Here is a 56,735-nt window from a genome sequence, read left to right as displayed (position 1 = left end):
GATCAGTTTCTCGCTGATCGCCGCGTTCATCCCGCTGCTGTTCATGGGCGGGGTGGTCGGCCGGCTGTTCAAGGAGTTTGCCCTGACCGCCACCTCGACCATCCTGATTTCGGTGATGGTGTCGCTGACCCTGGCACCCACCTTGTGCGCATTGTTCATGCGCCGCCCGCCCGGCGAGCAGCATGGTGGCTTTGGCGAGCGCCTGGTGAAGTGGTACGAAAAAGGCCTGAACCGTGCCCTCGCCCACCAACGCCTGACCCTCGGCGTGTTCGGCGTGACCCTGGCCCTGGCTGTGGTCGGTTACATCGGCATCCCCAAGGGCTTCTTCCCGCTGCAGGACACCGGTTTCATCCTCGGCACCACCGAGGCGGCGGCGGACGTGTCGTACCCGTCGATGGTCGAGAAGCATCTGGCGCTGGCGAAGGTCATCGGTGAAGACCCGGCAGTGCAGGCCTACTCCCATTCGGTGGGGGTCACCGGCAGCAACCAGACCATCGCCAACGGCCGCTTCTGGATCGCCCTCAAGCCGCGTGGTGAGCGCGACGTGTCGGCCAGCGAGCTGATCGACCGGCTGCGACCGAAGCTGGCCCAGGTGCCGGGCATCGTCCTGTACATGCGTGCCGGCCAGGACATCAACCTCAGCTCCGGCCCCTCGCGCACCCAGTACCAGTACGTGCTCAAGAGCAACGACGGCGTGGCGCTGAACCTGTGGACCCAGCGCCTGACCGACCGCCTGCGGGAACACCCGGTGTTCCGCGACCTGTCCAACGACCTGCAACTGGGCGCCAGCGTTACCCGCATCGACATCGACCGCCAGGCCGCGGCGCGCTTCGGCCTGACCACCACCGATGTCGACCAGGCGCTGTACGACGCCTTCGGCCAGCGGCAGATCAGCGAGTTCCAGACCGAGACCAACCAGTACAAGGTAATCCTCGAGCTGGACGCGAAGCAGCGCGGCAAGGCCGAGAGCCTGAACTTCTTCTACCTGCGCTCGCCGCTGACCAACGAGATGGTGCCACTGTCGGCCCTGGCGCATGTCGCGCCGCCGAGCACCGGCCCACTGTCGATCAGCCACGACGGCCTGTTCCCGGCGGCCAACCTGTCGTTCAACCTGGCCCCCGGCGTGGCCCTGGGCGATGCGGTGAAGATCCTCGAACGCACCCAGCGTGAACTGGGCATGCCCGACTCGATCAGCGGCAACTTCCAGGGGGCGGCCCAGGCCTTCCAGAGTTCGCTGTCGAGCCAGCCATGGCTGATCCTCGCCGCACTGGTGGCGGTGTACATCATCCTCGGCGTGCTCTACGAGAGCTTCGTCCACCCACTGACCATCATTTCCACCCTGCCCTCGGCCGGCCTGGGTGCGTTGATCTTGCTCTGGGCGATGGGCCAGGACTTCAGCATCATGGGCCTGATCGGCGTGGTGCTGCTGATCGGCATCGTCAAGAAGAACGGCATTCTGCTCATCGACTTCGCCCTGGAAGCCCAGCGCCACCACGGCATGACACCCGAGCAGGCGATTCACCAGGCGTGCCTGACGCGCTTCCGGCCGATCATCATGACCACACTTGCCGCCCTGCTGGGCGCGGTGCCGCTGATGTTCGGCTTTGGTGCCGGCGCCGAGCTGCGCCAGCCGCTGGGCATTGCGGTGGTCGGCGGGCTACTGGTGAGCCAGGCGCTGACGCTGTTCACCACCCCGGTCATATACTTGGCCCTGGAGCGCCTGTTCCACCGCCGCCAGGCCGCCCGTGCGGCGGCGCCAAGTGCCAGCTAGGACAAGACCATGCGTGTGCTGATCATCGAAGACGAAGAAAAAACTGCCGACTACCTGCATCGCGGCCTGACCGAGCAGGGCTTTACCGTCGACCTTGCACGGGACGGCATCGACGGCCTGCACCTAGCCCTGGAGGGCGACTACGCAGTGATCGTGCTCGATGTGATGCTGCCCGGCCTGGACGGCTACGGCGTGCTGCGCGCACTGCGCGCGCGCAAGCAGACGCCGGTGATCATGCTCACCGCCCGCGAGCGCGTCGAAGACCGCATCCACGGCCTGCGCGAAGGCGCCGACGATTACCTGGGCAAGCCGTTCTCGTTCCTCGAACTGGTCGCCCGGCTGCAGGCCCTGACCCGCCGCAGTAGCACTCACGAGCCGTTGCAGATCCAGGTCGGCGATCTGTGGATCGACCTGATGGCGCGCAAGGCCAGCCGCGCCGGCCAGCGCCTGGAGCTGACCGCCAAGGAATTCTCGCTGCTCAGCGTGCTGGCCCGGCGCCAGGGCGAAATCCTCTCCAAGACCGCCATCGCCGAGCTGGTCTGGGACATCAACTTCGACAGTGATGCCAATGTCGTCGAAGTGGCCATCAAGCGCCTGCGTGCCAAGCTCGACGGGCCGTTCGACAACAAGTTGCTGCACACCATCCGAGGCATGGGCTATGTCCTGGAAAACCGCGCCGCTTAACTCCATCGCCCTGCGCCTGTCGGCACTGTTCATCCTGGTGGCGCTGGGGGTATTCGTGCTGATCGGCTCGGCGCTGTACCGCCAGGTCGACCGCAGCCTCGACCTGTTGCCGGCGGCGGAACTGGATGCGCGCTTCAGCGTGCTCGAATCCACCCTCAACCGCTTCGGCACACCCGAGCACTGGGCCAAGATCAACAACAAGCTCAACCTGCTCAGCGAAGAAGACAAGCGCATCCGCTTCTGGGTGGTCAGCAGCAACCCCGCCTACGAGTACGGCCAGCCCAGCGAGCTGGTCCGCGCCTTCGCCGAGGGCCCGCAAGGCATGCGCGACCTGCACCTGCCCGACCACCTCTACCCGTACAAGGTGCTGGTCAGCGAACTGCCGGCTTTGGGCGAGCGCCCGCCGCTGCGCTTTCTGATCGGCATCGACACCGAGACCTTCTGGCAGGCGCAGCACAGCCTGCTGGTGGCCATTGTCGGCCTGGCGGTACTCGGTGTACTGCTGGCTTCGGTGCTGGGTTACTGGGTGGCGCGCATCGGCCTGCGACCGCTGCTGGCGCTGTCCATCGAGGCCCAGGCCCTGGCACCGCCGCGCCTGGATGGGCGCTTGCAGACGCAGAACCTGGCGCCGGAACTGGCGCAGTTCGCCGGTGCCTTCAATGCCGCGCTGGACCGGGTCAGCCAGGCCTATTCGCAGCTCGAAGCCTTCAACGCCGACGTTGCCCACGAACTGCGCTCGCCGCTGACCAACCTGATCGGCCAGACCCAGGTCGCCCTCACCCGCGGGCGCAGCGCCGAGCATTACTTCGAAGTGCTGCAGTCGAACCTGGAAGAGCTGGAGCGCCTGCGCAGCATCATCAACGACATGCTGTTCCTCGCCAGCGCCGACCAGGGCAGCAAGGCCACCGCCCTGACCCAGGCCTCGCTGGCCGAGGAAGTGGCCACCACCCTCGATTACCTGGACTACATCCTCGAAGACGCGCAGGTCAGCGTGACCGTCAGCGGCGATGCCCAGGCGCCCATCGAAAAAGCTCAGCTGCGTCGGGCGTTGATCAATCTGCTGAACAACGCCGTGCAGCATACGGCGCCGCACCAGGTGATCGAGGTGCAGATTGAAGCGGGGCCGGAGCAGGTCTGCATTGCCGTGAGCAACCCGGGGCCGGCCATCGACGATGCGCACCTGCCGTTATTGTTCGAGCGGTTCTACCGGGTGGATGCGGCGCGCAGCAACAGTGGCGGCGGTAACCATGGTTTGGGTCTAGCAATCGTCAAGGCGATCGCGTTGATGCATGGTGGGGACGTTTTTGTGCGTAGCGTGGCGGGTTCAAACACTTTTGGCATACGTCTGCCTGGCAGGCATACCAGATGCACAATTTGATTGAGCTACATTGCCGCTGCTCTCCCCCCACACGCCCTCAACTGCCGCAGTCGGTCACTGACATAGTAACGAATTAAATGGTATTTTTTCGAAAACCAATTTTTATTACTCTGGCGATGGTCTCGCTCCTCTCCCCTCTCCAAATCCGCTCTGAAGTTATCATTCGCCGACGGCTTGATGTGAATGGCTATGACTTCAACGTCGTACAAAAATTCCATGTGCAACACTGAATGCAACTCAACGCCAGTAACTTCCATGCCAAGTGCCTCCACTATCCTTTGAGTATGCCGGCCGTTCCCACGGCTTGCCAAAAAACGCTCGGTAATTATACGCTTACGCTCTTCAGGTGATAAAAGCCCTTCCTCTGGAGTAAGGGTCACAGCTGAAATCGCATCTTTATTGATCACATCCCACCGCAACAAAGTTTTTGGCAGCTGTCCGTAGAAACCATGGAATTTTGATATTCTTCTGTATTGCTCAAGGACCACTGTTGAGGCGTGCGTGAGTGTCTCCGGCATTCTGAAGTTACTTCTAAACACCCACACATGAGGCCTGAACTCATTTCGAAACCCAACCCAGTCGTCCACATTCTTGTACTGAGAATGCACTGTGTACTTCTCAGCGTGCACAATATGGTCAATTTCAGAATCCATCACATCGTCGTTATCGGATCTCTCATTCAGGCGCGCGACCACATCAGGAGTAGACGGATACCCAGGCAGTTCCTGGTCAACAAGCTCATTGAGATCGATTGAGTTCTGGCCATCGGCATCAAGGAAACTCACGGGTGAGTTCTTTGCCATTCGAAACAAATTTATTCCATCCAGCGTACCTCCAGGATCAGCACTCAACCAACGTCCGATTTCCGGTTGGTAATAGCGCCAACCGTAGCAATACAACCCCGTCGCATCCCGTTCCTTGCCCGCATGGCGCAGCGCTCGTTGCGTCATGCTGTCGACTTCAGTCGCAGGTTCATCCGCGCCAACAGTCCCGCCATAAGGCGCATATTCCTCACGAGCGATGACCTTGCCAGCGGCGTCCGTCTCACCGCCCGAACTGTTCAGGTGATCGCTGAAGGCAAAGCGCAATTGCACCTCACTCTTGAGCTCGTTCATCACCAAACGAGCGGTACCCACCGTTGTGATGACCAGATGACGCTGGAGTTCGGACGCACCGGCCAGCAACCGCTGGCGCACTTCGAAAGCGTGGGAATACGTGGTCAAGCTGGTCTGCCTGCCGTTACCGACTTTTACCGAGTGAACTTTGCGAGTCCGGCTCCCACCCTCAGCGTAGTGATAGCGTTCACCGTCATCATCTTCATACTTGCGCCTGACCAGGCTGACAGCCTTGAGTTGGTTGTCCGTATGCCAGTGCAGAGTATTGCCATCGGCTAGCTGTTTCTGCAGACCTCCAGGCAAGAATCCCGTCCCGAATGCCAAGCCTTGGCCTTTCACAACAGCACGATTGCTGCTCCGGGCAACTTCCAGTTCGACCGTGCGCTGACCTTCTCCTGCGTTATGCCGAATCAGCCAGAGATTGTTCCCGTCATCATAGGAATACTCTTCCGTGTAGGGCGCCCAAACTTGGCCAGCGCTCGGGTCAGCACGGGCGCCTGATAAGGGATGATGCCGGGCCGCAGGTACCCGCTCTCGACCCGATGCAAAAACCAGACGGTTCAGCGTGTCATAGGCGTATCGCCGAAGCCCCGTGGTCTCCAAATTGTTATGCCATTCCGGATCCGCACCCTGATCATCGAGGCTCAGGATATTGCCGGCTGGATCGTGTTCGTAATGCAGATCACTGATCAGCAGGCTACCCAGAGGATGGCCTGCAGGGCGAGCGGTCAGGTGTCGCTTGAGGCGAGGGATTCGAGCGTCATATTCATATCGGTCGACGACGCCGTTACCAGTCATCTGCTCCAGCAATCTGGAATCCGCGGCATAACGAGACTCGCGCAAGGTGACGGCTTCCTCGACCTTGCCACCCTTCATGTAACGGACCCGCGTCTGCTCGCGTGCGCCGCTGATGCCGTAACGCTCGAAGGTAGTGACACCGGCGGCATGAGTGGTACTCAGCAGGGCGCCGGTGGCGTCGAGCTGATTCAAAACTTTCAGGGGAGCCTCAACATCTTCTTCTGTGGTACGAGACCAATCCGGCTGTTCTATTGCAACCTTCAAAAGGCATTGCTCGAACGCCAAGGATTGGCCCGTCAATGACAGGCCGAGAGATCGGTCGATGCCTGCGTTGTTGCAGGATTCCCACAAACGTCCAGCGAGATTGTGGGCCTTCCAGTACGCTTTTCCCGCAGGTGCATAGCTATAGCGTTCACGTACACGACCTGCGGCACCGGCAGCCGTTTCCGTCAACGACAGTGGCCGCCCACTGAGCGAGGCTGCTTCGTAGGTCATTGCAGTCGCCGTCTGTTGAGCATTGAGCGACCAGAACGGGCGCCCGGCACTGTCCAGTAAACGCAGGGAGAGATCGCCGTCTGCGGTATGCAATGACAAGGGTCGACCGTCAAGGGCAGTGACCGTAACCGCGTCGGCGTTTGCGGTCGCCTCGTTGAGCAAGGCTCGCGCACCGAATATCCGTGTTGCCCGGGTTGACGGATCCTTGACTGTACGTTCGATCAACAGGCGCGGCAAAACGCCCGGGGTACGCGCCGCACGGTAAAGCGTCAATGTACGGAAAGGGCTGGTGACTGTCGGCGTGCCTGCATGCAGCGCAGCTGCCTGTGCTCGCATTTGCCTGGTCGAACGCGCTGCCATGTCGTGCCTGCCTCGCGGTTCGAGAAGTGATCGGAAGCCATGCCACAAGCATCTGACCTGACACGCCACATGTCACCTGGCAAAAATGATAGTTCCGTGGAGCAAGGCTGCTTCCATCATTGACCGCACAAGCTGTCTAGCACGGGGCTTTCAGGCTAAAGTCCAATTGCTTTCCGAGCGATAATTACCTTTTGCGCAACAGTGCTTATCACTAAAGACGCTGTTTCCAGGGCATTAAACGGACTAACTTTACCCCCGTCCTCATAGCACTTGCCCCGCAAGAAGGTAGTTTTAAACATGTCCAACAGTATGGGTATTGCCAGCGTTTTCGTTCTGTCGTCCCTGTTGTTGTCGCCCCTGGCCATGGCCGAAGAATCCCCGGCTTTCGTAGCGCGTACTGCAGAACTTGCCGCTGCTCACCAAGACTCCCGCGAAGCCCTGGCACACAAGGCTGACGCCGGCAAAGACGCAGAACAGACAGCTTCGAAAGTTTCCACCGACGCCAATGCCGATAGCTGATCGCGCGTCGCACCCGCTCCTGTTTTCCCTTGGCTACGCCATGGGCACCGTTGGTGCCGATATGTTAGCCTTTTAAAGCCGCTGCCGATCAGCGGCTTTTTTTATGTGCTCTAACTCTCAGCCCCGCCGTAACGTACACCTATAAAAAGACGCACATTCAAAAATAAAAACTGCCCCACCGTCAGACCAAAGGAGCTAGTACCGGTGCCTTCCGCGTTTCGTTTTACCCCGCTGTTCATTGCGTTGACTGCAACGATCCCCTTCGCCGCCCAGGCAGATGAAGACAAGGCTGATGGCTTCATCGAAGGCTCGTCCTTCAACCTGCATTTTCGTAATGCCTACTTCAACCGCGACAACCACAACGCCGGCGTGCGCGACACCCGCGAGTGGGGCCAGGGTGCGGTCGCCCGATTCGAATCCGGCTACACCCCGGGTGTGGTCGGCTTCGGCCTCGACGCCCACGCCATGCTGGGCCTGAAGCTCGACGGCGGTGGCGGCCATGCCGGCACCAGCATCCTGCCCGAGCACATCAAGGACAACGGTGAACTGGGCGCCGCCCCGCACTCGTTCTCCACGGCCGGTGCAGCGGTCAAGCTCAAGGTGTTCGACACCGAGTTGAAAGCCGGTGACCTGTTCATCACCAACCCGGTGATCGCTGGCGGTGAAACCCGCATGCTGCCGCAGACCTTCCGCGGTGTGAGCCTGACCAACCACAGCGTCGACGGCCTGCTGCTCGAAGGCGGCCAGGTCAGCTTCACCCACCCGTACAACCAGAGCGGTCACCGTCGTATCGACACCTACTACGGTTCGCTGGATGAGCACGACAAGAGCAAGCACCTGAACTGGGCGGGCGCGTCGTGGAGCGGTACCGAGAACATCACCACCAACCTGTACGCCGCCGAGCTGAAGGACATCTGGAACCAGTACTACGCTGACTTCGACTACACCTACGTGGTCAACGACTTGGTCAGCCTCAACCCGGGCGTGCACTTCTACCACACCCAGGACACCGGCCAGGCGCTGCTGGGCAAGATCGACAACAACACCTACAGCCTGCACTTCACGGTCAACGCCGGTTACCACAGCGTCACCGCCGCCTACCAGCGGGTCAACGGCAACACGCCGTTCGACTACATCAACCTGGGCGACAGTGTGTACCTGGACAACTCACGCATGTACTCGGACTTCAACGCCCCGAACGAGCGTTCGTGGAAGCTGCAGTACGACTACAACTTCGCCGGTATCGGCATCCCGGGCTTGAGCACGTCACTGTCGTACTCGCGCGGTGAGGCGGATCTGGCCAAGGCCACCCAGGACACCAGCCACTACGACTACTACCGCGCCGATGGCAAGAACGCCATGCACTGGGAGCGGGACCTGGACGTGAAGTATGTGTTCCAGGAAGGTGACCTGAAGGATCTGGCGGTGCAGCTGCGCTATGCCACCCACCGTGGCAGCCAAGGCTATGCCTCGATCGACAGCAACAGCGACAACGATGAAGTGCGGGTGATCGTCGATTACCCACTGAACATCTTCTGACCTGAGACCGCTGGCGAGGGCTTTGCCCTCGTTTCGCGACACAAGGCCGCCCCTACAGAAATCCTGCAGGAGCGGCTTTGCCGGGGCGCCGGACCGGTCGGATTGGGCTGCAAAACAGCCCCACACGCATTTCCGTCGGACAAATGTTGTCCGACAATCCGCACTTCCCTAGAATGTCGCCCGCCGCAAATGGCCCTGCCTCAGCAGTAGCGCGCATGCCCACTCGATCACCGCGTTTCGCACTCTACAGGTCGCACCCCGAGCTGATCCTCAACCTGGGCAGTTGCCTTGCCGTGCTCGCCATCGTGGCCATCGTCAGCTACCTGCTGGCCCGCGAGCGCGAAAACGTCGAGCAATCGGCCATGCGCTCCTCCAGCAACATCGTGCAGTTGATCGAAAGCGATATCCTGCGCAATGTCGAACTCTACGATCAGTCCCTGCGCGGACTGATCTGGGCCGTGCGGCACCCGGAGGTATTGAAGGTTGCCCCCGAACTGCGCCAACAGATCCTGTTCAATCAGACCTTCGCCGCCCCGGTGCGAGGTGACATCCTCTGGCTGAATGCCAAAGGCGATGTGGTCGGTGACTCGATCAGCATCAAACCACGCCAGGCCAACTTCGCCGACACCCCGGCGTTCCAGGCTCATCGCGACAACCCGCACCTCGGCTTGTTCATCAGCCCACCCTTCAAGGCAAGGCTGGGCGACCTCGACTGGTGCATCAGTTTCAGCCGGCGCATCTCTGCAGTTGACGGCTCCTTTGCAGGGCTGGCCGCAGGCGCGTTGCGCCTGTCCTATTTCAATCAGCTGTTCCAACGCCTGGACATCGGTGATGAGAGCAGCATCAACCTGCTCAATACCGACGGCCAGTTGCTCGCCCGCCAGCCAACCCGGGACAAGGATCCGCTGATCGGCACCAACTTCGGCGACCGGCCCAACTTCAAACGCATCCTGGGAGAACGCAGCGGCAGCTTCACCGCCAGATCCAGCGTGTACGGCACCCAGCGTATCTATACCTTTGCCCGGGTTGCCGACCTTCCCTTGATCGTGCTCGTGGCGCATTCGGCCGAGGAAGTCTTCCAATCGTGGCGACGTACCGCCATCGTCGTCAGCGTCGCAACCGGGGTGCTGTGCATCGGCATTCTCTGGCTGACCCTGCTGCTGAGTCGCGAACTGCGCCGCCGCCACGAAGCCGAACAAGGGCTGGCGACCCTGGCCGCCACCGACAGCCTGACCGGCCTGGCCAACCGCCGCCGGCTGGACCAGGTACTGCGCCAGGAATGGTCGCGCGCGCAGCGCAACCGCAAGCCGTTGGCAGTACTGATGGTGGATGTGGATCACTTCAGGGCATTCAACCAGCGCCATGGCCATGCAGGGGGTGACCATGCGTTGCGTGAGGTCGCCAGCACGCTGCAACTTTGCATTCGCCGTCCGGCCGACCTGGCTGCACGGTATGGCGGCGAAGAGTTTCAGGTGCTCTTGCCGGAGACAGAGCTGGCCGGCGCATTGGTACTGGCTGAGCGCATCCGCGCGCAGGTCGAATCACTGGCGCCATTTGCTGACGATCATCACGCGGTGACGGTGAGCATTGGCGTCGGGGTCTATACCCCCGGCACCCAGCAAGATCTCACACAAGTGCTGGGTGCCGCGGACGAAGCGCTCTACCGGGCCAAGGCCAATGGCCGCAACCGGGTCGAGGGGCCGTTGGACTAGGAACGGGCGCGGGCGGCGTTGCGCAGCGCTTTCACCTGGTCGTGGTTACGCTGTACGCCCTGCAGTTGCTTCTCTACCAACGCATAGCTCGGATCACTGGCCATGCGGCCAAGCTTGACCAGTTTCTCGCGTGCTTCCTTGTAGGCCTTGAGAGCATGGTCTTCACCGCGCTCCACTTCATTGAGCACCGCTTCCTCATCCTTGCCGGTGACCATCGACTTGAGGTTGACCCAACCACGGTGCAGGTCGCCGCTGATGCTGGTGGAGGTTTCCGGGTCACCGCCCAGGCGGCGCACTTCGCTCTGCAGCTCAGCCGCCGCACTGGCGCATTCACCGGCACGCTGGACGAAGAAGGCTTTCAGTTCGGGGTTTTTCACATCATCGGCCGAGGATTTGAAGCCTTTTTCGCCATCCTTGCTGTATTCGACCAGGTCGTTAAGTACGTCGATCACGTCTTTGTTGGGGTTGCTCATGGTACGAACTCCTTCGCAGGTGATAGTCATCAGTACCGGAGCAGCCTTCGTGCCAAGCCATGATCTAAAAATAAATCCTTTTAAATCATAAAGTTACGCTATATGAAGCGAAGCCTGAAAACGGCGTTATGCATGATTGCCGCTTGGGCGCTCGTGCAGATTGCAGTATGGTCGCCGCTCATTCACTGCCAGGCTTCGTCGATGAAACCGGAAATGCTCGAACTGCTGGTTACCCGCACCATGCCCTTTGGCAAATACCAGGGGCGGATCATTGCCGACCTGCCGGGGGATTACCTGGCCTGGTTCGCACGCAAAGGGTTTCCGGCGGGGGAACTGGGTGGGTTACTGGCCTTGATGCACGAGGTCGACCACAACGGCCTTGGCGATCTGCTGGTGCCGTTGCGGCAGAAGCATCGGCGCTAAGCTGTACCGGCCCTTTTACGGGACAAGCCCGCTCCTACAAGCAATCATGCTATCCCTGTAGGAGCGGGCTTGTCCCGCGAAAGGGCCGGCAATGCCAACAGAAGGCTTCAACCTTTCACAGGCACAACGGCCAACTCCACCCGCTCGCTCTTCTTGATCACCGCATACACCACTGCCGTCACCAGGCTTCCCGCGACAATCGCCAGCAGATACAACAGCGCATGGTTGATCGCATTGGGGATCAGCAACACGAACAGCCCGCCATGGGGCGCCATCAGCTTGCAGCCAAAGTACATCGACAGCGCACCGGTCAAGGCGCCACCGGCAATGCTCGCCGGGATCACTCGCAGGGGGTCCTTGGCCGCGAACGGGATCGCCCCTTCGGAAATGAAGCACAACCCCAGCGCCAGCGCCGCCTTGCCCGCCTCGCGCTCGCTCTGGGCGAACTTGCGCCGGGCGAGGAAGGTGGCGATGCCCAGGCCGATCGGCGGCACCATGCCGGCAGCCATGGTCGCCGCCATCGGCGCATAGCTGGAGGACGCCAACAGCCCCACCGAGAAGGCATAGGCGGCCTTGTTGATAGGCCCGCCGAGGTCGACACACATCATTCCGCCCAGCAGCAGCCCGAGCAGGATGGCGTTGGTGGTGCCCATGCTGTCGAGGAAGTGCGTCAGCCCTTCGAGCATGGCCGCCACCGGCTGACCGACCACGTAGATCATCACCAGGCCGGTGAACAGGCTGGCCAGCAGCGGGATGATCAGGATCGGCTTGAGCGCATCCAGGCTGCTCGGCAGGCGCGCCCAACGGGCGATCGCCTTGGCGCTGTAGCCAGCGAGAAAGCCGGCGACGATGCCACCGATGAAGCCGGCACCCAAGGTGCTGGCCAGCAGGCCGCCGATCATGCCCGGCGCCAGGCCCGGGCGGTCGGCGATTGACCAGGCGATGTAACCGGCGAGCAGCGGCACCATCAGCTTGAACGCCGCCTCGCCGCCGATCTGCATCAGCGCGGCGGGCAGGGTGCCCGGCTCCTTGTAGGCTTCGATGCCGAAGACGAACGACAGGGCGATCAGCAAGCCGCCGGCCACCACCATCGGCAGCATGAACGAAACACCGGTCAGCAAATGCTTGTAGACGCCGGTTTTCTCAGCCTTGGCAGATGCTGCCGATGCAGCATCCGTGGCACTTTCGACCCTGCCCTCGGCCAGGGCCTTTTCCAGGGTCGCACGCGCCTGCTTGAGGGCGATACCGGTGCCGCAGCGGTAGATACGCTTGCCGGCAAAGCGAGCCGTTGGCACCTCGATGTCAGCGGCCAGCAGCACCACATCGGCATCGGCAATGGCCTGGGCCGATAGCGGGTTGCGCGCGCCGACCGAGCCCTGGGTCTCGACGGTGAGCTGGTAATCCAGCTGTTGCGCCGCCTGTTGCAAGGCTTCGGCCGCCATGAAGGTATGCGCCACGCCCGTTGGGCAGGCGGTGACCGCGACAATCCGTACAGCCGCTGAAGGCACCGCGCTGACCGGTTGGGCAACCAGCACTTCGGCCTTGCCCGCGGCCTCGTCGAGGAAGCCCTCACGGTCGGCCAGGGCCTGTGCCGGGGTGCTCTGGTACAGGCGCTTGCCGGCGAAGCGCGCAAGGTCCACTGCCCCGGTGGCGACCACCAGCACCCAATCGGCCTCGGCGATCTGCGCAGGCGTCAGCTGGCGCTCTGGATGTTCGGCATCCTGTACCTCGACACTGGTGCTCCAGCCCCGGCGCTGGGCGGCAGCCGCCAGCAGGCGGGCGCTGAGCACGCTGGACACCTGCCCGTTGGGGCAAGCGGTGACAATGGCGATGTTCATCGGCAACCCTCTTGTTGTTCTGTCAGTTGCACGGCGGCCTCCAGCTGCGCGAGTTGCTCGCGGTCGCAGATGCCGAAGCCGACCTGGGTCACGGCCTGCGCGGCGATGGCCGTGGCACGGCGCAAGGTCTGCTGTGGGCATTCCGCTGCCAGCAGGCCGTGGACCATGCCGGCGACCAGCGAATCACCCGCGCCTACGGTACTCGCCACCCGCACCTGGGGCGGGCGCGCCTGCAGCGCCAGGCCAGCGGTAAACCAGCTGACACCCTGCTCGCCCGCCGACACCACCACATGCTCGACACCACTGGCCAGCAGTTGCCCGGCAGCGGCGCGCTGCTCGGCGGCGGTATGCACGGCCAGGCCCAGCACTTCGCCCAGTTCTTCGGTATTAGGTTTGACCAGCCAGGGGGCGCTCTGCAGGCCGGCACGCAGCGCGTCACCGCTACTGTCGAGGGCCACCTTGAGCCCGTGTGCCTGCAACTGCTCGAGCAGTTGGCGGAACCATTCGGGGCTGATGCCACGCGGCAGGCTGCCCGCGACCACCACCGCGTCGTGCCCGGACGCCACTTGCTGCAGGCGGTGCAGCAGCTCGGCGCAGGCGGCGTCGTCGACCTCTGGCCCCAAGCCGTTGATGTCGGTGACCCGACCATCGGCCTCGACCAGCTTGAGGTTGCTGCGGGTTTCACCGGCCACCCGCACGAAGCAGTCGGCAAAACCGCGCCGGGCGATCAGCGCCTCAAACGGTTGCAGGTTGTCGCGGCCCAGGAAGCCCCCGACAGTGACGCTGTGGCCCAGGTCGGCCAGCACCTGGGCCACGTTCAGGCCTTTGCCCGCCGCGTGGCTTTGCTGGTCGTGGGCACGGTTGACGTGCCCTGGGCGCAAGGCGTCGAGGCTGACGGTGATGTCCAGCGCCGGGTTCAGGGTCAGGGTGAGGATCTTGGCCATTCAGTAACGCTCCACCAACGCGCGAACCGCCGCAGCGCTGTCCTGTTGCAAGGCCTCGCGCGCCAGGGCGCGGGCCGTTTGGTGATCAGCCTGGCGCACCAGGGCTTTGACTTCGGCAATGCTGCGAGCGGCCACGCTCAGCTCGTCCACATCCAGGCCTAGCAGCACGGCCACCGCCTGCGGGTCGGCGGCCAGTTCGCCGCACACGCCTACCCACTTGCCCTCGGCGTGGGCCGCGCGCACGGTCATGTCGATCAGGCTCAGCACCGCCGGGTGCAGGCCGTCGGCCTGGGCAGACAGGCTCGGGTGACCACGGTCGATGGCCAGGGTGTACTGGGTCAGGTCGTTGGTACCGATGCTGAAGAAGTCCACTTCGCGGGCCAGCTGCGGCGCCAGCAAGGCGGCGGACGGCACCTCGACCATGATCCCGACCTGCAGGTCGGCGACCGGGGTTTCCAGGCGCAGGCGCTCGACCATGGCCCGCGCCTCACGCCATTCGTGAATTTGCCCGACCATGGGGAACATGATGCGCAGGGGCCGCTGATCGGCGGCACGCAGCAGGGCACGCAGCTGCTCTTCCATGATCTGCGGGCGCTGCAGGGTCAGGCGCACACCGCGCACGCCAAGGAACGGGTTTTCTTCGGCGGCGATCGGCCAGTAGGACAACGGCTTGTCGCCCCCCACATCGAGGGTGCGCACTACCAGTGGCCGGCCGCCCAGGCCGTCGAGTACGCGGCGGTACTCCGCTTCCTGGGTAGCGACATCGGGCGCCTGGGCGTGGGCCATGAAGATCAGTTCGGTGCGCAGCAGGCCAACGCCTTCGGCCCCCTGTTCCACCACCTTGTCGATACCGCTGCTCTCGCCGATGTTGGCGAACACTTCGATGGCGTGGCCATCGCGGGTTACTGCCGGTTCATGGCGCTGGGCCCAGGCGGCTTGCAGGCGTTGTTCGCGCAGGTCGCGCTCGGCCAGGGCGCGTTGCAGCTCTTCGGCGGGCGGCGCGACGCTGACCACGCCGCGCTGGCCGTCGAGCAGCAGCGGCGTGCCGGAAGCGAGCAGCAGGATCGCCGGGCCCGCACCGACCACCGCCGGGATGCCCAGGGCACGGGCGACGATCGCGCTGTGCGCGGTGGCACCGCCATGAGCGGTGACGATGCCGGCGACTCGGGCCGGGTCCAGACGAGCGACATCGGAAGGGCCGACCTCGCCCATGACCAGCACATAGGGTTGTTCCGGCTCGGCCTGGGCCTGCACGCCGCACAATTGGGCCAGTACCCGGCGACCAATGTCGCGCAGGTCGGCAGCGCGCTCGGCCAGCAGGGCATCGTGCAGGGCTTCCTGCTGGCGCGCTGCGGCTTCGATCACCGCCATCCAGGCCGCCGCCGCACTTTCGCCTTGGGCCAGGCGGGCGTCGACATCGTCGCTCAGGGCCGGGTCGGCGAGCATTTCCTGATGGGTGACGAAAATCTCGCCAATCGACTTGTCGCTGCGCTGCACCAGCGCCTGCAGTTCGCCATTCACGGCATTAAGCGCGTCGCGCAGCTTCAGGCGCTCCTGGGCGGGCGAGTCGCCGCGCAGTGGATAATCGATATCGCGCTCGACGCAGACATGCGCCGGGCCGCTGGCAATACCGGGGGAGGCACTGACGCCCTGGACGCGGCTGCCCGCAGTTGGGGCCTGGAGTGTTGAGGCTGCGCTGGCAACGACCGAGGCGGTGGTTTGCACCAGCGGCTCAACCTCTTCGCCCAGGCCTTGCTCAATGGCGGCCAGCAGCACGGGCAAGGCATCGCCGGCAATCGACGGTTCAGCGCTTAGCTCAAGCTCCTGACCACGGCGGGCGCCGAGGCTGAGCAACTTGCTCAAGCTCTTGATCGACACCGCCGGCTGCGCGCTGTCGAGCACACGCAGGCGAATTTCGCCCTCGAAACCCTTGGCCAGTTGCGCCAGCACCTTCGCCGGCCGGGCATGCAGCCCATGCGGGTTGGCCAGCACGATACGCGCAGTGGGCCAGTCAAGCGGTGCCTCACCGCCCAGCACTTCGAGCACCGCACGACTGCTGGTGGCCTGGTAGAGCGTTTGCCCACGGCCTTCGATCAGCACTTCACACAGGCGCTCGAGCAGCGCCTGGTGGGCTGCACCGAGGCTGGCCAGGCAGAACAGGCCATTGAGCGGCTGGTCGCGATATCGCAGGGGCTGCTGCGGGGTGATAAAGGCAAGGCCGGGTTGGCGCACCTGACGCTCGCTGTGCAGCCACCACAGGCCCTCGCCCAGTGGCAGGGGGTCGGCCTGTTGCAACACGCCCGCGAAGCCGCTATCGACGCAACCGGCGCGCTGCAGCAGACGCGCACCCCGCCAGGCCAGCTCATCAAAATCTTCAGCTGGCAGGTTCAGGCCGACCAGTTGCGCGTCCAGCGCCAGTTCCTGCGGCGCGCCTTGCAGCAGCTTGAGCAATGCCTCGGCTGAGCTGGCCCGGCGCAATGCCTCGGCCAGGTCGGTTTCGCCGAGGGCGCGGGTCAGCAGTTGCAGCAGGCGCAGGTGTTCGTCGGAACGGGCGGCGATGCCGATGGCCAGGTAGACGATCTGGCCATCGCCCCAGTCCACGCCTTCGGGGAACTGCAGCAGGCGCACGCCGGTGGCGAATACCAGCTCGCGGGTCTGCGGGGTGCCGTGAGGGATGGCGATGCCCTGGCCAAGGAACGTCGAGCCTTGCGCTTCGCGCGCCTGCAGGCCTTCGAGATAACCTTCGGCAACCAGGCCGTCGGCCACCAGCTGATCCGCCAGCAGGCGCAACGCCCCGGCCTTGTCGGCGGCCGTCTGGCCCATGGCTATCTGCTCTTTGGCGAGCTCGAGCATGACCTTCTCCTTTTGCAGCCCCAGCTTGGTTTTGATGCCGGGTACTGAGGTATTGTTGTGATATTCACAGAATCAGCCAGTTCGACAGCCTTGCACGGCAGGCAGCCGAGGCAGAAAAATTTATAGCTGAAACGTTTAATCTGACCAAGCGGCCACGTTACTCGATAATCTTCCGAGGAAAAAGCCCCATCCTGTCGGACAATTGCGACAATGGTCGCCTGCGCGTGGCGGCCAACACGGGTCAAACTACCCGGTCCTGGTTCCGTAGCCAGTCCCGGTAATAACAAGGAAAATTCGGTGAAACTCAGCGATATCGCCCGTCTGGCCGGTGTGTCAGTAACCACTGCCAGTTATGTCATCAATGGCAAGGCCGAACAGCAGCGCATCAGCAACAGCACTGTCGAGCGGGTGCGCGCGGTAGTCGAGGCCCATGGCTTCACCCCCAACCCGCAAGCAGCCGGCCTGCGCAGCCGGCACACCCGCACCTTGGGCTTCATTCTCCCGGATCTGGAGAACCCCAGCTATGCCCGCATCGCCAAACAGCTCGAGCAAGGCGCCCGCGCCCGTGGCTACCAACTGCTGATCGCCAGCAGCGACGACCAGCCCGACAGTGAGCGCCAGTTGCAGCAGCTGTTCCGCGCCCGCCGTTGCGATGCCCTGTTCGTCGCCAGCTGCCTGCCGCCGGAGGACGACAGTTACCGTGAGCTGCAGGACAAGGGCCTGCCGGTGATCGCCATCGACCGGCGCCTGGACCCAGCACACTTCTGCTCGGTGATCAGTGACGACCGCGATGCCAGCCGCCAGCTGGCCCACAGCCTGCTGGCCACCGCGCCCAACAGCATCGCGCTGATCGGTGCCCGCCCGGAGCTGTCGGTCAGCCAGGCCCGCGCCGGTGGTTTCGACGAAGCCATGCAAGGTTTCGGCGGCGTGGTCCGCCGCTATCAGGGCGAAGGCTTCAGCCGTGAATGCGGCCAACGCCTGATGCAGCAGCTGATCGACGAACAAGGCGGCTTGCCAGATGCCCTGGTGACCACCTCTTACGTGCTACTGCAGGGGGTATTCGATACCTTGCAGGCGCGCCCGGCCGATTCGCGTCAGCTGCACCTGGGTACCTTCGGTGACAACCAGCTGCTCGACTTCCTGCCACTGCCGGTCAACGCCATGGCCCAGCAGCACGGCCTGATCGCCGCCACCGCGCTGGAACTGGCCCTCGCCGCCATCGAGGAAAAGCGCTACGAGCCCGGCGTGCACGCCATTGGCCGGACCTTCAAGCAACGCATCAGCGCGGCCTGACCATGCGCCTGATCGACACCCACACCCACCTGGACTTCCCCGACTTCGACGCCGACCGCCCGCGCCTGCTGGCCAACGCGGCGGCGCGTGGGGTGGAGCGCTTGGTGGTGCTGGGGGTGTACCAGGCGAATTTCCAGCGGGTGTGGGACCTCGCCTGCGCCGAAGGCAACGTGCATGCGGCGCTGGGGCTGCACCCGATCTACCTGGAGCAGCACCGGCCGGAACATCTGACGCAACTGCGCGACTGGCTGGAGCGCCTGCAGGGTGACCCTCGGCTGTGCGCGGTGGGCGAGTTCGGCCTGGACTACTACCTCGAAACGCTGGACAAGCAACGCCAGCAGGCATTGTTCGAAGCACAGCTGCAAATGGCCTGCGACTTCGCGCTGCCTGCCCTGTTGCACGTGCGTCGCAGCCACGCTCAGGTGATTGCCACGCTCAAGCGCTACAAGCCGGCGCGGGCGGGGGTGATCCATGCCTTTGCCGGCAGCTACGAAGAGGCGCGCGAGTACATCAAGCTGGGCTTCCGGCTCGGCCTGGGCGGTGCAGCGACCTGGCCGCAGGCGTTGCGCCTGCGCAAGACCCTGCCGCGCCTGCCACTGGAAAGCATCGTGCTGGAGACCGACTCGCCAGACATGGCCCCGGTGATGTTTGCCGGGGAGCGCAACAGCCCGGAGCATTTGCCGGAGATTGCCGCAGCGCTGGCGGAACTGATGGGCCTCGAGGCTGAGAGACTGGCTGAGGCCAGCAGCCGTAATGCCTGTGAGCTTTTTGGCTGGTAGTACCCGCGAAGAGGCCGATACAGGCTACACAAGGCCGGCATTAGACTCTGAACGCCCCGATCAAGCGCTTCAACTCCACCACCTGCGTCGACAACACCCGGCTGGCATCCTCGGTCTGGCAAGCGCCTTGGGTCGTATCCTGCGCCGCCCGGTTGATCGCGACGATATTGCGGTCGATGTCATGGGCCACCGCCGTCTGCTGCTCGACCGCTGCGGCGATCTGCTGGTTCTGCTCGACGATGCCAGCCACCGCGCCAAGGATATTGCCCAGCGCCTGCTGCACCTGGCGCGCTTCATCGACAGTGCCCGCGGCCATCTGATGGCTGCTGCCCATTGCCCGCACCGCCTGCTCCACGCCGTCGCGCAGGCGCTGGATCATCTGCGCGATCTGCGCGGTGGAGTCCTGGGTACGCCGGGCCAGGGTACGCACTTCATCGGCCACCACGGCAAACCCTCGGCCCTGCTCACCGGCCCGCGCCGCTTCGATGGCCGCATTCAACGCCAGCAGATTGGTCTGCTCGGCAATGCTGCGAATCACCTCCAGCACCTGGCCAATGGCCTGGCTGTCATCGGCCAGCCGATTGATCGCCACGACGGTCTGGTCGATTTCCTCGGCGAGGCGACCGATGCTGTGTTGCTGGCTGGCCACCAGGGTACGGCCGTTGGCGCTTTCCAGGTTGACCTGCTGTGCACCGTTGGCCGCCAGCGCGGCACTGCGCGCCACCTCCTGCGCGGTGGCACTCATCTGGTTCATCGCCGTGGCCACCTGCTCGATCTGCTCACGCTGGCCACTGACCGCCTGATTGCTCCGCGCTGACACGGCCAGCACCTGCCCGGCCTGCTCCTCGACCGCGACCACGGTGCGCCCGACCTGGTCGATCAGGCTGCGGATACGGCGCACGGTTTCGCTGAAGCCCTGGCCCAGCTCACCCAATTCATCACGGCTATGGGCCTGGAAGCTGACCGTCATGTCGCCTGCGGCCACTTTGTCCATGGCACCGCCCAGCCGGCGCAAGGTGGCCCGGGTCGAGACATAGAAGCCGCCATACAAGTACAGGATCAGCACGAAGACACCGGCCAGCAGCGTGCCCAGGGCGAGCATGCGCAGGCGCTGCTCGGCCAGGCGTTCCTGCAACTGCCCCTGCAGGTGCGCGAGCACGGCCTCGTTAAAGCGATAGGTCTGCGCCATCAGTTCGCTGACCTGCTGATAGAACGTCGGCCAAGGGGTATCGAGCGTTTCCGCCACCACCACCTGCTCCTCGAACAAAGACGCAGCCTGCCTGACCGTCGCCTGGCTGGTTGCTGCCGCGCCCTCCAGACTGGTCTTGGCGGTCCGGTCCGTGGCCAGGGCATCATCCAGCCGCAAGGCATAGTCGGCGCCAAGGCGATCAAGGCGTTGCAGCAGGTCTTCGAAACGGGCACTGCCGGCAGAGTCGATAAACCCCCGCCCCAGAGCAACGGCGCCCATGGCCCGGCCTTCACCCAGAGCCTGGGTGACTTGCGCCGTGGCAACCCCGAGCAGTTCGCTAAACTGGCGCACCGAAGCCTGGCGGTCCTGGCTCAGTCCGGACTGGCTGACCACCTGCTTCCCCAGTATCTGGGCCTGGGCCAGCAGTTTGTCGAACAGCGCGGCCTTGTTCTGCAGAGAGGATTCCGCCCGGGCACTGGCAAATGCAGTGGCCAATTCCTCGAGTTTGCCTTGGGGTACCGCCTCATCCCCTTGCAGCGTGCGCAACTGCGCCTGGACCTTGTCCTGCAAGGCAGCGATACGCGTCTCCAGGTCCCCCGCCTGGCCAGACTGGCCAAGCACGGCATTAACCTGCAACAGGTTACCAAGCGCCTCCAGGTCGGCGCGCAGGGTCAGGCTGTCCGCCAGCGGGGCAATGCCCTGCAACTCGGCGCGGGTGGCATGGAACTGCTGGTAGGCATCGCGCACCAGATAAAAACTGGTGGCCAGCATGGGCAGGAAGAACAGGACGCTGACGAGGCTGAACTTCTGGCCGAAGCTCAGCCGATTCATCAATGCGATGGCCGGGTAGAGCAGACGCTTCACGGGGCACCTCCATGGATTCTTGTTGTTATGCAGAGATAGCACTAGGCCACTTGTATAACGCAGATCGAATCGGAGGTTTGTAACTTAAGGTTAACCGCTGCCCGCGAAGGTGCTCACACCAGCACTGTCCACAGGGCAAACCCTGCATACCACAACACCGCACAACGCAGCAGCAGCTCCCACAGGCTGTCCAGACGCCCCAGCCCGCGCTGGGGGTCTTCTTCCTCGGGGATATCATCGGCAATGCGCCCGACCCTGGCCACCAGGTGCCCGGCGCTGATATGCCAGTTGAGCAGCTCGTGCAGCATCACCCGCATCACCGCGACAAAATTGCCGACCAGCGCGAAGCTCAGGGCGAGCATCCGCACTGGCAGCCAGTCCATGACATGCCGCAGCTGTTCGGCACGGGCCTTGAGCGCAGGCTGGCGGCTATGCTCACCCGTCAGTGCCAGCAGACGGTAGGCCAGCGCCGCGCCAGGGCCGAGCACGAAGTACCAGAAGATCACCGCGAAGAAGCTCTGGTAGGCCTGCCACAACAGGTAACCTTGCACACGCACCAGCAGGCTGTGGGGCTCGTCGGCCGCCAGGCCCAGGTCGCGCTCGGCCACATGCAGCGCGGCCTGGTCGTCGCCACGCCGCCAGGCATCGCGGAATGGCCCGAGGGAAGCCTTGGCATCACCGCGCCCCAAGCTGTAGATCAGCACCAGCAAGTGCACCGGCAGAGCCAGCAAACCGTAGGCCACCGGGTCCAGCACGTGCAGCAACAAAACCAGTACCGCCACCGGCGCCAGCACCAGGATCGCCAGTGTCCACCAGGGATGCACTTTGCCGCTGCGCTCCAGTCGCACCAGCTCGCCCAGGAAGAAGCCGTCTCGTTGTACCTGATGGCGCAGCGCAGAGAACTTCTCTACCCACAGCGCCAGTAACAGCACCAGAAAACTCATGCGTTGTCCTCGTTGTCCCTCACGGCCTTGCGGTAACGCGCCCAGTCGAAGGCCGGGCCGGGATCGGTTTTGCGCAGCGGAGCAATGTCGCTGTGGCCCTGAATGCGGTCAAGGTCGATCACCGGCCAGGCGGCCTGGATCTGCCGGGTCAGTTGCTCCAGCACGGCGTACTGGACATCGGTATAGGGCAGATCGTCGGTGCCTTCCAGCTCGATCCCGATGGAAAAGTCGTTGCAACCCTCACGCCCGTCGAAACAAGACACGCCGGCATGCCAGGCACGGTCGAGCAACGACACGAACTGGGTCACCGCCCCGTCACGCTCGATGAACAGATGCGCCGAGACGGTCAGGTGGCTGATGCTGGCGAAGTAAGGATGTTCGTTCGGGTCCAGGCGGTTCTGGAAGAACTGCTGGACCTTGCCGTTGCCGAAGCAGGACGGCGGCAGGCTGATGTTGTGGATCACCAGCAGGGAAATCGCTTCACCCTCCGGGCGGGCGTTGAAGTTCGGCGAGGGGCAGTGGGTGATTCCGTTTCCGTGGAACCAGCCAGTGGCACGGTCCAATTGCATGAGGCAGATCCTGAAAAACACCGGTACAGAGCTGCAGTATGCCTTGCACGCGGGCGGCAGTGCATGTGAATGATTGTAATGTCGTCGGCTCAGTGCACCTGTTGCTGGCGCAGGCCTCCGAGCACGGCTTCCAGTGCCCGCTCGAACAGCAGGCCATCATCCAGCAAGCGCGCCTCGCCTCGGCGCAGGGCCTGCGCCAGACCGGCCGAGTTCCATTCGCGCACCTTCATCCCGGTACGGTTGGCGAAGACCAGGCGATCGCTGCTGTCGATGCGCGCGACCAGCTTGCAGCGCAGCGGCTCGTCGTCATCGAGCACTTCTACCCAGGTGCCGATCCGCAAGCGCTGCACCTGGCGCAGCTCCGCCGCGTGCCCACCGAATTGACGCAGTGGCGCGCAGGCGGACTCTTCGGCGATGGCCAGCACGATGTCTTCGGCCACCAGGACTTCGACCAGTTCATGGCTGTCATCTGGCTGTTCGGCCCCCGCACACGCACGCAAGTGCAGTTGTTCCAGTTGCAGGAAGAATTCGCGGGTGGCCGCCGAGTCCAGCGCCACACTGGCCAGGCCGTTACGCAGTGACTTGAGCAGGCCTGGCACTTGTTGCAGTAACACCTGCGGCGGTTGATGCGGGGCGACACTGGCTAGCAAGGTATCCATGGTCGCCAGCGCCTGCTCCCAGGCTGGGGACGCTTCGCCCTGCTTCAGCCAGGCCAGCAACAGCACCTGGCTCCAGGCCTGCACCAGCATGTGCACGACCGCCTGCGGTAAGGTGCGCCCACGCAAGCGCTGGTTGAGCGCCTGCTGCACCTGCTGGCGGGCCTGCAAGGCACGGGCACGCCCTTCCTCGGCATCGCGCGTACGCTGTTCCAGCAGTTCGTTGCGCCGGCGCTCGTCCTGGCTGAAGGCGAGAAATTCCTCCAGCAGTTCGGCGAACAGCGAGGCATCTTCGGTGAAATCGTTGAGCAGCCGCTGGACGATGCGCTCCACGCGCAGATGCAGGCTGTCGCGCAGGCCTTCGCTGCCGGTTTCCCAGCCGATCGCGGCAGCGGCAATCTCATTGAGCAGGCGCCGTGCCGGGTGGCTGGTACGGCTGAACAGGCCTTTGTCCAGCAGCGCTACCTTAAGCAGCGGAATGTGCAGGCGAACGATCAGGGCACGCAGGCTCAGCGGCAGGTTGTCATCGGCGGCGATGTAGGCGAACAGCAGGCCGACCAGGTTGATCATGTCCTCGTCGGCACAGGCGATGCGCCGGCGCGTACCGCTGCGTACGCTGACCCGCAGCAGCAGTTGTTCAAGTTGCTGCCCCAGGTCGAAGTCGTCATCGTCAATCGTGGCCGGCACATAATGCTGCAGGTGCGTAAGCAGGCGCAGCAAGTCGGCGGTGCTGATCGGCTCTGCACTGGCAGCGGCTTGCAGGCGCGGGGCGATGTGCCCTCGGCAAGGCGCCAGCAGGCCTTCCAGCGAACGCATGAAGGCCTGCCCGGCACTGTCTGCCCCCATGGCATCAGGCTCGCGGTTGGCCGGCACGCGCCGCGCACTCAGGCGGCGGTCTTCGGCGCGCCGACGCGGTGCTGGCTGCAGCTCCGGCATCACGCCCGCAGCGGCCAGCAACTGGTTGGCTTCAGCATAAAGCACGTCGATGTCACGCAGCACATAGCGCTCGAACAGCTTGAGCAGGATCAGCTTGACCCGCAGGCCCACACCCAGGTTGCGCCCGGCATCGAGGAAATAGCCACACAGCGCAGCAGGCCCGAACGGGTTCTGTAGTTCGTCGAAGCTGCGCGCAAGCAGGCACTGCAAACGCATGCCCAGTTGCTCGAGGGCGAGGCCATCACGCGACAGCACCCGGGCAACCATGCCGTCGACGGCGACGGCACGCTCCCTGTACGCCTGATTTTTCGACGCCTGCTGGCCCAGCGGGTCGAACTGGCCGATCCGGGCGAAGGTGTCGTAGAAGATATCGAGAAAGCCGCGTTCGATGTGCTTGCGCTTCAGGCGCAGGTCCCGCATGGCTTCGAAGTACAGGTTCTGGTCGAAGCGGTCGGCTGCCCGATCGGCCATTTCGAAAAGCGTGTCGTCGGCATTGTCGAACAGCGCCTGCAGGCCCTGGCGCAGTTGCAGGGCAGCCTTGTCACGCACTTGCAGAAGCAACACCGGGAGGCAAGGCAAGGGCGTGCGTGCGCCTCGATCGATGGCAGCCGCCAGGGGCACCACCTTGCCTTCTTTATGCATCCCGGACTCCTTGCTGGGTAATGTATTCGACAGCGCGAAAAATCGTCAAAGCTATGACGCCAATTGTTAGGCGCCATTATCGGTAAAAATGCCGACAGCTGCCAGCACTCTTCACTGGCCGGCAAGTGACTCTGTTTTCGGGAAAATGCTCATTTGATCTGACCAGTGGTCACCTGCAAGGCAAGCTGTACACGGCGTAGCCCCCCTGCCCTATAATCGCCGGCATCTAGCTTGTGGAGCCGACCATGCCGAACCTACGCCTTGCCGACCTGACCGCCGAGATCGAAGCCAATGTGCGCCGTGCACTGCTGGAGGACATCGGCAGCGGCGACATCACCGCGCAGCTGATCCCGGCCGAGCGCCTGGCCAAGGCCACCATCATCACCCGCGAAGACTGCGTGATTGCCGGCACCGCCTGGGTAGATGCCGTGTTCCGTCAGCTTGACCCGCGCGTGGCCGTGCACTGGCAGGTGGCCGATGGCGAGCGCGCCACCGCCAATCAGCCGCTGTTCCACCTCGAAGGCCCGGCGCGTTCGCTGCTCAGCGGTGAGCGCAGCGCACTGAACTTCCTGCAGATGCTGTCGGGTGTGGCCACCCGTGCGCGCTTCCTGGCCGACCTGGTCGAAGGCACCCAGGTGCAGCTGCTCGACACCCGCAAGACCCTGCCGGGCCTGCGCCTGGCGCAGAAGTACGCAGTCACCTGCGGCGGTTGCCACAACCACCGCATCGGCCTGTATGACGCCTTCCTGATCAAGGAAAACCACATTGCCGCCAGCGGTGGCGTGGCCGAGGCCGTGGCGGCTGCGCACCGCATTGCCCCGGGCAAGCCGGTGGAAATCGAAGTGGAAAGCCTGGATGAACTGCGTCAGGCGCTAAATGCGGGCGCCGACATCATCATGCTCGACGAGCTGACCCTGGATGAAATGCGCGAAGCGGTGCGCATCAACGCTGGCAAGGCCAAGCTGGAAGCCAGTGGCGGGGTCAACGAAACCACCCTGCGCGTGATTGCCGAGACCGGCGTCGACTATATCTCGATTGGCGCCATGACCAAGGATGTGAAGGCCGTGGACCTGTCGATGCGACTGAGCCTGTGAGCGAATCGCAGGCATGAAAAAACCGGCCAGATGGCCGGTTTTTTATTTCCTGAATCAGAACGAGGCGTTGGCCAGGCCGTCCAGGTAACGCTCGACGTCCAGTGCTGCCATGCAGCCGGCACCGGCCGAGGTGATGGCCTGACGGTAAACGTGGTCAGCCACATCGCCCGCAGCGAACACACCTTCGACGTTGGTGGCGGTGGCGTTGCCTTCACGGCCGCCGGCAACCACCAGGTAGCCGTCCTTGAGGGTCAGCTGGCCTTCGAACAGCGAGGTGTTCGGGGTGTGGCCGATGGCGATGAACACGCCGTCGACCTTGATTTCGTCGCTGCTGCCATCGTTGTTCTTCAGGCGCGCACCGGTCACGCCCATGTTGTCACCCAGCACTTCGTCCAGGGTGGCGTTGAGCTTGAGCTCGATCTTGCCTTCGGCAACTCGGGCGTTGAGCTTGTCGACCAGGATCTTCTCGGCGCGGAAGGTTTCACGGCGGTGCACCAGGGTCACCTTGCTGGCGATGTTGGCCAGGTACAGCGCTTCTTCCACGGCAGTGTTGCCGCCGCCGACCACGGCGACCGGCTTGTTGCGGTAGAAGAAGCCGTCGCAGGTGGCGCAGGCCGACACGCCCTTGCCCATGAACGCTTCTTCCGACGGCAGGCCCAGGTAACGGGCGCTGGCGCCGGTGGCGATGATCAGCGCGTCGCAGGTGTACTTGCCGCTGTCACCCTGCAGGGTGAACGGCTTGTTGGCCAGGTCGACGGCATTGATGTGGTCGAAGACGATTTCGGTCTCGAAACGCTCGGCGTGCTCCTGCATGCGCTGCATCAGGGCCGGGCCGGTCAAGCCGTGGGGGTCGCCCGGCCAGTTGTCGACTTCGGTGGTGGTGGTCAGCTGGCCACCCGCCTGCATGCCGGTGATCAGCAGTGGCTTGAGGTTGGCGCGGGCGGCGTAGACCGCGGCGCTGTAACCGGCAGGGCCGGAACCAAGGATGATGACGCGCGAATGACGTACTTCAGACATGTCGAACTCCTGTCGAGCGGGCCCAACGGGGCCGCCAGCTGGAAATTAAAAAGGACCTGCGCAGCACTTGGGGAAGTGCTACAACGCACAGGCCCTGAAAGCGGAAAGTTGAGCGCACTGTAGCGAGGTGGCAGAGATTAAGGAAATATCCTTCGACAATCCACCTCATAGGCATCCTCTATCTGCGAATTTCACCTGGGCAAACGGCCCTGGCGCATTTGTTACAGCCGGTTTCTTCATGTCCGCCTGCCTTTCGTCGGCGCGGCAAACTCGGTAAGGTCAGCGCGTTTTCCCTTCTCTGCGGAGTGTCCCGATGCAAGCCCCTGTCCTCTCCGGCCCCCAGTACCTGCGCGAAGGCCTGAAACTGGTGCTGAGCCCCAACCTGCGGATGTTCGTGCTGTTGCCGCTGGCGATCAACCTGCTGCTGTTCGGCGGCCTGATCTACTTCGCCGGCCACGAGTTCAGCCTGTGGCTCGACGCGCTGATGCCGACCCTGCCCAGCTGGCTGAGCTTCCTTTCCTACATTCTCTGGCCACTGTTCGTCGCCTTGCTGGTGCTGATGGTGTTCTTCACCTTCACCCTGGTGGCCAACGTCATTGCCGCGCCGTTCAACGGCTTTCTCGCGGAAAAGGTAGAAGTGGTGGTACGCGGCCAGGACCCGTTCCCGGCGTTCAGCTGGGGCGAACTGGTGGCCATGGTGCCACGCACCTTCAGCCGCGAGATGCGCAAGCTCGGCTACTTCCTGCCACGGGCCATCGGCCTGTTCATCCTGTCGCTGATCCCGGTGGTCAACGTGATCGCCGCACCGCTGTGGTTGGTGTTCGGCGTGTGGATGATGGCCATCCAGTACATCGACTACCCGGCGGACAACAACAAGATGAGCTGGCAAGACATGCTCGCCTGGCTGCGGCAGAAGCGCTGGCAGTCGATGGGGTTTGGCGGGATTACCTACCTGGCCTTGCTCATTCCGGGCGTGAACGTGTTGATGATGCCGGCGGCAGTGGCGGGGGCCACGCTGTTCTGGGTGCGTGAGCGCACGTAGTAGATATGTGGCACCTGCCTCGGCTCTGTTCGATCTTCAATGCGCTCAAGGCCGCACCGTCGTGGCCTTCTAACCACTGGAGATCAAAGATGGAATTCACAGACGTCAAATCGAAAGACTTCATTGAGCTTGCGGGAATCCCAGAACATCTTCAGGGCAAGGTCATCGCCGAGCAGCGAGTAAAGTGGCGGCTGCACGAGGCTCTGCAAGCCAATGACATCCATGAGCCAATCGAGCGCTTGCACTACACCACCTGGGACTCCAACAGCGGCGCGGTCAACTACAGCCAACCCCTGGTGGAGTTGCTGGTCGATGCAGTACTGCAAAGTGAAGCCCCCACTATCGGGCCAGCCGGAGGCATCTTCACCGCTCTTGGTGTGAATGGGGAGGAGTTTCATGTAGCTGTCGATCTGGCAGCTGTTCACGACGCCGTCTCGACCGTCTACCGGCACATCAAGCAAACCGAACAGGCCGATTGACCTACACCCTGAGCAAAGGGGCCAGCCTGAGCCCTTTGCCCTCTTGAGCCGTTATCAGTGGCTCAACTGGCTGGAAAACTGCCCCACCGCATCCACCACCTTCTTCGCCCCTTCCTGGATCTCGACAATCACCCCACCGGTATCCGCAGCCAGCGCCAGCCCTTGTTCGGCCTGGCGCTTGCTGGTGTCGATGATGTCCACCGCCGCCTGGGCCAGCTGCTCGTTCTGCTGCACCACCTTGGCAATCTCCTCGGTGGCGCTGCTGGTACGCGAGGCCAGCTGCCGCACTTCGTCGGCGACCACGGCGAAGCCCCGCCCCTGCTCGCCGGCGCGGGCGGCTTCGATGGCGGCGTTGAGCGCCAGCAGATTGGTCTGCCCGGCGATGTCGCTGATGGTCTTGATGATTGCGCCAATCACCTTGGACTGCCTGTCCAGCGCCTGGATACCCTCGGCAGCCTCCTGCATGGAGCCTTCCAGCCCACGCATCACGTCCACGGTCTGGGTCACCACATCGGTGGCCTTGCGAGCGCTGCTGTCGGTCTCCAGGGAGGTGTTGTAGGCAATGTCGGCAGCCTGCGCCACCGCCTGCTCCTGATTGACCTGGTCGGTGATCACGGTGGCGAACTTGACCACCTTGTACAGCACGTCATGGGCATCGAAGATCGGGTTGTAGGACGCCTCCAGCCAGATCGTGCGCCCATGGGCGTCGATTCGCTTGAAACGATCGGCCACGTACTCGCCACGGCGCAGTTTGTCCCAGAATGCCTGGTAACCCGCCGAGTTGGCTTCCTCCGGTTCGCAGAACATGCGGTGATGCTTGCCACGCACCTGTTCCAGGCTGTAGCCCACCGTCTGCAGGAAGCGGTCGTTGGCAGTCAGCACCTCGCCGTTGAGGCTGAATTCGATCACGGCGGTGGAGCGCATCAGTGCCTTGATCAGGCTCTCGTGCTCACGCGAGGCTTCAATGGTACGGGTCAGGTCGCTGGAGTGCATGGAAAAATGCCTGATCCGGCCATCCGCGCCCTTCACCGGCTGGAGGATCGAACGCAGCCACGCCTCCTGGCCATTTCCGCGCAACAGGCGGAAGGCACCGTTGAGGTGCTCGCCACGGCTGATGGCGTTCTTCATGCGCTGGTAGAAGTCGAGCGTCTTCACATGCGCTGGCACGATTTCTTCGATGTTGCGGCCAATGAGTTGCTCGGCGCGGTAGAGCATTTCACTCTCGAAATTGCCGTTGACCTGCTTGATGCGCCCCTGGGGGTCGAGCTGCAGCACCAGCATCTCGCTGTCGAGGCTGCTCTTGACCTGCTCGACGGCCATCAGCTCTTCGCGCAGTTGCTGGATTTCTTTCTTGAGCTTGCTGTTGAACATCACCGCACTCCCGGAGCGCATCAAACCGATTCGAATGCATCTTCATCGGCTGCGCCGCGTGCCGCTTGAGCACCCTGCAAAGAAATATTCACACAGGCGAAACTGCCGGAAATCAGGCGTCACTTGCGCGTCACAAGGTTGTCATGTGAGCGCAACGCGGCAGGTGGACACTTTTTGTCATGAATACATCTGCCCTACGTATCTGCCTTGTCAGCGAAACCTTCCCACCCGAAATAAACGGTGTGGCCAATACCCTTGGCCGCCTCAGCGAAGGTTTGCGACAGCGTGGCCACCAGGTGGAAATCGTTCGCCCACGGCAAGCCAACGAGGCACCGGCGGACGATGACCAGGGCCTGTTGCTCTGCCGTGGCTGGGCACTACCCGGCTACCCCGGCCTGCAGTGGGGCGAGGTGTCGATGCACAAGCTGTTGCGCCGCTGGCGCCGGCAGCGCCCGGACGTGCTGTATATCGCCACCGAAGGGCCATTGGGCTTGAGTGCCCTGCGCGCTGCCCGGCGCCTGGGGGTGGCCGTGGTCAGCGGCTTTCACACCAATTTCCCGCAATACTCCGGCCAGTACGGCCTCGGCTTGCTCGCACGCCTGCTTACCCATTACCTGCGCTGGTTCCATCGGCGCACCGCCGCCACCTTGGTGCCCAGCGTCAGCCAGCGCCTGGAACTGGAACGCCGCGGGTTCGAGCGCCTAGCCTTGATGGCCCGGGGCGTCGATGCCAGCCTGTTCAACCCGGCCCGACGCAGCCAGGCGTTACGCGAAAGCTGGGGGCTCGGCGCAGACGACATCGCCGTGCTCCACGTCGGGCGCCTGGCCGCGGAAAAGAACCTGACGCTGCTGCAGCCGTGCCTGCACGCCTTGCAGAAAACTTATCCACAGCGGCGCCTGCGCCTGGTGGTGGTGGGTGATGGCCCGCAGCGGGCAGCCCTCGAACAGCAGATGCCGGATGCGGTGTTCTGCGGCGCCCAGCGCGGCGAAGCACTGGCCGAACACTACGCCAGCGGCGACCTGTTCCTGTTCCCGAGCCTGACCGAAACCTTTGGCAACGTGGTGCTCGAAGCCATGGCCTCGGGGCTGGCCGTGGTCGCCTACGATGAAGCTGCCGCGGCCCAGCACATCCGCCATGGCCACAGCGGCGCGCTGGCGATGCCTGGCGACCAGTGCGCATTCATCGATGCCGCCTGCTGGCTGCTGGAAGAAAGCGAAACCCTGCGCCGGGTTCGCCTGAACGCCCGCCAGCATGCCAGCCGCCAAGGCTGGCCGGCGATCGTCGAGCAATTCGAGTCGCACTTGTTCAACGCTTGCCACACGGCACCTGCCGGCAGCCAACCGACAGGCGCCGCGCTGGCGATCAAGCCAGAGTCGTCAACGCCTCACGGCTGAACGGCAGCACATCCGCTTCACGCCCTTCGCGCACCTTCTGCGCCCACTCGGCGTCCACCAGCAGGGCACGGCCAACCGCCACCAGGTCGAACTCTTCGTCGCCCAGACGGCGCAGCAAGCCTTCCAGGCTGGCCGGCTTGGCAACCTTGTCAGTGGCGACCATGAACTGCAGGAACTCGCCATCGAGCCCCACGCTGCCGACAGTGATGGTCGGCTTGCCGGTGAGTGTGCGAGTCCAGCCGGCCAGGTTCAGCTCGCAACCTTCGAACTCAGGCTCCCAGAAGCGCCGGGTCGAGCAGTGGAAGATATCCACACCCGCCGCCGACAGCGGTTCGAGGAAAGCTGCCAGTGCTTCCGGCGTTTCCACCAGACGTGCGCTGTAGTCCTGCTGCTTCCACTGCGAGAAGCGGAAGATGATCGGGAAGTCCGGCCCCACGGCAGCGCGCACGGCCTCGATCAGCTCGATGGCAAAGCGCGAGCGGCCGGCCAGGTCACCGCCATATTCGTCGCTGCGACGGTTGCTGGCCTCCCAGAAGAACTGGTCGATCAGGTAGCCGTGGGCGCCATGGATCTCCACGCCGTCCATGCCGATGGCCTTGGCATCGCGGGCCGCTTGGGCAAAGGCGGCGATCACGTCGCGGATGTCGTCATGGGTCATGCCATGCACCAGCACCTGGCCGTCCTTGACCTTCTCGCTCGGCCCGTAACCCGGCACGCTGGCGTCCGGCTCGGTGCCCAGGCGGCGCACCATGCCGACGTGCCACAGCTGCGGCACGATACGGCCGCCTTCGGCATGCACTGCGTCGACCACCTGCTTCCAGCCAGCCAAGGCATCTTCACCATGGAAGCGCGGCACATTGGGGTAGCCGTTGGCTGCCTTGTGCCCGACCGTGGTGCCCTCGGTGATGATCAGCCCCACGCCTGCCGCAGCACGGCGGCGGTAGTACTCGACCACGCCGGCGTGTGGCACGCCACCCGGGCAAAAGGTACGGGTCATGGGCGCCATGACGACGCGGGTCGGCAGCTCGAGCGCGCCGAGGGTGAAAGGCTGGAACAGGGGGTTGCTGGGCATGGGGCGCTTCCGTCTGGGGTAGGAAATGCGCCTGAGGTTAGGGGGTGCGAGAGGCTGGGCCCAGCATTATTGATTTGAGTGATTCTGGTACATCGCCGGGGCCGCTTCGCGCCCCGGCAAAAGATCAATTCAGGGCTTTCTCGATGGCCTGGACCACCACTGGATCGTCAGGAGTGGTACGCGGGGCAAAGCGCGCCAGCACCCGACCGTCCTTGCCCACCAGGAACTTTTCGAAGTTCCAGGTTATGTCACCAGGGAATTCCGCCCCCTCACCCGCCAGCAGACGGTACAGCTGGTGACGCTCATGGCCATTGACCTCCAGCTTGGCCCCTAGCGGGAAGCTGACGCCATAGTTGAGGCGGCAGAACTCCTGAATTTCCTTCTCGCTGCCCGGCTCCTGGCCGGCAAACTGGTTGCAGGGCAGGCCCAGAACATTGAAGCCCTTGCCCTTGAATTGCTGATGGAGCTTTTCCAGCGAAGCGTATTGCGGCGTCAGGCCACACTTGGAGGCGACATTGACCACCAGCACCACCTGGCCCTTGAACGGTGCCAGGGGCAGGTCCTCGCCGTTCAGCGCCTTCAATGTCAGGTCGTGAAATGCACTCATGATGAATCCCCTCTCAGGTTCCCGGTTGCCGCAGGGGGCAAATTTCGCCCACTAAAAAGGCGCTCTTCCAAGCCGCGCACCTCCCGCTGGGGAGGCATGCCGGCTTGTCCGAGCGCCTGGCGACTTTCTGAGCTTAGCGCAGAAAATCAGTGGTGATGGCCGCCTTCACCGTGGATGTGACGGTGAGCGATTTCTTCTTCGCTGGCGTCACGCACGTCGACAACCTTGACCTTGAAGTTCAGGCGCTGGCCAGCCAGTGGGTGGTTGCCGTCAACGGTGATGTCGTCGCCGTCGATGTCGCGGATGGTGACGATCTGCATCTGGCCGTCTGGCGCCGATGCGTGGAACTGCATGCCGACTTCCAGTTGGTCGACGCCTTCGAACAGGCTGCGATTCAGGGTGCTGACCAGCTCGGCCAGGTATTCGCCGTAGGCGTCTTCCGGCTCGATGGCAACTTCCAGCTCGTCACCGGCTTGCTTGCCTTCCAGGGCTTTTTCCAGGCCTGGGATGATGTTGGCGGCACCGTGCAGGTAAACCAGCGGCGCACCGCCGGCGGAGCTGTCGATGGTCTCCCCGGCGTCGTTGGTCAGGGTATAGTCGATGGAGACAGCCTTGTTGGCGGCGATCAGCATGGGGCAAGACCTTTTGCAAAAGTATGTAGAGCGGACAAGTGTAACCAAGGCATCGCCTGAATGCGACCGCAGCGCGGACGAGGGGCGACCCATCAGTCGGATCACCGGCTTCCAGCAGGACGAAGAAGGCCACTGGGTGGTCGAGCTGTCCTGCGGCCACACCCAGCACCTGCGCCACCAGCCACCGTGGCAGGCACGCCCGTGGGTGCTCGACGCCGAACAGCGCGCCGAGCGCATCGGCCAGCCATTCGCTTGCGGCTGGTGCGCACAAGGGGCCGATAGCGCTACCCTTGGCCGTTGATTCCTTGCACCGCTTATTTCGAGAAGCACGCATGCAGACATTTTTCATTGCGCCGACCGACTTTGGTGTCGGCCTGACCTCCATCAGCCTGGGCCTGCTCCGCACCCTGGAACGCGCCGGGCTCAAGGTCGGTTTTTTCAAGCCGATCGCCCAGCCTCATCCCGGCGACACCGGCCCGGAGCGTTCCACCGAACTGGTCGCCCGCACCCACGGCATCAAGCCACCGGTGCCACTGAGCCTGGCCCAAGTCGAGCGCATGCTTGGCGATGGCCAGCTGGACGAGTTGCTCGAAGAAATCATCCGCCTGTACCAGCAAGCCTGTGTCGGTAATGACGTGGTGGTGGTCGAGGGTATGGTGCCGACCCGCCACGCCAGTTACGCCGCACGGGTCAACCTGCACCTGGCCAAAAGCCTGGATGCCGAAGTGATCCTGGTTTCCGCCCCGGAAAACGAAGTGCTCAGCGAGCTGTCCGGGCGGGTCGAACTGCAGGCCCAGCTGTTCGGTGGCCCACGCGACCCGAAAGTGCTGGGGGTGATCCTCAACAAGGTGCGCACCGACGAGAGCATGGCCGACTTCGCCACCCGCCTGCGCGAGCACTCGCCACTGCTGCGCGGCAACGACTTCCGCCTGCTCGGCTGCATTCCCTACCAGCCCGAGCTGAACGCCCCGCGCACCCGCGACGTGGCCGAACTGCTCGGCGCCCAGGTGCTCAACGCCGGCGACTACGAGCAGCGGCGGATGAACAAGATCATCATCTGCGCCCGCACCGTGGCCAATACGGTACCGCTGCTGACGCCGGGGACCCTGGTGGTGACCCCGGGCGATCGCGATGACATCATCCTGGCCGTGAGCCTGGCCGCAATCAACGGTGTGCCCCTGGCCGGCCTGCTGCTGACCAGCGACAGCAAGCCTGATGCTCGCATCCTCGGCCTGTGCCGCGGTGCCCTGCAGGCCGGCCTGCCGATTCTGTCGGTCAGTACCGGCTCCTACGACACCGCCAACCTGCTTAACTCGCTGAACCGCGAAATCCCGGTGGATGACCGTGACCGCGCCGAATTCATCACCGACTTCGTCGCCAGCCACCTGGACGCTACCTGGTTGCACCAGCGCTGCGGCACGCCACGGGAAATGCGCCTGTCGCCGGCGGTGTTCCGTTACCAGCTGATCCAGCGGGCACAACAGGCCAACAAGCGCATCGTCCTGCCGGAAGGTGCCGAGCCGCTGCTGGTGCAGGCCGCAGCGATCTGCCAGGCGCGTGGCATCGCCCGTTGCGTGCTGTTGGCCAAGCCCGAGGCAGTCGAAGCCGTGGCCCGTGCACAGGGCATCACCCTGCCGCCGGACCTGGAGATCCTCGACCCGGAACTGATTCGCGGGCGCTATGTCGAGCCGATGGTCAACCTGCGCAAGAGCAAGAACCTCAACGCGCCCATGGCCGAGCAGCAGCTGGAAGACCCGGTGGTGATCGGCACCATGATGCTGGCTCTGGACGAGGTCGATGGCCTGGTCTCGGGCCTGGTGCATTCCACCGCCAACACCATCCGCCCGGCGCTGCAACTGATCAAGACCGCGCCCGGCGCCAGCCTGGTGTCGTCGGTGTTCTTCATGCTGTTCCCCGAGCAGGTGCTGGTGTACGGCGACTGCGTGATGAACCCGCACCCCAGCGCCAGCGAGCTGGCCGAGATCGCCCGGCAGAGCGCCGAGTCGGCGCAGGCCTTCGGCATCGCACCACGGGTGGCGATGATCAGTTACTCGAGCGATTCGGCCAGTGACGAGGAAGTGGAGAAAGTACGCGAAGCCACGCGCCTGGCACAGGCGGCGGAGCAAGGGCTGCTGATCGACGGGCCGCTGCAGTACGACGCCGCTGCCAACCCGCAGGTCGCTCGCCAGCTGGCCCCTGAGAGCGAGGTGGCCGGGCGGGCGACGGTGTTCGTGTTCCCTGACCTGAACACTGGCAACACCACCCACAAGGCGGTGCAACGCAGCACCGACGGGGTCAGCCTGGGGCCGATGCTGCAGGGGTTGCGCAAGCCGGTGAACGACTTGCCGCGAGGGGCACAGGTGGACGATATCGTCCATACCATCGCCTTGACGGCGATTCAGGCCAGCAGCATCCGCTGAAATGAAAAAGGGCAGGCCGTTACCGGCCTGCCCTTTTTCATTGCGCCGTACTGAACGGCTTACGGGTACTGCTGAACCTGACCCTGCTGCTGGTCATACTGCTGACCTGGAATAGGCTTCAGGTTGACCTCTACGCGGCGGTTCTGTGCGCGACCATTGGCGTCGGCGTTGCTGGCGATCGGCTGGTCCGGGCCCATGCCGCGCACCGTTACACGCGAAGCATCCACGCCCTGCGAGGTCAGGTAGGTGCTGACAGCCTGCGCACGGCGCTGGGACAGGTCCATGTTGTGCTGGCGGCTGCCGGTGCTGTCGGTGAAGCCCACCACTTCGATGGTGTTCTGGTTGAACGACTTGAACGAGTTGGCCAGGTTGTTCAGCGGGTTGTAGAAGCTAGGCGAAATGTTGGCCGAGTCGGTGGCGAAGGTGATGTTGCCCGGCATGATCAGCTTGATCTGGTCGCCCTGGCGCTGAACTTCGACGCCCGTGTTGGCCATTTTCGCGCGCAGCTCGGCTTCCTGCTTGTCGGCGTAGTAGCCGTAACCAGCAGCGGCGGCGCCGACTGCGGCAGCGCCGATCAGTGCGCCCTTGCCACGGTTGTTGTGGTTGATGGCGGCACCGGCAACAGCACCGGCCAGCGCGCCCAGGCCGCCGTACTTGGCGGTCTTGCTCATGCCCGAGGAATCGCCCTGAGCCTGGCCTTGACTGTCATAAGGATTCTGCCCGGCGCAGCCAGTCATCAGGGCTGCAACGGTTGCGACGATAATCAGACGACGCATGGTGAACATGGACAAGCTCCTACAAAAATTCGTGTGTTCGGCAGATCGCAAAGGGATCTATGCCAGGCATAGATCGCCAGGATACGGAAAAATTCCATGAAAGGCTTTTCATCCAGGCTCAAACCCGTACGAAGGGGTTCTCGCGCATCTCGTCGCCGAGGCGCGTATCCGGCCCGTGGCCGGTGACCACGATAGCGTCTTCGTCCAGGCGATACAGCCGCTCCTTGATCGAGCGAACGATGGCGCGCTGGTCACCGCCCCACAGGTCGGTTCGGCCGATGCCGCGACGGAACAGGGTGTCGCCGGCGATCAGCAGCTTGGCATCGGCGAACCAGAAACTCATCGAGCCTGGCGTGTGCCCAGGCGTGTGCAGGGCCACGCCACAACCGCAGGCGAGTTCCTCGTCATCGCCCAGCCAACGGTCTGGCGACGGTACTGGGGTATAGGGCACGCCGAACATCTGGCATTGCATTTCCAGGTTGTCCCACAGCGGCTGGTCCTGCTTGTGCAGGTGCAAGGTAGCGCCGGTGAGTTCCTTGAGCTTGCCCGAAGCGAGGAAATGGTCGAAATGCGCGTGGGTGTGGATGATGCTCACCAGCGTCAGGCCATGGGCCTGCAGGCGGGCGAGGATCTTGTCCGGGTCACCGCCTGGGTCGACGACAATGGCCTTCTTGCTGACGGGGTCGCCAATCAGTGTGCAGTTGCACTGCAAAGGGCCAACGGGGAAAGTTTCGCGGATCAGCGTGGTTGGGGCAGAGTTCATGAGGGGCTCCTGGCGGCTGCCGGGATGGTAGCGTGGGTCTGGGGTGCCTGTCTTGGGGGGGCTCACAGGCGCTACAGATGTTGTGGCAGGCACTTTGCAGCCCTGATGCTATGGCAAATACAACCTGAACAACCCACCCCCAAGCGCGCCACCGTTGGCAATCTCGATTCGCCCACGCACGCCGTTTCGCTCATGCAATGCCGCAATCCGCGCCGCGAAATACAGCCCGAGCCCGGTGCTGCCGCTCTGCGAGTCGATACCCTGCACGTAATCCTGCTGGCGCTCGAGCATCCGCGCCGGGTAACCCGGGCCGTCGTCGTTGACGCTGATGACCAGGTGCTCGTCTTTCTCGCCGATGCTGACCAGCAGCGCATGGCCGGCATAGCGGGTGGCGTTGGTGATCACATTGGCGATCACCGAGGCCACCAGTTCGCGGTCGAAAAAGCCCAGCGGGTTGTCGGTCTCGACACGCCAGGTGGCGAGGATGTCGTTGTGCTGCAGCACTTCCTGGTGGGCCGCCAGCTGCGCTTCGATGAAGTCATCCAGCTCGTGGTAGTCCGGGCATACCGGCAACTGGTTCACCCCCAGTTTGTACAGCCCCAGCAACTGCACCAGCATGCCATTGAGATGACGGAACTCATGCTCGATCACACCCTGCTCAGTACCGCTACGCCACTCTTCAGGCAGCCGTGCCAGCCACTGGTCATGGGACTGGATCAGCGCCGACAGCGAGTTCTTCAGGTCATGCACGGTGGAGGCGATCACCGTGGAAAAATCCAGCCCCTGGTTATCCTGGCTCATGCGCCGAAGACCTTGATGTGCAGTTTGCGGTAGCGGTCGTAGCGGCTGTCGCTGGCCGGGATGCCGGCTACGCGGGCCAGGCAGTCGCGGCATTCCTGCTGGATCGCCGGCGGTGTCACCTCGCCACCGATGCGCAGCAAGGCCTGCGCCGTGTTGAGCGCGATACTGATGTTTTTCGGTTGCAGCGACAGGGCCTTGCGGAACATCTGCAAGGCCTCGTTGAGTTGCCCGGCCTGATAGCTGCGCACACCCTGGCGGTTGAGGTCGACCGCTTCGGTGACCGCGCCCAGTACGGCTGGGTCGTTAGTCAGCTTGGCCACGCTCTGCATGACCTTGGGGTCGTCGCCGTAGGTTTCCACGCAGCCCTTGAGGATGCTGCCGCCAGCTGCTTCCTGGCCGAGCGATTGCAGTTGCCTGGCCACGGTCAAGGCCGCTTCGACCGAGAAAAACTGGTCCATCTTCTCCAGCCGCTGCATGGCCTGCTCGGTGAGCTTGGCGGCGGTTTCGGGGTCGCCCGCCTGCTGCAGGCTGGCGGCCTTCATCAGCCGGGCACGCACTTGCAGGCCCTGGTCTTCGAGGTTGTCTTTGGCCACTTCGCTGAGCACGGTGTTGATCTCGACCCGGGCACGGGCATCCAGGCCGAAGCCGGCGTTCTTGCTCATCAACGCCTGGACCAGCCCAAGGTTGCTTTCGGCATCCTTGTAGCGCGAACTCTGGCCCTGATTCACCGCATGGCGGAAGGCCTTGGAGGCGCTTTCGAAGTCTTCGTTATCCAGCGCCAACTTGCCCAGGGCGGCCTGTCGGCGCACTGCCAGGGGCGACAAGCGTACCGCTTCTTCGAGCATGCCCTGCGCACGCTTGGTTTCGCCTTGAGCGACCAGCACTTCGGCCATGCCATCGTACAGCCCGGGCATGATCGGGAATGCCTTGAGTGCCTGCTCGTAGACCCCCTGGGCCTGGGCGTACTGCCCGCGCTTGTGCATCAGGCTGCCGAGTGCCGAATACACCCAGGGTTGCGGGCGACTGGCGAGGATGCTCTTGAGAAACTTTTCCAGCTCATCGAAGCGGTTGAGGTCACGCAGTGCGTCGGCGCGATAGCGCAGGCACAACGGCGCGAAACGCGGGTCCTTCTTGCACAGCTCGGCACACGCCGCCAGCACTTCGGCCGGGCGACCACGGTCGAGTGCCTGCAGAATCGGCTTGAGCAGGGTCTTGCGCTGGGTCAGTTTGTCCAGGCGCTGGGCCAGTCCCACGCGGTTGAACGGCTTGGTCAGGTAGGCATCCGGCTCATGCTCAAGGGCACTGAGCACAATGGCCTGGCTGCTCTCGGCCGTGACCATGATGAACACGCACTCATGGCTGATCAGCTTGTCGAGGATCAGGTCCTCAAGGACCTGCTGGCCGTTCTTCTTGCCGTCACCGAGGTGGAAGTCCTGGAGGACATAGTCGTAGCGCTTCTGCCCGCACATGCGCAGGGCCTGCTCGCCACTGTCTGCGGTGTCCACATCGCGCACGCCGAGTTCGCGCAGCATGGAACGGGTCGACGTGCGAAAATCGGTGAAGTCGTCGACGATCAGAAAGCTCTTTTGCCCGTACTGCAGCATCAACACGACCTGTATTGGAAAGATGGGTGGATGGCGCGAGGCGATGCATACCGCCGAAACTTGTATCGGCAGCCGGTCAGGAAAGATGAGGGTGGAGAATGCAGCGCACTCACTCGCTAACGGAACCATGGCTTTGCGCCATCATTTTACCGTGCCATGCCCCTTGCGGCCAGCTTCAGGCCAGCAAGCCCAACGACTTGGCGCGTGCCACTGCCTGGGTGCGACGCTCCACCCCCAGCTTGCTGTTGATATGACTGGCATGGGTCTTGACGGTATGCAGGGAGATGAACAGCCGCTCGCTGATCTGCTGGTTGGAGCAGCCCTGGGCGATCAACTCGAGCACCGCCAGCTCGCGACCACTCAATGCTTCAGTGGCACTGCATGTAAGTGCCACAGGCTCTGGCAGACGCGCCAGCAGTTCGGCCTGGGCCTGGCAGGCTGGTTGCGCCAGTAGTTGCTCACGCAACCACGAAGGGTGCAATTCGATCAGTCGCTGGAAAGGCTGCACCACCCCGCCCCGGGCTGCGCTCAACGCCATGGGTAACAGCTGCGCTGCCTGTGTTTCACGACCCTCGCTCAACAGCAGGTCGACCCACTGCGACAGTGCGTGCAGAGTGAGCATCATGCCGCCACTTGCCTGCCCGCGTTCGGCCAACGCGCACAGACGCGCCACGGCGTCTTCGCTGCGCTGCTGCACACGCTCAAGCAGGGCCTGCTGCAGCTCGATATGCAACGGCAGCAAAGGGTGAAACTCTGGGGCCGCCGCAGGGTGCTCGCCGCCGTAGGTCTGCCCCAGGCGTAGCAACCAGGACTCGGCCAGGTCGATACGTCCCTGCGCGAGCCACAGCTCGCACTTCACCAGGGTGATCATTGCCAGGTAGAAGATCGGTGGCACATCCCAGATGTGCATCAGCCGCTCCGCCTCGGCCAGTTCGGCGAACGCCTCGGCATACTGGCCTTCACGGCCATCGAGCGAAGCAATCACGCAATGGCCGATCAGCACGCTGATGTCGCGACAGGCGCGCGCCTCGCCCAGCCCTGCACGCAAACGTGCGCGCCCTTGCGCGGGTTGCAGGCGCGCCACCAGCAGGTAGCCCTCGTACAGGGTCAGCCGAGCCCGCACCGCGTACAGCCGCTGGGCCGACAACCCGTGCAGGCGTTGCAACCCCTGGCGCACTTCATCCAGCGCCCGCAACACCTCGCCGCGGGCATGCAGCACCCGCGCACGATCGTAATGCGCCAGCGCCTCGAACAACGGGTTGCCGACACGTTGCGCCAACTCCAGCGCTTCGCGGTTCCAGCCACGGGCACGCCAGAAGTCGCCGTCGGCAATGGCCAGGTTGGACAGCGTCGACAGGCACACCAAGCGTTGACCATAGCGCTTGCTCGGCAGGCTCTGCAGCGCTTCGCCGCAATAGGCCAGGGTCCGTTCGCGGTCGCCCCGGCCACGGGCAATGACCCCGCTCAGGGCCAGCCACTGCGCCAGCATCGACTTCTGGGCAGTGGCTGAAGGGGCGGGCAAGAAACGACTGAGGTAACCGGCCAGCTCCTCTGCGGCATCCAGCTGGCAGGCCAGGCCCAACGCCCAGCTGTACAGCACGATCAACCGCGGCGTGCTGATCAGCAGGCTGTCGGGCAGGTCCATCTTCCAGCGCAACAGCATGCCGACGTTCTGCTCAGCCAGCAGTTGTTCTTCGGAAAGGCTTTGCACCAGGTAGGCTGCAACATCCAGATGGCCGGCACGCAACGCCTGTTCCACCGCCTCGTCGAGCAACCCCTGGGCCTGGAACCAGCGGCAGGCACGCAGGTGCAGGCGCGCCAGCGGTTCGCTGGACTGGCGGCTGCGCAGCAAGTCGGAAAACAGGTGATGGTAGCGATACCAGTGGCCATGCTCGTCCAGCGGCACCAGAAACACCTGATGCGCCTGCAGGTAACGCAGGATCGCGTCACTGTCGTGACGGTCACGCAACGCATCGCACAGCGCCGCGCAGAAGCGCTCCTGGCAAGCCGTGTCGACCAGGAACGCCTGCACGTCCGCCGGCAACATCACGATGACTTCTTCCAGCAGGTAATCACGGATCAGCCCTTCACCACCGTGCAGGGCCTGGGGCAAGGCATGCTCGTCACCGGATTCGCTGGCAGCCAACTGCCAGAAGCGCAGCCCGGCCACCCAGCCATCGCTGCGTAGAATCAGGTTATCCAGCGCCTGACCGCGCAGCCCCGTGGGCTGGCGGCCGATCACCGCCAGTGATTCGTCCGCTGTCAGGCGCAGATCCTGCTCGCCAAGCTCGACCAACTGGCGCGACAGGCGCAGCCGCGCCAGGTGCCAATCCGGGCGCTGGCGGCTGGTCACCAGCAGTACCAGGCCAGCGGGCAAGTGATTGAGGAAGAACTGCAGGCAGCGATCGAGTACCGGACCCTGGGCCAAGTGGTAGTCGTCCAGCACCAGCAGCAAAGGCGTATCGGCCTGGAGGTAGAGCGCCAACTCGTCGAGCAAGCTGTCGATCCACTCTTCGAACGCAAAGGGTTGATGGCGCTGGCGCATCTTCAGCAAGCCCATGGCTTGCCCCCCCAAAGCCGGGCAGTACTGCTGCAGCCCTTCGAGCAGGCGTTCGAGGAAGCGGCCGGGGTCGGCATCCCGTTGGCTCAGGCCGAGCCAGAGGCTGCGCCAATGGCTCGGAAGCGACTCGCAGAATTCGATGGCCAGGGAGCTTTTGCCAAAGCCTGCGGGGGCGTTGACCAACAGCAGGCGCCCACCAAGGCCACTCTGCAGTCGCTGACACAGATGAGCACGCGGCACGTGGCCTTCCGGCTGTGGCGGCCGGAAGAAGCGCCCGTCCAGCAAGCCCAGGGCCTGGCTGGCGAATCCATGCGTACGGGACAGATCTGTCATGGCCGGCTCGTTCTGTTGGGAAGACTACGGCGGTACGGATGCTTGCGAGACTAGCGGGTAATGCAACGCATTTGAAGATGATGGGCACCACTTGCCTGGAAAAGACTGCGACAAAAAGCAACATGGCTGATGGACAGCGGCTGATGCGGGGCTTTGGCGAGGTATTCATCGGCCTTATCGGCAGGCCAGACAGAAACGCCCCGGCAAGCCGGGGCGTTCTGGGAGGGTCACACGGAGTTGCAGGTTTTCAGCTTAGCGGATACCCGATTGGCGCAGGGCGGCTGGCTGGAAATCGGCCTTGCTGGCACTGAAGCCGAAGTCGTAGGCACGCTTCTCTTCGTTCTTCATGCCCAGGGCCAGGTAGCGGCCCGATTGCAGGTCGTAGATGGCTTCAAGGGTATACCACGGCACCTGCACGTTGTAGTACGGCTGGGCATGGGCCTCGGACACGCGCCACAGCTGGCCGCGGCCGTCATACTGGTCGATCACCGCAGCTTGCCAGGTGTCTTCGTCGATGTAGAAGTCACGCTTGGCGTAGATATGCCGCTGGCCCGGCTTCAGCGTCGCGACCACGTGCCAGACTCGGCGCAGCTCGTAGCGGGTCAGGTCCTGGTTGATGTGCCCGGCCTTGAGGATGTCGGCGTACTTGAGCTTGGGGTCATCCAGCTTGAAGGCGTTAGAGGCGATGTACATCTCCTTCTTGCCTTCGAGCTTCCAGTCGTAGCGGTCTGGCGCACCGTTGTACATATCCAGGTTGTCCGAAGTGCGCAGGCCATCGGCTGCGGTACCCGGGCCGTCGTACGACACCTGCGGGGCCTGGCGCACACGGCGCTGGCCGGCGTTGTAGATCCATGCCTTGCGCGGTTCCTTGACCTGGTCGAGGGTCTCGTGCACCAGCAGCACGGTACCGGCCAGGCGAGCCGGAGCAGTCACCTCCTGCTTGAAGTAGAACAGGATGTTGCCCGGGTTGTTCGGGTCGTAGTCCTTCATCCGGTCGCGGAACACGAACTGGTCCTGGAAGTACACAAGGCTGTACGACCCGTTCTGCTGCGGCGTGGCCTGGGTAACCAGGCGGGTGACGCTGCCGCCGCGGTAGCGGGTGATGTGGTTCCAGATCACTTCCAGGCCGCTTTTCGGGATCGGGAAAGGCACGGCAGTCTGGAAGTTGTTCAGGCCGTTGCCGCCTTCGACCAAGGTGGTCGCGGTGGCGTTCTTCTTGATCGCGGCGAACACATCGTCAGGCACCGTGGAGCCACGGTGGGTCTTGTAGACCGGGATCTTGAAGGTGTCCGGGTAGCGCTTGAGCATGGCCAGCTGGCCCGGCGAGAGCTTGTCCTTGTACTGATCGGCGTTCTGCGCGGTGATGGTCAACAGCGGCTTGTCACTGCCATAGGGGTCGGCAAGGAAGCCCTTGGCATCGACGCTGCCTGCGGTCTTCGACAGTGGCTCCCAGGGGCCGATCGAACCATCGGCGTTGCCGGCCTTTTCCGCGCCCATCGGGGTCAGGGTGCTGCCAAGTTTTGCCGCTTCATCGGCGGAAACCGCAGCCATGACGCTGGTCGCCAGCAGGGACAGGCCCAGTACACCGGCTTGCAGCAGACTTCTGGTCTTGTTCATCTGTGTCTTCCTGGATCAGTGTTCTTAGAAGTTCACGCCGAAGCTGAGAGCGACGAAGTCGCGATCATCCACGGTGCTGTACTTGCCGTCGAAGAAGTTGGTGTACGACAGGCTGGCGGTATAGGTGTTCTGATACTCGGCATCCAGACCCAGGCTGACGGCCTTGCGCCCTTCCTCGAAGTTGCCGCCAGGGCCCGGCGAGTAACCGGAGACGTCATGCGACCAGGCCACGTTGGGCTTGAGGTTGACCCCGGCGAACACGTCGTTGTAGTCCCAGATGACCCGGGCGCGGTAACCCCAGGAGGTGCTGGTGGTGTAGCCGTCGTTCTCGCACTTGCGGTTGAGGTTGGCGGTCGAAGCACCGGCGCCGGCACCAGCGATGGTGCTGGCGTTAAGCGCCTGGCAGGTGTCGGCGCCGCCGGTTGCGGGCAGCGGGCCAGGGCCGAATACCGGGTCACGACCGTAACGGGTATCGTGCGCGTTCTCCAGGCCACCCACATGGGTGACGCCCAGTTCACCGACCACGGTCATGCGGCTGGCGCCCATCACCTGGTCGAAGAAGTGCGTCAGGGTCGTCTGGAACTGGGTGATTTCCTTGCGACGATAGCCGTGCAGGTCTTCGCCTGGCGTACCGGTGAGCAAGGAAGCATTGCTCAGCGCGCCACCAATCGGGCGTACACCAGAGAACAGAATGTCGGTGGTGTTCAGTTGTACCGGTGCGTTCGGCCGGTAGCTGACTTCACCGCTCCAGGCGGTACCCGTGGGCAGTGTGGTGGAGAAGCTCAAGCCATACAGGCGAATGTCCTCGGGGTACTCGACGAAGTACTTCGAATTGCCTGCCACGATCAGCGGCGCCAGCGAACGCAGTTGCGCCGGCAACCGGCTGAGGTTGGCGAATACCGACGGCGAAGCGCCGGTAGCGCTGAAAATCGGCGCGCGGCTGTGGTAATTCATGAAGTAGGCGCCGAACTCGGTGTCGAGCGGCTCGAACATGTAGCGCATGGCGACGCCAAACTGGCCACTGTCACGCGCATCGCGGTCGGCACCGCGAGCTACCAGTACACCTTCCTGGTTGATGTTTACGCCTTGAGTGGCCAGGAATTGCTGGGCGGCAGCCGGCACCGTGCGGCTGCTGTTGAGCACGCGCAGGTTGTCGGTGCAGCCGTCGGCGATGATATCGGGCTGGGAGAAGAAAGTGCCGCAGTTGTCGACGACGGTCTGGTCCCACTCGATCTGGTAGAAGGCCTCGGCCGACAGGTTGTCGGTCAGGCTCTGCGAGATGTAGAACATGTTGACCGGAATCAGGCCTTCCTTGATCTCCGCCCCCGGACGACGGAACGCGGACACATCGATCGGGTTGATCGAGTTGATGCCGCCGCCGATGAAAGTGCTCTCACCCCAGCTCACCACCTGCTTGCCCAGACGTACCGACCCCGGTTGATCACCGATCGAGTAGTTGTGGTAGACGAAGGCGTCGAGCAGTTGCGAACCCGCCGACTTGGCACCTTCCTTGCGGCCCGAGTCGCTGATGTCCTTGAATTCGCGGCTTTCGTCCTTCAGCTCGAAGTCGTACCAGTACTTGCCACGCAGGAACACCCCGGTGTCGCCGTACTTCAGCTCAAGGTCGTGGATACCCTTGAAGATCTTCGAAAAGGTCTCGCCCTTCTTGAAGTTCAGGTGGCCGTCGTCGGAGGTCTGCGACAGGCCCTTGCCACCGTTGTTGACCCCGATCAGGTTCTGGTTGGGGTTGGCAGTGGACCAGCTGGCGCCGACGGAGAGCGACGAGTCGAACTGGCCTTCGATTTCACCAATGTTGAAACTGACAGCGAAAGCAGGACTTGCGAGCGTGGAAGCAAGGCTGACGGCCAAGGGCAGCTTGGCCCGGCGCCAGAACAGGTTTGCAGATTTCATCGACGCTACTCCATGTACTTTATTGTTATGGCAGTGAGTCCTTTCAGAAACGGCCCGAGCGACCGGTGTGCAGGTTTGCCCTGCAGCGGCACGTCTTGTGCGTACCGCTCTCCCCATTCCTGAAGATCCCCTGGCCCCGACTATAGCCAGCAGGCTCAGGTGCTTGATCCCTCTAAAGTGTGATTTGCGCACCCGCTGCCAAATCGCCCCGGTGTTTCCCGGGTAGCGCATCGGCCGTGCTGAAGCATGGCCGATTTTTTTCGTTTGGCAAGGCCTCAAGCGGTCTAGAATGCGGGTCACACACCGTCGTGCGCGCCCCGCAGCGGGGTTACAACGTAGACAGGAAGGCGCTGTTACTGGCCTGCCACTGGACGATGTCCTGGCGGATACGCTTCTTGTCGATCTTGCCGACACTGGTCTTGGGAATTTCAGTAACAACGGCAATCTGGCTGGGAATGGCCCACTTGTTGATGTGTCCTTCCTCGACAAAAGGCTTGAGATGCTCCTTCAGCGCCTTGGCATCGATCGCCTTGTCTTCACGCACCACCAGCAAGGCGAACGGGCGCTCGCCCCATTGCGGGTCTGCCACCCCGACCACCGCCACTTCGCGCACCGCCGGATGACGGCTGATCAGGTCCTCGAGGTCGAGCGAGGAGATCCACTCGCCGCCGGTCTTGATCACATCCTTGATGCGGTCGCGGATATCGATGTAACCCATTCCGTCGAGGGTGGCGACGTCGCCGGTGTGCAGCCAGCCGCCGTGCCACAGCTCCTCGCTCTTTTCCGGCTCCTTGAAGTAACCCATGGTCAGCCACGGCGCACGCAGCACCAGTTCGCCCTGGGTCTCGCCATCGGCCGGGAGGAAGTTGCCATCGCCATCGATGATCGCCGCTTCCACCAATGGCACCGGGACGCCAGCCTTGATGCGGTAGGTAACACGCTCATCCTCGCTGCCGGCCTGCAGCTCGTCATTCAGGTGCGCGGCGGAAATCAGCGGGCAGGTTTCGGACATGCCGTAGGCGGCGGTCAACTGGATGCCGCGGGCCAGCGCGGCCTTGTACAGCGAGCTGTTCAAGGCACTGCCGCCAATGATGATCTTCCAGCCGCCGAAATCCTGGCCCTGGGCATTCGGGCAGTTGAGCAGCATCTGCAGGATGGTCGGCACACAGTGCGAGAAGGTGACCTTCTCTTCGCGCCACAGCTTGACCAGCATGTCCGGCTCGTAGCGGCCCGGGTAGACCTGCTTCATGCCGAGCATGGTGGCCGCGTAGGGGATGCCCCAGGCATGCACGTGGAACATCGGCGTGATGGGCATGTACACGTCGTTGCTGCCGAGCAGGCGCACGCTGTCGATGCTGCCGGTCACTGCGGCTTCGGCCAGGGTATGCAGCACCAGCTGGCGGTGGGTGAAGTAGACGCCCTTGGGGTTGCCCGTGGTGCCGGTGGTGTAGAAGGTGGTGGCCACTGAGTTCTCGTCGAAATCCGGGAAGTCGTAGCGTGGGCTGGCGGCGGCGAGCAGTTGCTCGTATTCGCCGATCAGGTTCGGCAGGTCGGCGGTCTTGTCCGGGCCATCGGTGATCAGCAGGGTCTTGTCGACCGTGGTCAATTGCCCGGCGATGGCCTGATAGAGGCCGACGAAATCACTGTTGACCAGCACGAAGCGATCTTCGGCGTGGTTCATGGTGTAGAGGATCTGCTCGGGCGACAGGCGCACGTTGATGGTGTGCACCACCGCGCCGATCATCGGGATGGCGAACATGCATTCCAGGTAACGGTGGCTGTCCCAGTCCATCACCGCCACGGTGTCACCGGCCTTGACCCCGGCTGCGGTCAGCACGTTGGCGAGGCGGGCGATACGCTCGGCGAGCTGTGGATAAGTCAGGCGCAGCTGATCGCGATAGACGATCTCGCGGGTCTTTTCGTAGCGGCTGCCGGACATCAGCAGGCGCTTGATCAACAGAGGGAAGTTATAGGCGCCCTCGGCGGGCTTGATGATGCGGGTCTGCAACATGGTGATCCCTTTTCTGAAAAGCATGCCGAACAAGTCTGGATCTACTGTAGTAGCTCAATGTGACGGTCAAATCAGCCGAAGGAATGATTTGGCGGCGCAAGGTATGAGTGGCATTGTGCGGGGAGATGGATCAACCCCTGCCCTGCCTCCGGAGCTTCCCTGATGCCCAGCTTGCGCCGTGCCGTGTTTCTCGACCACCAATCCCTGGACCTTGGCGACCTTGACCTGTCGCCGTTGCAGCAGCAGTTCGACGAATTCGAGCTGTTTGCCGCCACCCGCCCGGAACAGGTCGCCGAACGCCTGCAGGGCGCTGTCGCAGTGGTCAGCAACAAGGTCATGCTCGATGCCGCCACGCTGGCCGCCAACCCGCAGCTGAAACTGATCCTGGTGGCCGCCACCGGCACCAACAATGTCGACCTGGCCGCTGCCCGCGCCCAAGGCATCACCGTCTGCAACTGCCAGGGCTATGGCACGCCGTCGGTGGCCCAGCACACCCTCGCGCTGCTGCTGGCCCTGGCCACGCGCCTGTGCGATTACAACCAGGCGGTGGCAGACGGTGAGTGGGCCAAGGCCAGCCAGTTCTGCCTGCTGGATTTCCCGATCGTCGAACTGGAAGGCAAGACCCTCGGCCTGCTCGGCCATGGCGAACTGGGTGGTGCAGTGGCACGGCTGGCCGAAGCCTTCGGCATGCGCGTGCTGAGCGGGCAGATCCCTGGCCGCCCGGCCCGTGATGATCGCCTGGCGCTGGATGAACTGCTGCCGCAGGTCGACGCGCTGACCCTGCACTGCCCGCTCAACGAGCATACCCGGCACATGATCGGTGCCCACGAACTGGCACTACTGAAAAAAGGCGCACTGGTGGTCAACACCGCCCGCGGCGGCCTGATCGACGAACAGGCCTTGGCCGACGCCTTGCGCAGCGGTCACCTCGGCGGCGCGGCCACCGATGTGTTGAGCGTCGAGCCGCCGGTCAATGGCAACCCGCTGCTGGAAAAAGGCATCCCGCGGCTGCTGATCACCCCACATAGCGCCTGGGGCGCGGTGGAATCGCGCCAACGCATCGTCGGCCAGCTCAGCGAAAACGCCAAGGCCTTCTTCGAAGGCCAGCCACGCCGCGTGGTCAGCTGAGCGCCCGCTCAGTCGCGCGCCCGGCTCTGCTACACTGCGCCACTTTTTTCAGGAGGCGTCGTCCATGGACCCGCGCAGTGAAGTGTTGCTCCGCCAGGCAGAGCTGTTCCAGGGCCCGCTGCTGCTCGCCGGCGCCCCCGCCGACGGCCTGCTCGGGCAACTGCCCCAGGCCCATGGCTGGACTTGGCATGCCGGTGACCAGGCCATGCTCGACAGCCGCTTCACCGGGCGCAGCCACTACGGCGTCGATGTACCGCCGGTCGATTTCGAGACGGCCGTGCTGTTCCTGCCCAAGTCCCGCGAGCTGGCGGCCTACCTGCTCAATGCCCTGGCATCCGGCCTGGCGGGCCGCGAGCTGTACCTGGTGGGTGAAAAGCGTGGCGGCATCGAAGGCGCGGCCAAACAGCTGCAAGCTTTCGGCAAGCCGCGCAAGCTCGACAGCGCGCGGCACTGCCAGCTGTGGCAGGTGACCGTGGACAATGCCCCGCAAGCCAAACCGCTGGATAGCCTGGCCGAGCGCTTCACGCTCGAACTCGAAGATGGCCCACTGCAGGTGGTGAGCCTGCCGGGGGTGTTCAGCCACGGCCGCCTCGACCGCGGCACCGCCCTGTTGCTCAAGCACCTGGACAACCTGCCGGTCGGCCATGTGCTTGACTTCGGCTGCGGCGCTGGCGTGCTAGGTGCCACGGTCAAGCGTCGTTATCCACAGAGCCGGGTCACCCTGTTGGATGTCGATGCCTTCGCCGTGGCAGCCAGCCGCCTGACCCTTGCAGCCAACAGCCTGGAAGGCGAAGTCATCAGCGGCGATGGTATTGATGCCGCGCCCGCCGACCTGAGCCTGATCCTGAGCAACCCACCGTTCCACACCGGGGTGCACACCAATTACCAGGCATCGGAAAACCTGCTGAAAAAATCCGGCCAACATCTGCGAAAAGGTGGCGAAATGCGCCTTGTGGCGAATAGCTTCCTGCGCTATCAACCACTGATCGAAGGTGCCCTGGGCAATTGCCAGACCTGCGCCGAGGCCGATGGCTTCCGCATCTATCGCGCAACACGCGGATAAAAACAGGGCTTGCCGAAACGGTTTCGGCTAGGCAGAATCCGCACCGTCCTAGGGGAGTAGTCTCCCGCGAGCGCCCTGCTCGCCCGGTACGCGTCAACATACTTGGCCCACAGGCCATGGCGCGTGCGACCCAGCGACCTGCGCAGACAGGTCCTCGGTTTGACAAGACCTATGACACGCACACCTTACCCGGGGCGGGAAGGCTGTACGTGTCATAGCCGAGTCGACCCGCCCCCGTAGGAATCCTGATGCTGGAATCTCTGTTGGTCCCCACCGCAATCGTTGCCTTGGCCGAAATCGGCGACAAGACGCAATTGCTCGCGCTCATCCTCGCCGCACGCTTCCGCAAGCCTTGGCCAATCATCGCCGGCATCATTGCCGCCACCTTGGCCAACCATGCCGCGGCCGGTGCCGTGGGTGCCTGGGTCGGCAGCTTCTTCACCGAGTCGGTGTTGCACTGGATTCTTGCCGCCAGCTTCACCGCCACCGCGCTGTGGACCCTGGTACCGGACAAGATGGACGATGACGAGAACCCGGCCCGCCGCTTCGGCCCGTTCCTGACCACGCTGATCGCCTTCTTCCTGGCCGAAATCGGTGACAAGACCCAGGTCGCAACGGTGATGTTGGCTGCCCAGTATCCACACCTGATCCTGGTCATCGTCGGGACTACCCTGGGCATGCTGATTGCCAACGTGCCGGTGGTGCTGGCGGGTAACTTCGCCGCGGAGAAACTGCCACTGACGCTGATTCGTCGCCTGGCAGCGACCGCGTTCTTCGTGCTGGCGATCGTGGCCGTGTACTCGGCGATGAAGACCAGTGGCTGGGTGGGATGACCTGAAAAGCTGGGGCCGCTTTGCGGCCCCCTATCGGTTTTACTGCTTGGCCGCTTCGTACAGTGGCATCACCTTCGGAATCGCCGCCTGCAACGAGGCGATCCGGCTGCTGGACGCCGGGTGAGTGCTCATGAACTCTGGCGGTGCGCCTTCCGAAGCCTTGCTCATCTTGTTCCACAAGGTGATCGCGGCATTCGGGTCATAACCGGCTCGCGCCGAAAGCTCCAGGCCAATCAAGTCGGCTTCGTTCTCGTTGGCGCGGCTGTTGGGCAGGGTCATGGAGTAGTTCACCACGGCGTCGGCCAGCGCCATGCTGTCCTGGCCAAGGCCAAGCAATGCTCCTGCGCCCTGGCGTGCCATCTGCACGCCGTAGGCCTTGGACATGGCTTCACGGCTGTGCTCGCGCAAGGCGTGGGCGATTTCGTGGCCAACCACTGCGGCGATTTCCGCATCGGTGAGCTTGAGCTGGTCGATCAACCCGGTGTACACGATGATCTTGCCACCCGGCCCGCAGTTGGCATTGAGCTCGTCGCTCTTGATGACGTTGACTTCCCAGTTCCATTGCGCTGCATCAGGGCGGAACTTGGGCGCCTGGGCGATCAGCCGGCTGGCGATGGCCTGCACCCGCTTGGCATCGGCACTGGACTTGTCCAGCACGCCCTTGCTCGACGCCTCGCCGAGGGTCTGCTGGTACGACTGGGCGTACATCTGGTTGACCTCGTCGGTCGAGAGCATGCTGAACATGTACTGCTGGCGCTCGACGCCGACAGCACCGCCACTGGTGGTATTCACCGCCTGGCAGCCGGCCAGCAGGATGCCAGCACTCAACAGGCTGACAACAAAAGACTTACGCATCAAAACACTCCCTTTTTACATGCGCCGTATCCTAGGCTGAGTCGCCCGTAACCCGCCATAGCCGCAGGGAAGATTTTATCTAGACGGGGGTCAGGCACTCTGGCGCGTCCAGTTTCGGGTCATTGACGAAGTTCGCCAAGGCCCGCTCGCGTAGCGTCGCTGGCGGGCTGGCGAGCAACTCGTGCAAGCGCGGCAATGGTGTGCTCGGGTCCAGCCAGGCGGCCTTGCCGGCTTCGTCGAGAATCAGCGGCCGGCGCTGGTTCATCGCGGCCTGGGTCACCACTGCACAGCTCAACCACACCTGGTCCTGCACCGGGTAGGCCTCCCACACGGCGGCAAAATACAGCGAGGCGCCCTCCCCCGGCGTCAGCCAGTAAGGCCGTTTACGCACCGTGCCGCGCCACTCATAGAAACCGTTGGCCGGCATCAGGCAACGGCGCTGGCGAAACGCTTCGCGGAACATCGGCTGCTCGGCCAAGGTCTCGGCCCGGGCATGGGCGGGAGTGCGCGAAAGGTCGGTGAGCCAGGCGGGGGTCAGCCCCCAACGCGCCTTGGCCAGCTGCTGCTGGCCGTCGAGCTGGCGCTGGATCAGCACCGAAGCACCGGGCGAGATATTCCATTGGGCTGGCTGGCCGGCAGGAAAGCCCGGCAGACTGGCCAGCACCTGGGGCCAGCGAAACAGGGCGTAACGTCCACACATGGGCGATTTCAGAACCTAGCAGATCAAGGTACCGGGATGACTCTCCGGCTCGTCGCCGACAAGCGGCTCGGCACCATTGTACGCATCGATCAGTTGCCGTGCGTATTCGGCCTGTTGGTCGGGCACCGCCAGCCCGAGCAGCCCCTGCAACGGCAACTCACCAGCAGCGCCGATCAGGTCGCGGCCGACCAGGTGCACTTCGATGCCCTCGCTGACAAGCATGCCCAGCAGCATTTCGGCCTCCAGCAGGTTTTCCGGTTCGTAGATCCGCCGCATCAGTCGTTCTCACCGTAGACATCCAGCATCCATTCGTCGCCATGAACCTGCAGCACGAAGCGAATAGGCTTGCAGCACACCTGGCAGTCCTCGATGTATTCCTGGTCGCCGCCGGACAGGTCCACTGTCGTTTCAACTTCTTCACCACAATAAGGGCAATCGTAGAACGCTTGTTCGAGCATCGCGGCCTCCGAGGTGACTTGTGCGTATAATTGCCGGTCTGTTTACAGGGCTTGCGTGTGCACGAGCCGTTTTTCGGGCCCCACCCCTTACCTTATTACCCTAGCCGTTTCCAACAAGAGAGCATGATGGGCGAATTCGATGCCATCCGACCGTACGACGATGCTGAGGTCCCTGCCGTTCTGGCACGCCTGCTCAGCGACCCGGCATTCCTCGATATCCTCACCCACTTCAAGTTCCCGCGCGCGGCCGGCGCCCTCGGCTGGCTGCTCAAGCCGCTGATCGCCCGGCGCCTGCGCAAGGAATTTGCCGGTGTCACCTGTGTGTCGACCCTGCAGGACAAAGTCGAGTACTACGTCGACCAGACCATCGAGCGCGCCACCGACGGCGTCACCTACTCCGGCGTCGAACAGCTCAAGTCGGGCACTGCCTATCTGTTCCTGGCCAACCACCGCGACATCGTCATGGACCCGGCCTTCGTCAATTACGCGGTGTACCACGCCGGCCTGCCGACTCCGCGCATCGCCATCGGCGACAACCTGCTGCAGAAGCCGTTCGTCAGCGACATGATGCGCCTGAACAAGAGCTTCATCGTGCACCGCTCGATCAGCGGCCGCCGCGAAAAGCTCGCGGCCTACCAGTTGCTCTCGGCCTACATCAACCACTCGATCCGCAATGACGGCACGTCGATCTGGATCGCCCAGGCCGAAGGCCGCGCCAAGGACGGTGATGACCGTACCGACTCGGCAATCCTCAAGATGTTCCACATGAGCCGCAAGGACGAGCCGTTCGGCGCGGTGATCCAGAGCCTGAACCTGATCCCGGTGTCGATCAGCTACGAATACGACCCCTGCGACCAGGCCAAGGCCCGCGAGCTGTATATCCGCGCCACCACCGGCACCTACAAGAAGGCACCGGGCGAGGACGACAACAGCATCGCCAAGGGCATCACAGGCTACAAAGGCCGGGTGCACATCAACTTCGCCCCGCCAGTGACCGAGTACTACGAGGACACCAAGCAGCTGGCACAGGAAACCGACCGGCAGATCCTCGGCGGCTACCGCCTGTTCCCGGTGCATTACCTGGCCTATGCGATGTGGAGCGAGAAGGACGAGGCACTGCAGGTGCCTAGCGCCGAGAAGGTGTTCCCGGCCGAAGAGCTGGCCAAGGCCAGGGAAGAATGGCAGCGCCGCCTGGATGCCTGCCCCGAGGAACAGCGGCCGTATCTGGTGTTGCAGTATGCGACGCCGGTGCGCAACCAGTATCAGGTCAAGCAGCAGGCGCCTGTCGCCTGATCAATCCGCTTGGGGCCGCAATGCGGCCCCAAGCGTTTCAGATCCAGGTGCTGAACCATGACAGCAGCAACGCCATGGCCAGGCAGGAAAACCCGAGGATGTAGTAGTAGCGCGGCACTCGCTGGTCGAAGGCATCCACCGCCCCCTCTTCCACTGCCAGGCTCTCCCGACCGGTCGCCTCACGCCGCCGCGCATTCTGCAGCAGCAACCCGCCAGGGCAGGTCAGCAACAGCGCCAGCAGATTGATCAGCTTGGTAGGGTGGGCGGAAAGAAAGCCCCAGAGCACTTGCAACGACATCACGCAACCTCGGTCATAGCCACAGCGAAGCTCGGCATTCTACCGGAGTCCGACCCGTCCGCCCGGCCTGGGCGACAAAGTGTCACTTGATTTCATCTGTAACATGCTCGTCATCAGGGCAGGCCACTCTATCGGCCTTTTCCCGTACCGGAGCTTGTTGATGCTGCACGCCGAAAACCAGGACCGCCTCTATCTCGTAGCTCAGAGCGATGAGCAGCAGGCGTTGATCGATGGTTTTGCCATCAATGTCCAGGACCGCCAGTGGCTGGTTTACTGCGCGCTGGGTGGACATGTGCACGAGGATCTGCCCGAGGTGGATGCAAGCACCGGCGTCAGCTTGCTGGATTTCCAAATCGAAGCCGCCTAGGTGGGTGCAGACAACAAAAAACCCGCTGCCTGGCGCTCAGGTAGCGGGTTTTTCGTTTGCAGCGTGAGGCTTACTCGCCCAGCACCTGACCGATAGTCGGGTCCTTGAACAGGCGGGTCAACGCATCGCTCAGTACATCGCCCACCAGCTGGGTGTTGGTGTCCTGATTCGGCGCCATGCCGAAGCGTTGGTCCAGCGAAGCACCGTAGCGGCCACTGTAACGGCGGCTGGCATTCTGCACATCGGCACGGAAGGTGGCGCCGATGGTGGCCTCGGTCACGTACAGGTTGTCTTTCGGCGACTGGTATTTCAGTTCAGCCAGGGTCACGGTCAGCTGCGGTGCGTTGTAGGCGTTAGGCGTCGGGGTGAAGCCGAGCAGGCGCACGGCGGCTTCGGCCTGGGCCTGCAGCTTGGGCACGACATCATTGCCACTGACGCTGATGGTGCTGGTTTCAGGGTACATGCCTCCACGGGTGCCCAGGGACTGCGAAGCACGCCCATCGACCACCTTGACCACTACCGGCTGGCCGTGGCCGACCGGTGCGAGCTGAGCCTTGAGCGTGGGTTGCGGGCTGAGTTGTTGCGGGCTGTGGGCACAACCGACCAGGCTGAGGCTGGCCACGGCAATCAAACCGAACAACAGACGTTGCAACATGCGCGTTTCTCCAGAAAATACGGCAAAGGCCCACAGTATACCCAGCCAGGCACAGACCAGTCATCGGCCCCGCCCGCTTGTCACAATCGTTTCATGGCCGTGCCCTTATCCTTGCGCCAAGCCCAAACGCACAGGACGCACCGCCATGGCTTCGCTCTGGACACTGCTCTGCCAACGCCCGCGCCACAATGCCTACGCTCGCCTCGACGGCGAAGGCAAATGCCTGGCCTTCAAGCAATGCAGCCAGGTACCCAGCGGTAGCGGATGGGTGCAGATCGGCGAAATCCAGCTGGCTTGGCTGGGCCGTGAACTGCCCGCCGAAGCCCGGGTTTGCGCCCGCGCAAGCCGCCGCTGGCACCAGCGCATCCTCGCGGCCTGACAAACGCTGCAATAAAAACCACGAATTACGACCTTTCTGCCCGCGACATCGTTATAATCTCCCCCCGATTATAAGGACGTCTCCTGATCGGGCCCCGCACTTGCCGATTGACCCCGGCACCTTCACCCGCTTCGCCCACAGAGAGCCTTCCACTCAGGTCTTGCATCGGCTGTCGTGCCTGCTTTTCCGGCCCTTCGCACTGCATGAACCTGTGGGTTGCCATCGCGCAGTCCCCTTTTGAGGTTCACGTCTCCAAAAGAGCGTGAAAAAACGGTTTTCACTACTTCACAAGAGTGTGGCGAGCAAATGAACAGTCTGGCATGTGCAAAAGCGGCAGATGTGTCCCGAACAGCCCTGAACAGGCGGCTGATGCGCTCATTTCGGATGAGTGCCTGAGGTCGTTCCATAGCGCACGCACGACACCTTGA

The 56,735-nt window shown here is 63.5% G+C and carries 48 protein-coding genes, 3 pseudogenes and 1 riboswitch (1 of these 52 cut by a window edge); of the genes and pseudogenes, 21 read left to right on the top strand and 30 right to left on the bottom strand.

Annotation, left to right across the window (positions count from 1 at the left end):
* The 3 genes in view from ACOKS3_RS04460 to ACOKS3_RS04450 are tightly spaced (at most 9 nt apart) and all read left to right on the top strand, a layout consistent with a single transcriptional unit that may run on beyond the window.
* Positions 1-1,771, top strand: the 3' portion of a protein-coding gene (locus ACOKS3_RS04460; RefSeq protein WP_103445655.1) for a multidrug efflux RND transporter permease subunit. The gene continues 1,322 nt to the left of window position 1, outside the view; 1,771 of the gene's 3,093 nt are visible here — the last part of the coding sequence; its start codon lies beyond the left edge, outside the window; the stop codon is at positions 1,769-1,771.
* Positions 1,772-1,780: 9 nt separating this feature from the next.
* A complete protein-coding gene (locus ACOKS3_RS04455) occupies positions 1,781-2,455 on the top strand; it encodes a heavy metal response regulator transcription factor (RefSeq protein WP_099814267.1) in 675 nt (224 codons plus the stop codon).
* On the top strand, positions 2,430-3,833 hold the full coding sequence (locus ACOKS3_RS04450) for a heavy metal sensor histidine kinase (RefSeq protein WP_103445656.1): 1,404 nt from the start codon (positions 2,430-2,432) through the stop codon (positions 3,831-3,833). The genes ACOKS3_RS04455 and ACOKS3_RS04450 overlap by 26 nt, the downstream gene beginning before the upstream one ends.
* A gap of 5 nt (positions 3,834-3,838) precedes the next feature.
* On the opposite strand, the gene ACOKS3_RS04445 is transcribed toward ACOKS3_RS04450, so the two are convergent.
* A complete protein-coding gene (locus ACOKS3_RS04445; RefSeq protein WP_103445657.1) occupies positions 3,839-6,601 on the bottom strand; it encodes an RHS repeat-associated core domain-containing protein in 2,763 nt (920 codons plus the stop codon).
* A gap of 297 nt (positions 6,602-6,898) precedes the next feature.
* Here ACOKS3_RS04445 and ACOKS3_RS04440 point away from each other — a divergent pair, with 297 nt between their 5' ends.
* The 3 genes from ACOKS3_RS04440 (at position 6,899) to ACOKS3_RS04430 (ending at position 10,371) form a co-directional block, all read left to right on the top strand.
* Entirely contained in the window at positions 6,899-7,120 is a 222-nt protein-coding gene (locus tag ACOKS3_RS04440) for a hypothetical protein (protein ID WP_422763346.1), read from the top strand.
* Between the two features lie 204 nt (positions 7,121-7,324).
* Positions 7,325-8,659: an OprD family porin gene (locus tag ACOKS3_RS04435; protein WP_422763345.1), complete on the top strand. Its 1,335-nt coding sequence runs from the start codon at positions 7,325-7,327 to the stop codon at positions 8,657-8,659.
* Positions 8,660-8,874: 215 nt separating this feature from the next.
* Positions 8,875-10,371: a GGDEF domain-containing protein gene (locus ACOKS3_RS04430; RefSeq protein ID WP_103445659.1), complete on the top strand. Its 1,497-nt coding sequence runs from the start codon at positions 8,875-8,877 to the stop codon at positions 10,369-10,371.
* Here the strand turns inward: ACOKS3_RS04430 and ACOKS3_RS04425 are convergent.
* The gene (locus ACOKS3_RS04425; protein ID WP_103445660.1) at positions 10,368-10,844 is read right to left on the bottom strand and encodes a ferritin-like domain-containing protein; all 477 of its coding nucleotides are present in this window, start codon (positions 10,842-10,844) and stop codon (positions 10,368-10,370) included. The genes ACOKS3_RS04430 and ACOKS3_RS04425 overlap by 4 nt on opposite strands.
* Positions 10,845-11,045: 201 nt before the next feature.
* Here ACOKS3_RS04425 and ACOKS3_RS04420 point away from each other — a divergent pair, with 201 nt between their 5' ends.
* A complete protein-coding gene (locus ACOKS3_RS04420; RefSeq protein ID WP_079229690.1) occupies positions 11,046-11,267 on the top strand; it encodes a DUF3820 family protein in 222 nt (73 codons plus the stop codon).
* Between the two features lie 107 nt (positions 11,268-11,374).
* On the opposite strand, the gene ACOKS3_RS04415 is transcribed toward ACOKS3_RS04420, so the two are convergent.
* The 3 genes from ACOKS3_RS04415 to ptsP are packed head-to-tail and all read right to left on the bottom strand — an operon-like array spanning position 11,375 to position 16,902.
* Positions 11,375-13,105 carry a PTS fructose-like transporter subunit IIB gene (locus ACOKS3_RS04415; RefSeq protein WP_422763344.1) on the bottom strand — a complete coding sequence of 577 codons (1,731 nt, stop codon included), beginning with the start codon at positions 13,103-13,105 and terminating at the stop codon, positions 11,375-11,377.
* Entirely contained in the window at positions 13,102-14,049 is a 948-nt protein-coding gene (pfkB, locus tag ACOKS3_RS04410; protein WP_422763343.1) for a 1-phosphofructokinase, read from the bottom strand. The genes ACOKS3_RS04415 and pfkB overlap by 4 nt, the downstream gene beginning before the upstream one ends.
* Complete coding sequence (ptsP, locus tag ACOKS3_RS04405; RefSeq protein WP_103445663.1) at positions 14,050-16,902, bottom strand: phosphoenolpyruvate--protein phosphotransferase; 2,853 nt, start codon at positions 16,900-16,902, stop codon at positions 14,050-14,052.
* A 297-nt stretch (positions 16,903-17,199) separates the two neighbouring features.
* On the opposite strand from ptsP, the gene cra reads away from it, so the two are divergent.
* Positions 17,200-18,195, top strand: a complete 996-nt coding sequence (gene cra / locus ACOKS3_RS04400) for a catabolite repressor/activator (protein ID WP_103445664.1) — start codon at positions 17,200-17,202, stop codon at positions 18,193-18,195.
* 2 nt (positions 18,196-18,197) lie between these two features.
* Positions 18,198-18,974: a TatD family hydrolase gene (locus ACOKS3_RS04395; protein WP_103445665.1), complete on the top strand. Its 777-nt coding sequence runs from the start codon at positions 18,198-18,200 to the stop codon at positions 18,972-18,974.
* 40 nt (positions 18,975-19,014) lie between these two features.
* Here ACOKS3_RS04395 and ACOKS3_RS04390 read toward each other — a convergent pair whose 3' ends face one another.
* The 5 genes and pseudogenes from ACOKS3_RS04390 to ACOKS3_RS04370 form a co-directional block, all read right to left on the bottom strand.
* Positions 19,015-19,719: a methyl-accepting chemotaxis protein gene (locus ACOKS3_RS04390; protein WP_422763372.1), complete on the bottom strand. Its 705-nt coding sequence runs from the start codon at positions 19,717-19,719 to the stop codon at positions 19,015-19,017.
* 153 nt (positions 19,720-19,872) lie between these two features.
* Positions 19,873-20,076, bottom strand: a pseudogene (locus ACOKS3_RS04385) (HAMP domain-containing protein); the annotation flags it as partial.
* Between the two features lie 1,064 nt (positions 20,077-21,140).
* On the bottom strand, positions 21,141-21,971 hold the full coding sequence (gene ampE, locus ACOKS3_RS04380; RefSeq protein WP_103445667.1) for a regulatory signaling modulator protein AmpE: 831 nt from the start codon (positions 21,969-21,971) through the stop codon (positions 21,141-21,143).
* Positions 21,968-22,540: a 1,6-anhydro-N-acetylmuramyl-L-alanine amidase AmpD gene (gene ampD / locus ACOKS3_RS04375; RefSeq protein ID WP_422763342.1), complete on the bottom strand. Its 573-nt coding sequence runs from the start codon at positions 22,538-22,540 to the stop codon at positions 21,968-21,970. Before ampD ends, ampE begins: the two co-directional genes overlap by 4 nt.
* Before the next feature lie 89 nt (positions 22,541-22,629).
* Positions 22,630-24,774 (bottom strand): DUF1631 domain-containing protein, encoded by a 2,145-nt coding sequence (locus ACOKS3_RS04370; RefSeq protein WP_422763341.1) that lies wholly within the window; start codon positions 24,772-24,774, stop codon positions 22,630-22,632.
* Positions 24,775-25,019: 245 nt separating this feature from the next.
* Here ACOKS3_RS04370 and nadC point away from each other — a divergent pair, with 245 nt between their 5' ends.
* Positions 25,020-25,868 (top strand): carboxylating nicotinate-nucleotide diphosphorylase, encoded by an 849-nt coding sequence (gene nadC / locus ACOKS3_RS04365; RefSeq protein WP_103445670.1) that lies wholly within the window; start codon positions 25,020-25,022, stop codon positions 25,866-25,868.
* A gap of 54 nt (positions 25,869-25,922) precedes the next feature.
* Here nadC and trxB read toward each other — a convergent pair whose 3' ends face one another.
* A complete protein-coding gene (trxB, locus tag ACOKS3_RS04360; protein ID WP_085673809.1) occupies positions 25,923-26,885 on the bottom strand; it encodes a thioredoxin-disulfide reductase in 963 nt (320 codons plus the stop codon).
* 313 nt (positions 26,886-27,198) lie between these two features.
* On the opposite strand from trxB, the gene cysZ reads away from it, so the two are divergent.
* Complete coding sequence (cysZ, locus tag ACOKS3_RS04355; protein WP_103445671.1) at positions 27,199-27,927, top strand: sulfate transporter CysZ; 729 nt, start codon at positions 27,199-27,201, stop codon at positions 27,925-27,927.
* An 89-nt stretch (positions 27,928-28,016) separates the two neighbouring features.
* Positions 28,017-28,406, top strand: coding sequence for a hypothetical protein (locus tag ACOKS3_RS04350; RefSeq protein ID WP_103445672.1), 390 nt, complete (start codon positions 28,017-28,019; stop codon positions 28,404-28,406).
* Between the two features lie 54 nt (positions 28,407-28,460).
* Here the strand turns inward: ACOKS3_RS04350 and ACOKS3_RS04345 are convergent.
* Together ACOKS3_RS04345 and ACOKS3_RS04340 are read right to left on the bottom strand one after the other, a co-directional pair.
* A pseudogene (locus ACOKS3_RS04345) lies at positions 28,461-28,889 on the bottom strand (methyl-accepting chemotaxis protein); the annotation flags it as partial.
* Between the two features lie 159 nt (positions 28,890-29,048).
* Positions 29,049-29,687, bottom strand: a pseudogene (locus tag ACOKS3_RS04340) (PAS domain-containing protein); the annotation flags it as partial.
* A gap of 269 nt (positions 29,688-29,956) precedes the next feature.
* Between ACOKS3_RS04340 and ACOKS3_RS04335 the strand changes: the two are divergent.
* Positions 29,957-31,171, top strand: coding sequence for a glycosyltransferase family 4 protein (locus tag ACOKS3_RS04335; protein ID WP_103445674.1), 1,215 nt, complete (start codon positions 29,957-29,959; stop codon positions 31,169-31,171).
* Here ACOKS3_RS04335 and ACOKS3_RS04330 read toward each other — a convergent pair.
* The 3 genes from ACOKS3_RS04330 to ACOKS3_RS04320 all read right to left on the bottom strand — a co-directional run bounded on the left by ACOKS3_RS04330 (position 31,140) and on the right by ACOKS3_RS04320 (position 33,482).
* Positions 31,140-32,243 carry an NADH:flavin oxidoreductase gene (locus ACOKS3_RS04330; RefSeq protein ID WP_103445675.1) on the bottom strand — a complete coding sequence of 368 codons (1,104 nt, stop codon included), beginning with the start codon at positions 32,241-32,243 and terminating at the stop codon, positions 31,140-31,142. The two genes, ACOKS3_RS04335 and ACOKS3_RS04330, sit on opposite strands and share 32 nt — an antisense overlap.
* Before the next feature lie 124 nt (positions 32,244-32,367).
* Positions 32,368-32,850 (bottom strand): glutathione peroxidase, encoded by a 483-nt coding sequence (locus tag ACOKS3_RS04325; RefSeq protein WP_422763340.1) that lies wholly within the window; start codon positions 32,848-32,850, stop codon positions 32,368-32,370.
* 146 nt (positions 32,851-32,996) lie between these two features.
* Positions 32,997-33,482 carry an FKBP-type peptidyl-prolyl cis-trans isomerase gene (locus ACOKS3_RS04320; RefSeq protein ID WP_027918346.1) on the bottom strand — a complete coding sequence of 162 codons (486 nt, stop codon included), beginning with the start codon at positions 33,480-33,482 and terminating at the stop codon, positions 32,997-32,999.
* Between ACOKS3_RS04320 and ACOKS3_RS04315 the strand changes: the two genes are divergently transcribed.
* Together ACOKS3_RS04315 and pta are read left to right on the top strand one after the other, a co-directional pair.
* Positions 33,481-33,783: a DUF3565 domain-containing protein gene (locus ACOKS3_RS04315; protein ID WP_103445677.1), complete on the top strand. Its 303-nt coding sequence runs from the start codon at positions 33,481-33,483 to the stop codon at positions 33,781-33,783. The genes ACOKS3_RS04320 and ACOKS3_RS04315 overlap by 2 nt on opposite strands.
* 31 nt (positions 33,784-33,814) lie before the next feature.
* Positions 33,815-35,902, top strand: a complete 2,088-nt coding sequence (gene pta, locus ACOKS3_RS04310) for a phosphate acetyltransferase (protein WP_103445678.1) — start codon at positions 33,815-33,817, stop codon at positions 35,900-35,902.
* Between the two features lie 59 nt (positions 35,903-35,961).
* On the opposite strand, the gene ACOKS3_RS04305 is transcribed toward pta, so the two are convergent.
* From ACOKS3_RS04305 to ACOKS3_RS04270, 8 genes are all read right to left on the bottom strand, one after another.
* Positions 35,962-36,687 (bottom strand): YiaD family glycine zipper/OmpA-like lipoprotein, encoded by a 726-nt coding sequence (locus tag ACOKS3_RS04305; protein ID WP_103445679.1) that lies wholly within the window; start codon positions 36,685-36,687, stop codon positions 35,962-35,964.
* Between the two features lie 109 nt (positions 36,688-36,796).
* Positions 36,797-37,441, bottom strand: coding sequence for an MBL fold metallo-hydrolase (locus ACOKS3_RS04300; RefSeq protein ID WP_103445680.1), 645 nt, complete (start codon positions 37,439-37,441; stop codon positions 36,797-36,799).
* Between the two features lie 108 nt (positions 37,442-37,549).
* Positions 37,550-38,242: a sensor histidine kinase gene (locus ACOKS3_RS04295; protein ID WP_103445681.1), complete on the bottom strand. Its 693-nt coding sequence runs from the start codon at positions 38,240-38,242 to the stop codon at positions 37,550-37,552.
* On the bottom strand, positions 38,239-39,846 hold the full coding sequence (locus tag ACOKS3_RS04290) for a tetratricopeptide repeat-containing response regulator (protein ID WP_103445682.1): 1,608 nt from the start codon (positions 39,844-39,846) through the stop codon (positions 38,239-38,241). The genes ACOKS3_RS04295 and ACOKS3_RS04290 overlap by 4 nt, the downstream gene beginning before the upstream one ends.
* A gap of 175 nt (positions 39,847-40,021) precedes the next feature.
* Positions 40,022-42,739, bottom strand: coding sequence for a LuxR C-terminal-related transcriptional regulator (locus ACOKS3_RS04285; protein ID WP_422763339.1), 2,718 nt, complete (start codon positions 42,737-42,739; stop codon positions 40,022-40,024).
* Between the two features lie 252 nt (positions 42,740-42,991).
* A complete protein-coding gene (locus ACOKS3_RS04280; protein WP_103445685.1) occupies positions 42,992-44,356 on the bottom strand; it encodes a DUF1329 domain-containing protein in 1,365 nt (454 codons plus the stop codon).
* Positions 44,357-44,380: 24 nt separating this feature from the next.
* On the bottom strand, positions 44,381-46,267 hold the full coding sequence (locus tag ACOKS3_RS04275; RefSeq protein WP_103445686.1) for a DUF1302 domain-containing protein: 1,887 nt from the start codon (positions 46,265-46,267) through the stop codon (positions 44,381-44,383).
* Between the two features lie 328 nt (positions 46,268-46,595).
* Positions 46,596-48,278 carry a fatty acid--CoA ligase gene (locus ACOKS3_RS04270; protein ID WP_103445687.1) on the bottom strand — a complete coding sequence of 561 codons (1,683 nt, stop codon included), beginning with the start codon at positions 48,276-48,278 and terminating at the stop codon, positions 46,596-46,598.
* 162 nt (positions 48,279-48,440) lie between these two features.
* Between ACOKS3_RS04270 and ACOKS3_RS04265 the strand changes: the two genes are divergently transcribed.
* The 3 genes from ACOKS3_RS04265 (at position 48,441) to ACOKS3_RS04255 (ending at position 51,302) form a co-directional block, all read left to right on the top strand.
* Entirely contained in the window at positions 48,441-49,406 is a 966-nt protein-coding gene (locus tag ACOKS3_RS04265) for a 2-hydroxyacid dehydrogenase (protein ID WP_422763338.1), read from the top strand.
* A 64-nt stretch (positions 49,407-49,470) separates the two neighbouring features.
* Complete coding sequence (locus ACOKS3_RS04260) at positions 49,471-50,469, top strand: methyltransferase (protein WP_422763337.1); 999 nt, start codon at positions 49,471-49,473, stop codon at positions 50,467-50,469.
* Between the two features lie 39 nt (positions 50,470-50,508).
* Positions 50,509-50,630, top strand: a riboswitch (yybP-ykoY riboswitch).
* A gap of 90 nt (positions 50,631-50,720) precedes the next feature.
* A complete protein-coding gene (locus ACOKS3_RS04255; RefSeq protein ID WP_181004450.1) occupies positions 50,721-51,302 on the top strand; it encodes a TMEM165/GDT1 family protein in 582 nt (193 codons plus the stop codon).
* 39 nt (positions 51,303-51,341) lie between these two features.
* On the opposite strand, the gene ACOKS3_RS04250 is transcribed toward ACOKS3_RS04255, so the two are convergent.
* From ACOKS3_RS04250 to ACOKS3_RS04235, 4 genes are all read right to left on the bottom strand, one after another.
* Positions 51,342-52,157: a M48 family metallopeptidase gene (locus tag ACOKS3_RS04250; RefSeq protein ID WP_103445691.1), complete on the bottom strand. Its 816-nt coding sequence runs from the start codon at positions 52,155-52,157 to the stop codon at positions 51,342-51,344.
* Between the two features lie 79 nt (positions 52,158-52,236).
* Positions 52,237-52,857 (bottom strand): SOS response-associated peptidase, encoded by a 621-nt coding sequence (locus tag ACOKS3_RS04245; protein ID WP_422763336.1) that lies wholly within the window; start codon positions 52,855-52,857, stop codon positions 52,237-52,239.
* A gap of 15 nt (positions 52,858-52,872) precedes the next feature.
* On the bottom strand, positions 52,873-53,133 hold the full coding sequence (locus ACOKS3_RS04240; RefSeq protein WP_103445693.1) for a putative signal transducing protein: 261 nt from the start codon (positions 53,131-53,133) through the stop codon (positions 52,873-52,875).
* On the bottom strand, positions 53,133-53,315 hold the full coding sequence (locus ACOKS3_RS04235; RefSeq protein ID WP_027918329.1) for a CPXCG motif-containing cysteine-rich protein: 183 nt from the start codon (positions 53,313-53,315) through the stop codon (positions 53,133-53,135). Before ACOKS3_RS04235 ends, ACOKS3_RS04240 begins: the two co-directional genes overlap by 1 nt.
* 123 nt (positions 53,316-53,438) lie before the next feature.
* On the opposite strand from ACOKS3_RS04235, the gene ACOKS3_RS04230 reads away from it, so the two are divergent.
* Positions 53,439-54,608: a 1-acyl-sn-glycerol-3-phosphate acyltransferase gene (locus ACOKS3_RS04230; protein WP_082433693.1), complete on the top strand. Its 1,170-nt coding sequence runs from the start codon at positions 53,439-53,441 to the stop codon at positions 54,606-54,608.
* A gap of 37 nt (positions 54,609-54,645) precedes the next feature.
* Here the strand turns inward: ACOKS3_RS04230 and ACOKS3_RS04225 are convergent, their stop codons facing one another.
* Complete coding sequence (locus ACOKS3_RS04225; RefSeq protein ID WP_103445694.1) at positions 54,646-54,906, bottom strand: hypothetical protein; 261 nt, start codon at positions 54,904-54,906, stop codon at positions 54,646-54,648.
* Positions 54,907-55,066: 160 nt separating this feature from the next.
* Here ACOKS3_RS04225 and ACOKS3_RS04220 point away from each other — a divergent pair, with 160 nt between their 5' ends.
* Positions 55,067-55,273: a hypothetical protein gene (locus tag ACOKS3_RS04220; protein WP_422763335.1), complete on the top strand. Its 207-nt coding sequence runs from the start codon at positions 55,067-55,069 to the stop codon at positions 55,271-55,273.
* 70 nt (positions 55,274-55,343) lie between these two features.
* Here the strand turns inward: ACOKS3_RS04220 and ACOKS3_RS04215 are convergent, their stop codons facing one another.
* A complete protein-coding gene (locus tag ACOKS3_RS04215; RefSeq protein ID WP_054887481.1) occupies positions 55,344-55,928 on the bottom strand; it encodes a YajG family lipoprotein in 585 nt (194 codons plus the stop codon).
* 145 nt (positions 55,929-56,073) lie between these two features.
* Between ACOKS3_RS04215 and ACOKS3_RS04210 the strand changes: the two genes are divergently transcribed.
* Entirely contained in the window at positions 56,074-56,307 is a 234-nt protein-coding gene (locus ACOKS3_RS04210) for a hypothetical protein (protein WP_103445695.1), read from the top strand.
* The last annotated feature ends 428 nt before the right edge of the window (positions 56,308-56,735 follow it).

This window comes from Pseudomonas sp. HS6-2, assembly GCF_049325675.2.
Lineage (GTDB): Bacteria > Pseudomonadota > Gammaproteobacteria > Pseudomonadales > Pseudomonadaceae > Aquipseudomonas > Aquipseudomonas putida_N.
The sequence above is the reverse complement of the archived record's forward strand: the minus strand, read 5'-3'. Positions and strand labels throughout refer to the sequence as shown.

Bases quoted from the DNA above. Each gene is read 5' to 3' on its own strand.
- ACOKS3_RS04235 (WP_027918329.1), bottom strand. From the start codon at position 53,315: ATGCTCGAACAAGCGTTCTACGATTGCCCTTATTGTGGTGAAGAAGTT.
- ACOKS3_RS04350 (WP_103445672.1), top strand. From the start codon at position 28,017: ATGGAATTCACAGACGTCAAATCGAAAGACTTCATTGAGCTTGCGGGA.
- ACOKS3_RS04305 (WP_103445679.1), bottom strand. From the start codon at position 36,687: ATGTTCACCATGCGTCGTCTGATTATCGTCGCAACCGTTGCAGCCCTG.
- ACOKS3_RS04315 (WP_103445677.1), top strand. From the start codon at position 33,481: ATGGGGCAAGACCTTTTGCAAAAGTATGTAGAGCGGACAAGTGTAACC.
- ACOKS3_RS04295 (WP_103445681.1), bottom strand. From the start codon at position 38,242: ATGAGCCAGGATAACCAGGGGCTGGATTTTTCCACGGTGATCGCCTCC.
- pfkB (WP_422763343.1), bottom strand. From the start codon at position 14,049: ATGGCCAAGATCCTCACCCTGACCCTGAACCCGGCGCTGGACATCACC.
- ACOKS3_RS04320 (WP_027918346.1), bottom strand. From the start codon at position 33,482: ATGCTGATCGCCGCCAACAAGGCTGTCTCCATCGACTATACCCTGACC.
- ptsP (WP_103445663.1), bottom strand. From the start codon at position 16,902: ATGCTCGAGCTCGCCAAAGAGCAGATAGCCATGGGCCAGACGGCCGCC.
- trxB (WP_085673809.1), bottom strand. From the start codon at position 26,885: ATGTCTGAAGTACGTCATTCGCGCGTCATCATCCTTGGTTCCGGCCCT.
- ACOKS3_RS04425 (WP_103445660.1), bottom strand. From the start codon at position 10,844: ATGAGCAACCCCAACAAAGACGTGATCGACGTACTTAACGACCTGGTC.
- ACOKS3_RS04250 (WP_103445691.1), bottom strand. From the start codon at position 52,157: ATGCGTAAGTCTTTTGTTGTCAGCCTGTTGAGTGCTGGCATCCTGCTG.
- ACOKS3_RS04280 (WP_103445685.1), bottom strand. From the start codon at position 44,356: ATGAACAAGACCAGAAGTCTGCTGCAAGCCGGTGTACTGGGCCTGTCC.
- ACOKS3_RS04225 (WP_103445694.1), bottom strand. From the start codon at position 54,906: ATGTCGTTGCAAGTGCTCTGGGGCTTTCTTTCCGCCCACCCTACCAAG.
- ACOKS3_RS04245 (WP_422763336.1), bottom strand. From the start codon at position 52,857: ATGTGTGGACGTTACGCCCTGTTTCGCTGGCCCCAGGTGCTGGCCAGT.
- ACOKS3_RS04210 (WP_103445695.1), top strand. From the start codon at position 56,074: ATGGCTTCGCTCTGGACACTGCTCTGCCAACGCCCGCGCCACAATGCC.
- pta (WP_103445678.1), top strand. From the start codon at position 33,815: ATGCAGACATTTTTCATTGCGCCGACCGACTTTGGTGTCGGCCTGACC.
- ACOKS3_RS04445 (WP_103445657.1), bottom strand. From the start codon at position 6,601: ATGGCAGCGCGTTCGACCAGGCAAATGCGAGCACAGGCAGCTGCGCTG.
- ACOKS3_RS04390 (WP_422763372.1), bottom strand. From the start codon at position 19,719: ATGAGTGCCACCGCGCAGGAGGTGGCGCGCAGTGCCGCGCTGGCGGCC.
- ACOKS3_RS04330 (WP_103445675.1), bottom strand. From the start codon at position 32,243: ATGCCCAGCAACCCCCTGTTCCAGCCTTTCACCCTCGGCGCGCTCGAG.
- ACOKS3_RS04325 (WP_422763340.1), bottom strand. From the start codon at position 32,850: ATGAGTGCATTTCACGACCTGACATTGAAGGCGCTGAACGGCGAGGAC.
- ACOKS3_RS04260 (WP_422763337.1), top strand. From the start codon at position 49,471: ATGGACCCGCGCAGTGAAGTGTTGCTCCGCCAGGCAGAGCTGTTCCAG.
- ACOKS3_RS04415 (WP_422763344.1), bottom strand. From the start codon at position 13,105: ATGAACATCGCCATTGTCACCGCTTGCCCCAACGGGCAGGTGTCCAGC.
- ampD (WP_422763342.1), bottom strand. From the start codon at position 22,540: ATGCAATTGGACCGTGCCACTGGCTGGTTCCACGGAAACGGAATCACC.
- ACOKS3_RS04220 (WP_422763335.1), top strand. From the start codon at position 55,067: ATGCTGCACGCCGAAAACCAGGACCGCCTCTATCTCGTAGCTCAGAGC.
- ACOKS3_RS04265 (WP_422763338.1), top strand. From the start codon at position 48,441: ATGCCCAGCTTGCGCCGTGCCGTGTTTCTCGACCACCAATCCCTGGAC.
- ACOKS3_RS04440 (WP_422763346.1), top strand. From the start codon at position 6,899: ATGTCCAACAGTATGGGTATTGCCAGCGTTTTCGTTCTGTCGTCCCTG.
- ampE (WP_103445667.1), bottom strand. From the start codon at position 21,971: ATGAGTTTTCTGGTGCTGTTACTGGCGCTGTGGGTAGAGAAGTTCTCT.
- ACOKS3_RS04455 (WP_099814267.1), top strand. From the start codon at position 1,781: ATGCGTGTGCTGATCATCGAAGACGAAGAAAAAACTGCCGACTACCTG.
- ACOKS3_RS04290 (WP_103445682.1), bottom strand. From the start codon at position 39,846: ATGCTGCAGTACGGGCAAAAGAGCTTTCTGATCGTCGACGACTTCACC.
- ACOKS3_RS04370 (WP_422763341.1), bottom strand. From the start codon at position 24,774: ATGCATAAAGAAGGCAAGGTGGTGCCCCTGGCGGCTGCCATCGATCGA.
- ACOKS3_RS04395 (WP_103445665.1), top strand. From the start codon at position 18,198: ATGCGCCTGATCGACACCCACACCCACCTGGACTTCCCCGACTTCGAC.
- ACOKS3_RS04240 (WP_103445693.1), bottom strand. From the start codon at position 53,133: ATGCGGCGGATCTACGAACCGGAAAACCTGCTGGAGGCCGAAATGCTG.
- ACOKS3_RS04285 (WP_422763339.1), bottom strand. From the start codon at position 42,739: ATGACAGATCTGTCCCGTACGCATGGATTCGCCAGCCAGGCCCTGGGC.
- ACOKS3_RS04430 (WP_103445659.1), top strand. From the start codon at position 8,875: ATGCCCACTCGATCACCGCGTTTCGCACTCTACAGGTCGCACCCCGAG.
- nadC (WP_103445670.1), top strand. From the start codon at position 25,020: ATGCCGAACCTACGCCTTGCCGACCTGACCGCCGAGATCGAAGCCAAT.
- ACOKS3_RS04420 (WP_079229690.1), top strand. From the start codon at position 11,046: ATGAAACCGGAAATGCTCGAACTGCTGGTTACCCGCACCATGCCCTTT.
- cysZ (WP_103445671.1), top strand. From the start codon at position 27,199: ATGCAAGCCCCTGTCCTCTCCGGCCCCCAGTACCTGCGCGAAGGCCTG.
- ACOKS3_RS04300 (WP_103445680.1), bottom strand. From the start codon at position 37,441: ATGAACTCTGCCCCAACCACGCTGATCCGCGAAACTTTCCCCGTTGGC.
- ACOKS3_RS04215 (WP_054887481.1), bottom strand. From the start codon at position 55,928: ATGTTGCAACGTCTGTTGTTCGGTTTGATTGCCGTGGCCAGCCTCAGC.
- ACOKS3_RS04270 (WP_103445687.1), bottom strand. From the start codon at position 48,278: ATGTTGCAGACCCGCATCATCAAGCCCGCCGAGGGCGCCTATAACTTC.
- ACOKS3_RS04335 (WP_103445674.1), top strand. From the start codon at position 29,957: ATGAATACATCTGCCCTACGTATCTGCCTTGTCAGCGAAACCTTCCCA.
- ACOKS3_RS04450 (WP_103445656.1), top strand. From the start codon at position 2,430: ATGTCCTGGAAAACCGCGCCGCTTAACTCCATCGCCCTGCGCCTGTCG.
- ACOKS3_RS04230 (WP_082433693.1), top strand. From the start codon at position 53,439: ATGATGGGCGAATTCGATGCCATCCGACCGTACGACGATGCTGAGGTC.
- ACOKS3_RS04275 (WP_103445686.1), bottom strand. From the start codon at position 46,267: ATGAAATCTGCAAACCTGTTCTGGCGCCGGGCCAAGCTGCCCTTGGCC.